This is a genomic window from Micromonospora sp. NPDC023966 (genome assembly GCF_040639095.1).
In the GTDB taxonomy this organism is placed as follows: Bacteria; Actinomycetota; Actinomycetes; order Mycobacteriales; family Micromonosporaceae; genus Micromonospora.
On sequence record NZ_JBEZZJ010000017.1, the window covers coordinates 1 to 57671 of the forward strand.

The window sequence follows — 57671 nt, forward strand, 5'->3', positions numbered from 1 at the left end:
GGTTCGGGGGGGGGGGGGGGGCCGGGGCCGGGGGGGCCCCGGGTGGGGGGGGGGGGGCCGGGCCCGGGCGGTCCGCCCGGGCCCGGCTCGTCGGGTCAGCTCGCGCCGAGGTCCTTCAGCGCCCGGTCCGCCCCGCGATGCAGCCCCACCGGGTCGGTCTTGCGGGCGTTGGCCAGGTCGATCCCCTTGGCGGCCGGGTTGGCCTGGGCGAGGGCGTCCTTCTTCTCGAAGACCGTCTTCGTGATGACGCAGGCCACGTCGGCGTCGAGGTTGTCGCGGACCAGCAGCACGTTCGGCACCACGATGGTGGGCACGTCGGCGGCCGTCCGGTAGACGTCCTTGCCGATGGTGCCGGCCTGGTACGCCGGGTTCAGCTCGGCCATCTTCGGCAGCAGCGGGCTGATGTCGAGGAACTTCACCTTGTCGCCGGCCGTGGTGAACAGGTCGGTCACCCCGCCGGTGGGCACGCCGCCGGACCAGAAGAAGCCGTCGATGCTGCCGTCCTTCATCCCGTCGACGGTCTTGGTCAGGTCGAGCCGCTGCGCCTGGATGTCCTTGGCCGGGTCCAGCCCGGCCGCGGTGAGCAGGCGGTTCGCGATGACCTCGGTGCCGGACTTGGGTGACCCGGTGGAGATCTTCTTCCCCTTCATGCCGGCGACCGAGGTGATCCCCGAGTCGGCCCGGACGACCACCTGGGTGTAGTTGTCGTAGATCCGGGCCAGCGCCTTGACCGGCTGCGGGGAGCTGAAGCTGCCCTTGCCCTGCACCGCGTTGACCGCGGTGTCGAAGAGGGAGAACGCCACGTCGTACTGGCCCGCCACGAGCTGCTCGACGTTCTGCACTGAGGCGCCGGTCTCGGCGGCCGTGCCGGTGAGCTTGCCCCCGGTGGTCGCGGAGAGCTGACCGGCCAGCGCGTTGCCGACCACGTAGTAGACGCCGGTGGCGTTGCCGGTGGCGATGCCGACCCGGGTGTCCTTGGTGACCTTGCAGGTGACCTCGCGGGCGGCGTCATCCGTCGCCGCGCCGTCCTGACGGCCCCCGCATCCGGCGGCGCCGGCGGCGACCAGGGCCAGCGCCCCGACGCCCGCGGCGATCCGCACGTCGATCCGTCTCACTCTTTCTCCTCCCGATGGTCCACCAATTCGGCGACCGACGGGCCGCCGGCGCGACCGGCGGAGCCACGTCGGACGAGCACGCCCGCGACGGCCACCGCGGCGAGCACCGCGCCGACCGCGACGGGCAGGGGTTCCAGCCAGAGCAGCACCAGACCGGCGACCGCGCCGAGGACCCGCTCCGGCGTGCCGGCCGGGCCGACGCCGGGCAGCCAGCCGCCCGCCGCCACGGCCAGCACGGTGACGCCGAGCGCGGAGACCACCGCGGCGACCGCGATCCGTCCGACCCCGCCGATGCCGAGCAGCCCGAGGCCGGTCGGCGTGATCACGAAGGCGATCGGGATGAGGTACGCGGGCAGCGCGTACCGCAGGGTCTGCCACATGGTCGGCACGAGCCGGCCGCCGGTGACCGCGGCGGCGGCCACCGCGGCGAGCGCGGTCGGCGGGGAGACCTCGGACAGCACCGCGAAGTAGAAGACGAACATGGCCGCGGCCGGGGCGGCGACGCCGAGGTGCAGCAGCGCCGGGCCGATGATCACCCAGCCGATCACGAAGGAGGCGGTGACCGGCACGGCCAGCCCGAGCAGGGTGAGCGCGACCGCGGCGAGCAGCGCGGTCAGGGCCAGCACCACGGCCGGCTCGGAGCTGACCGCCTGCGCCCCGCCGACCAGCAGCGCGGCGGCCTGCGGGCCGAGGCCGGTCTTGGTGGTGGTGGCGGTGATGATGCCGGCCGCGGCGCAGACCGCGCTCACCGCGAGCACCCCGCGTACGCCGCCGCTGAGCGCCTCGACCAGCCGGGCGGGGGTGAGCCGGTGGCGGCGGTCCAGGAAGGAGAGCGCGGCGGCCAGCACGGTGGCGATCACCACGGCCCGGGTCGCCGAGGCGCCGGTGGCGAGCACCACGATGATCACGATGAGCGAGAGGAAGTGGTAGCCGAAGCGGGCCAGCAGCCGCCCGGCCGAGCCGGCGTCGATGACCACCGGGCGCACCCCGGAGCGCCGGGCGTCGATCTCGACGGAGAGCAGGATGCCCAGGTAGTAGAGGATCGTCGGCACGGTGGCCCAGCCGAGCACCTGGAGGTACGACACACCCAGGTACTCGGCGATGATGAAGGCCGCGGCGCCCAGCGTGGGCGGGGAGAGGATCGCGCCGACGCCCGCGGCGGCCAGCATGCCGCCGGCCCGCTCGGGCGGGTAGCCGGCGCGGCGCAGGATCGGCCAGGTCACCGCCCCGATGCTGACCGTGGTGGCGGCGCCCGAGCCGGACACCGTGCCGAGCAGGAAGCCGGAGGCGACGGCGGTGCGCCCGGCGGCGGTGCGGGAGCGGCGGAACGCGGCGGCCGAGAGTTCGACGAAGAACCGGCCGGCCCCGGAGAGGTCCAGCACCGCGCCGTAGATGGTGAACAGCACGATGTACGAGGCGGCCACGTCCAGCGGTGTGCCGTAGAAGCCGCTGTCGGAGTTGTAGAACGCGTCGACCAGTTGCGCGAAGTCGAGCCCCGCGTGGGCCACCGGCCAGGACTGCGGCAGCAGCCCACCGTAGTAGCCGTAGGCGAGGAAGAGCAGGCAGACGACGGGGAGGATCCAGCCGGTGGTGCGCCGGCACGCCTCCAGCAGCAGCAGAAGCAGCACGGTGCCCAGCACCACGTCCAGCGGCACGAGCAGGCCCTGCCGGTCGAGGAACGCGTCGTAGCCGCCACCGCCCGCGCCGAGGGCCACCGGCAACACCGGGTAGAGGCAGGCCAGCAGCGCGGCGGCGGCGAGCAGCCAGTCGGCCGGGCTGGGACCGCGCCGCTCCGCCGGCCGGTCCGCCGCCCGCCGACGAAGCCGCACCCCGGAGGGGTACGCCAGGAACACCATCGGCAGCACACCGGAGAGGAAAATGATGAGGTAGTACTTGCTGCCCTGCGGAAGCGGGAAGAACACCTGCCAGAGGGCGAGCAGAGCGACCGCGACGGCGCCGCCGGTGAACAGCAGGCCGACCGGTCCGGACAGCACCCGCCCCGGTTTCTCATCCTCGAACCGCGCCGCCAGTTCCCGGCTGTCGTGGTGCGTTTCCACCGGCCCGTCGTCGGCCCACACCGGATCGGCGGCGGCCCTCTGATCGGGCGGTAGCGGCACCGACTCGGTGTCCACGTCGGACGCCGTGGATTCCACCGCGGCGGGCCGCGGCGGCGGGGGAGGCGGGTCGGAAGGGCGAACGGGCGGCACGGGGGGACGATACGCGAATCGTCTACATCATGGGAACATTGCCGGACGTGATTGCATGGAGTGACCGGAATGAGGGATCACTCACTCACCGCACATCGATGCCGAGCTGATTTCACAATTTCCCCGCGAAAAGTCGCAACAATTTTCCGCGCCCCCGCGAATCGGCAGCCGTTCCGTCCACTATGGCGAGTTAGGTCCGGTTCCCCGGCCCCGACGGGCGGGCCCTCGGATGATCACCTTGCGTAGCGGGGATCACGCCCCGTGTCCGTCCGACCGTGCCACCGCGTTAACCGGTCGAGCCTGTCGGACCGGGCGGTTAGGGTCGGCCGGTGACCAGCGGGCAACCACTCATCCAGGCGCGGGGGCTGGTGAAGCGGTTCGGCGACTTCACCGCCGTCGACGGCATCGACGTCGAGGTGCGTCCCGGCGAGGCGTTCGGCTTCCTCGGCCCCAACGGCGCCGGCAAGTCCTCCACCATGCGCATGATCGGCTGCATCTCGCCGCCCTCCGACGGGGAGCTGCGCATCCTCGGCCTGGACCCGGTCCGGGACGGCCCGGCGATCCGGGCCCGGCTGGGGGTCTGCCCGCAGCTCGACAGCCTCGACCCGGAGCTGACCGTCCGGGAGAACCTCACCACCTACGCGCGCTACTTCGGCATCCCGCGCCGGGTGGCCCGCGAGCGGGCCGCCGAGCTGCTCGACTTCGTCCAGCTCACCGAGCGGGCCGAGAGCAAGGTGGAACCGCTCTCCGGCGGCATGAAGCGGCGGCTGACCATCGCCCGCGCGCTGGTCAACAACCCCGAGATCGTGCTGCTCGACGAGCCCACCACCGGGCTCGACCCGCAGGCCCGGCACCTGGTCTGGGAACGGCTGTTCCGGCTCAAGCAGCAGGGCGTCACGCTGGTCCTCACCACCCACTACATGGACGAGGCGGAGCAGCTCTGCGACCGGCTGGTGGTGATGGACGGTGGCCGGATCGTCGCCGAGGGCTCGCCCCGGTCGCTGATCGAGCAGCACTCCACCCGCGAGGTGGTCGAGCTGCGCTTCGCCGCCGAGTCGCAGGAGGCGTTCGCCGGCAAGCTCGGCGGCCTGGGCGAGCGGGTCGAGGTGCTGCCGGACCGCATCCTGCTCTACGTGGCCGACGGCGACGCCGCGGTGGCCGAGGTGACCGAGCGGGGCCTCGTCCCGGCCGGCGTCCTGGTCCGGCGCAGCAGCCTGGAGGACGTCTTCCTTCACCTCACCGGCCGCACCTTGATCGACTAGCGCTCCACCTCGGCGTCGGCACGTCGACCTCTCCGACTAGTCGTCACCGCGCCCGCGCCCAGGTGACGAAGCGATCAACCAGCCGCTGCGGCGCGTCCGGCCCGTGCGGGTCGGCGAGGTCCGCCGTCGCCTCGCACAGGAGCGTGCCGAGGTAGACCAACAGGGCGATGCGGTCCTGGCGATACTCCCCGAGCAGCGCCAGCCGGGCCGGCGAGCACGGCCACGGGGCCCCGCACGCCCGGCACCGCCAGGACGGCCGCGCCGCGACGTGCGGGCGGTAGCGGGGCATCAGGGCACGCCCTCCTCGCCACCGCGCGGCGTCGGGCGCCAGAACCTGAGTCGCATGAGATGGGCCTCCGTCGTGGGATGGGGGTGCCCGCGCACCTCGTCGTACGCGGGCACCCCCGGCCTGGTTCCGCCCGCCGTCCGGTGCCCGTGAGCGGTTCCGCTGCGTGACAGTCTGGTGAGCGGGCGACTACGGTGGGAGATCCCGCGCGCCGACGACCAGGGCGTACGGCGGCCGGCCCGGAGCGGTACGAGGATGTACGGAGGCTGTCCGTGGACCGTTCGTCCATGCTGGACCACTTCGCCGAGGAGTTGCGGCTCGCCCGGGCCGCCGGTGGCATGTCCCAGAGCGCACTGGCCGAAGCGCTGAGCTACTCGGGCGCGCTGGTGGCCAAGGTGGAGACCTGCGAGCGCCGGCCGGGCCTCGACTTCGCGCGCCGGTGCGACACCGTGTTCGGCACGGACGGGCGGTTCGAGCGGATCCAGCGGCGGATCAGCCGGGAGACGGTGGTGCCGTGGTTCCGCGACTGGGCCGGCATCGAGTTGGAGGCCACCGCGCTGCGGTGGTTCGAGCCGCTCTACGTGCCGGGCCTGCTGCAGACGGAGGGCTACGCCCGCGCCGTGCTGGCCGGGGCCGGGCTGTTCGCGCCCAACGAGATCGACCAGCAGGTGGCCGCGCGGCTCGACCGGCAGAGCGTCCTGACCCGCGACCGGCCACCGCTGCTCACCGCCGTCATCGACGAGTACGTGCTGCGCCGACTGGTCGGCGGCCCGGAGGTGATGCGCGAGCAACTGGCGCACCTGGCCAAGCTCGGTCGCACGTTGACGCGGGTCCGAATCCAGGTCGTGCCCCTCTCCGCCGGGGCCTACGCTGGGCTCGACGGCCCCTTCGTGATCGCCACCTCAACCGGCCGGGAGGATGTCGTCTACCTGGAGGGACAGCGCCACGGCCAGGTGGTGGACCGCGCCGAGTTCGTGCAGCAGATGGTCGAGGTGTGGGAATCGATCCGGGGTGAGGCACTATCGCACCAGCAGTCCCTGGAGTTGATCTCGGAAGTGGCGGAGACATGGATTTGACCGGCGCCCGGTGGCGCAAGAGCACCCGCAGCAACGGCAGCGGCGGCGCCTGCGTGGAGGTGGCCGGGAACCTTCCCGGCGTGGTCGCCGTACGCGATTCGAAGGACCCGGCCAGTCCCGTGCTGACGTTCGGCCCGGACGCGTGGCGCGCGTTCGTAGCGCGGGTCGCCGGCCGGCCGTAGGGCCCCGACCTGCGGATCTTGGACAGTTGCCGTTCGAGACGGACGGCAACTGTCCAAGATCTCGTTCGCCCACGGGAAACCCCGGCGACACCATCCGCCGCCCGTCGTAGGGTGACCGGCGGCCTGTCGTACCCGAGCGGTAGGAAGGTCGACGTGGGCGGAGAACGGGGGTGGTCGACGTGACCGTGGCGGAACGCTCCGGGCGGGCGCTGCCCCGGGTGCCGGCCCTGGCGGTGCTCTCCCATCACCTGGTCGGCTACCGCCGGACCTGGCGGGCCGGGGTCTTCTCGTCCTTCCTGCTGCCGGTGCTCACCGTGCTCGGCTTCGGCGTCGGGGTCGGCGCGTACGTGGACCGGGGCGTGGGCGGGGTGTCCTACCTCGACTGGCTGGTGCCCGGCCTGATCGCCTCCACCGCCTTCCAGGTCGCCGTCGCCGAGTCCACCTGGCCCGTGCTCAGCAACTTCCGCTGGATCCGGACCTACCACGCGCAGGTCGCGGCGCCGCTGCGGGTCGGCGACATCCTGGCCGGCCACCTCGCCTTCGTGCTGTTCCGGGCGCTCACCAGCACGGCCGCGTTCCTGCTGGTGACGGCGCTGTTCGGGGCGCTGCACTCGCCCTGGGCTGTGACCGTCCTGCCGGTGAGCCTGCTCCTGAGCCTGGCGGTGGCCGCGCCGACCTTCGCGTTCGCCGCCGCGGTACCGGGCGACAGCTACCTGGCCCTGCTGTTCCGGTTCGCGGTGATCCCGATGACCCTCTTCGCCGGCGTGTTCTTCCCGGTCGAGTCGTTGCCGGCCGGGCTGCGGCAGTTCGCCTACGCGACCCCGCTCTGGCACGGCGTGGACCTCTGCCGGGCCGCCACGCTCGGTGTCGCTCCGCAGTGGTCGGTCACCGGCCACCTGCTCTACCTCGCCGCCTGGGCGGGCGCCGGCTGGTGGCTGGCCCGGCGCGTGTTCCGCCGTCAGCTCGTCGTCTAGGGGAGGGATGTCGTGGTCGGTCTCGTCCTGCCCCGGCTGGTCAGCGTCGAGGGCGCGCCGCGTCGCTCCGCCTCGGTGGCCGAGCGCAACCTCACCGCGCTGCGCAGCGCGTACTGGCTGGTGCTGCTCTCCGGCTTCCTGGAGCCGGTGCTCTACCTCTTCTCGATCGGCGTCGGGGTGGGCGCGCTGGTCGGCGACCTGACCCTGCCCGGCGGTCAGGTGGTCACCTACGCGGCGTTCGTGGCGCCGGCCATGCTCGCCTCGTCGGCGATGAGCGGGGCGCTGTCGGAGACCACCTTCAACTTCTTCGGGAAGATGAAGTACATGAAGCTGTACGACGGGGTCATCGCGACCCCGGTGCAGCCGTTCGAGATCGCCCTCGGTGAGCTGGGCTGGGCGATGATCCGGGGCGGCCTCTACTCGGCCGCGTTCCTGGTCATCATGGTCGCGATGGACCTGACCGGCGCCGACCGGGCCCTGGCCGCGTTCCCGGCCGCGCTGCTGGTCGGCTTCGCCTTCGGCGCGCTCGGCATGACGGTCTCGACGCTGATGCGCAGTTGGCAGGATTTCGACCTGATGGGCTCGGCCCAGTTCACCCTCTTCCTCTTCTCCGGCACGTTCGTCCCGGCCGAGGCGTATCCGGCGGTGCTGCGCTGGGTGGTCGAGGTGACCCCGCTCTACCGGTCGGTGCACCTGATCCGGGGCATCTGCGTGGGCGCGTCCGGCTGGTCCTGGCTGCTCGACGTGGCCTACCTGGCGGTGCTGACGGTCGGGATGCTCGCGCTCGCCTCCCGACGGATGAGCAGGTTGCTGTACAAGTAGTGGTTAACCGGCCCTCCCGCCGGGGCATGTCGTGGGGACGAAACCGACGACGAGGGAGGGGCCATGGCCGCCGACGAGTCTTCCGCCCGGCACGGGCGCGACCGGTCCGGGCCGGTCGGCCCGGACGAGGGGCCGGAAAGCCCCACCGATCTGCCCGGCACCGGATGGGTGGCGACGCTCAAGCGCACGGTCCGGGAGTTCCAGGACGACAGCCTGACCGACTGGGCGGCCGCCCTCACCTATTACGGCGTGCTGTCGATCTTCCCCGGCACGCTGGTGCTCATCTCCGTGCTCGGCCTGCTCGGCGACCGGGCCACGCAGGGGGTCAAGGACACCGTGGACCAGGCGGTGCCGGAGGAGAGCATCCAGAAGATCATCCAGAGTGCCATCGACCAGGCCGGCGCTTCCGGCGGACTGGCCAGCCTCGCGGCGATCATCGGTCTGCTGGCCGCCTTCTGGTCCGCCTCGGGCTACGTCGCCGCCTTCATGCGCGCGTCGAACAACATCTACGACGTGCCGGAGGGGCGGCCGATCTGGAAGACCCTGCCGATCCGGCTCGGCGTGACCGCGGTGATCGGCGTGATGCTCCTGATCAGCGCGGTGATCGTGGTCTTCACCGGCGGCCTCGCCGAGCAGGCGGGCAACGCCATCGGGCTGGGCTCGACCGCCGTCACGGTGTGGAACATCGCCAAGTGGCCGGTGCTGCTGGTGCTGGTCAGCCTGATGTTCGCGATCCTCTACTGGGCCTCGCCGAACGCCCGGCACGGCGGCTTCCGCTGGGTCAGCCCCGGCGGGATCCTGGCCGTGGTGATCTGGCTGGTCATCTCGGGCCTGTTCGCCCTCTACGTCGGCAACTTCGCCTCGTACAACAAGACCTACGGCGCGCTCGCCGGCGTGATCATCTTCCTGGTCTGGCTCTGGCTGAGCAACATCGCCATCCTGCTCGGCGCGGAGTTCGACGCCGAGTTGGAGCGCGGCCGCGCCATCGCGGCCGGGCACCCGGCCGACGAGGAGCCGTACGTCGAGCTTCGCGACGACCGCAAGCTCAAGAAGAAGCGCAACGCTGCCAACCGGCGCTGACCCACCCGACCCGCCCGCCGCCCCCGCCGCAATCAGGCGCCGGGGGCGGCGTCGTGTCACGGCACCGCTCAACTGGGCGAGTTTCCATGATCCAACACATGCTTTTGCTCAGATGGACAAAAGTTTGGACCGGATGTGCCGAAGCTATGGACATGTGACCTGGAAGGCTCCTACTGTGTCGGACACGACACATCGCCGTTGCGTCGATGTGAACGACTCCGATGCGGAGGTGAGTCCCGGTGCGGACGGCGGACCCCCTGCACGTACAGCTCCTGCGAACCCTCCGGGACGAGGGGGCGGTCTCCCGGGCCGAGCTCGGCGACCGGCTCCAGATGCCGCGCCCGCGCCTCCTCGCCGAGCTGGACCGCCTGGTCAATCTCGGCTACGTGGCCGAGGCCGGGCTGGCCGCGTCGCGGGGCGGGCGCCGGTCCACCCTGGTCGAGCTGAGCCCGCACCTGCGCTTCGCCGCGGTCGACCTGGGCGCCAGCTCGATCGACGTCGAGGTGGTGAACGGCCGGCTGGAGCCGGTGGTCGCCTACACCGAGCCCGCCGACATCCGCTCCGGCCCGAAGGTGACCCTCCAGCGGGTCAACGAGCTGCTGCACAAGGCCAAGGTGGACGGCGCGTACGAGCGGCTCGACGCGATCGGCATCGGCGTACCCGGCCCGGTGAGCTTCCGGGACGGGGTGCCCGTCTCCCCGCCGATCATGCCGGGCTGGGACCGCTTCCCGGTGCGTGAGCTGCTCACCCGCGAACACGGCTGCCCGGCGGTGGTCGACAACGACGTCAACATCATGGCGATCGGCGAGCGGCACGGCGGCGTCGCCCACTCGGTGAACGACTTCCTGTTCATCAAGATCGGCACCGGCATCGGCTGCGGCATCTACCTCAACGGCGAGGTCTACCGGGGCACCGACGGGTGCGCCGGCGACATCGGCCACATCCAGGTCGACCCGAACGGTCCGATGTGCTCCTGCGGCAACCTCGGCTGCCTGGAGGCGGTGTTCAGCGGGGCCGCGCTGGCCCGGGCGGCCACCGCCGCGGCCCGCGCCGAGGTGTCGCCCGCGCTCGCCGAGCGGCTCGCCGCCCGGGGCGCGGTGACCGCGCTCGACGTGGCACAGGGGGCGGTCGAGGGGGACGTCACCTGCATCCAGCTCATCCGCGACGGCGGCCGCCGGGTCGGCAGCGTGCTGGCCGGCCTGGTCAGCTTCACCAACCCGTCGATGATCGTGATCGGTGGCGGGCTCGCCCAGCTCGGCCACATCCTGCTCGCCGAGATCCGCAGCGTGGTCTACCGCCGCTCGCTGCCGCTGGCCACCGGCAACCTGCCGGTCGTCCTCTCCGAGCTGGGCCCACGCGCCGGCGTCGCCGGCGCCGCCGTGCTCGCCAGCGACCTCGCCTTCGGGGAGGCCGGGTGAGCGAGCCGGGCACGAACGACAGCCAGGAGGCCGAGGTGACGAACGAACCGCTGGTCGAGGCGCCCGCCGACACCGTCGCGGGCGAGGTGGTGCTGCGCCTCACCGACGTGGTCAAGACCTTCCCCGGCGTACGCGCGCTGGACGGAGTGCAGCTGGAGGTGCGGGCCGGCGAGGTGCACTGCCTGCTCGGGCAGAACGGCGCCGGCAAGTCCACCCTGATCAAGGTGCTCGCCGGGGTGCACCGGCCGGACGCGGGTGAGGTGGTATGGCGCGGCGAGCCGGCGGCCTTCGCCAACCCGCAGGCCGCCATGCGGGCCGGGATCGCCACCATCTACCAGGAGCTCGACCTGGTCGAGGACCTGTCGGTGGGGGAGAACGCCTTCCTCGGCCACGAGCCGCGCCGGCTCGGCTTCGTCCGGCGCGGGCACATGGCCCGGCGGACCCGGCAGATCCTGGCCCGGCTCGGCCACCCGGAGATCCCGCCCGGGCGGCTGGTCCGCCACCTGCCGGCCGCCGGCAAGCAGATCGTCAGCATGGCCCGGGCACTCTCCCACGAGGCCCGACTGATCATCATGGACGAACCGAGCGCGGTGCTCGCCCACGACGAGGTGGGCAACCTGTTCCGGATCATCCGGGAACTCACCGCGCAGGGCATCGCGGTCATCTACATCTCGCACCGGCTGGAGGAGATCCGCGAGATCGGCGACCGGGTGACCGTACTCAAGGACGGCCGGACCACCGCGGCGAACCTGCCGGCCCGCGAGACCCCGACCCGCGACCTGGTCTCCCGGATGACCGGCCGGACCATCGAGTACGTCTTCCCGGACCGCCCCGCCGCCGACTCGACCGGCACGGAGCTGCTGCGGGTGGAGGGGCTGACCCGGCAGGGCGAGTTCGCCGACGTCTCGCTCGACGTGCGGGCCGGAGAGATCGTCGGCATCGCCGGACTGGTCGGCTCCGGCCGCTCGGAGCTGCTGGAGACGATCTACGGGGCCCGCCGGGCCCAGGCCGGCACGGTCCGGATGGGCGGCCGGACCCTGCGCCCGGGCAGCGTCGGCGCGGCGGTGCGGGCCGGCCTGGGAATGGCCCCCGAGGAGCGCAAGAGCCAGGCGCTGCTGCTCGGCGAACCGATCTACCGCAACGTCACGCTGGCCACCTTCGGCCGGTACGCCCGCCTCGGCTTCACCGACGCCGGGCGGGAGCGGGCCGCGGCGGACCGGATCGCCGCCTCGCTGGAGCTGCGCCCCCGGGACGTCCGCCGGCCGGTGCGCACCCTCTCCGGCGGCAACCAGCAGAAGGTGGTGGTCGGCCGGTGGCTGCTCGGGGACACCCGGCTGCTGCTGCTCGACGAGCCGACCCGGGGCGTGGACGTGGGCGCCCGGGCCGAGCTCTACCAGGTGATCCGGGAACTCGCCGCGCGGGGCGTCGGCGTGCTGCTGGTCTCCAGCGAGGTGCCCGAGGTGCTGGGCCTGGCCGACCGGGTGCTGGTGATGCGGGAAGGCCGGGTGGTCCGCGAGGCCCCGGCCGGCGAACTCGACGAGAACACCGTGCTCGACCTCGTCATGGCGGGGTCCCTCATGGAAGGCGCGCCAGCATGAGCGACATGACACCCACCGCGGCGCCGGAGCGGGCGGCGGAGCTGCCGGCCCAGTCGCCGCCGGTCGACCCGGCCGAGACCGCGAAGGCCGACCGGTCGGCCCGGCTCTCCTGGTGGCGCGGCGACGGCGGCGAGGGCGCCAAGCGCAACTTCGGCCTGCTGGCGACCCTGGTCGTGCTGGTGGTCATCGGCATCCTGACCCGGCCCGACCTCTACGGCGACGCGAGCTGGGTGTGGGGCAACACGCTCACCATCCTCAAGCTCGCCTCGGTGGTCGGCGTGGTCACCGTCGGGATGACCTTCGTGATCATCGGCGGCGGCATCGACCTGTCGGTCGGCGCGATCGTCGCGCTCGCCGGGGTCTGGTGCACCACGGTCGCCACCCAGAGCTACGGCGCCGGCGGCATGATCTTCAGCGCCCTCACCGTCGGGCTGGCCGTCGGCGTGGTCAACGGGCTGCTCATCTCGTACGGGCGGCTGGTGCCCTTCATCGCCACGCTGGCCATGATGGTCGCCGCCCGCGGCTTGGCGGCCGAGATCTCCGACAAGCAGACCCAGGTCTCCAACGACAGCTTCATCAACGGCATCGCCACCGTGAAGCTGCTCGGCATCCCGCTGCTGGTCTACATCCTCGGCGCGGTGGTGCTGGCCGGCTGGGTGCTGCTCAACCGGACCACCTTCGGCCGCCGTACGGTGGCCGTCGGCGGCAACCCCGAGGCGGCCCGGCTCGCCGGCATCAACGTCCGCCGGCACACCGTGCTCCTCTACGCGCTCTCCGGCCTCTGCTGCGGCATCGCCGCGATCATGCTGACCGCGCAGGCCACCTCCGCCCAGGCGGCGATGGCCAACCTCTACGAGCTGGACGCGATCGCCGCCGCGATCATCGGCGGCACGCTGCTCAGCGGCGGGCGGGGCACCATCATCGGCTCCCTGCTCGGCGTGATCATCTTCTCCACGATCACCAACCTCTTCGCCATCAACGGCCTCTCCAGCGAGGCCCAGAACATGGTCAAGGGCGGCATCATCGTCGCGGCCGTCCTGGTCCAGCAGGTGCAGTTCCGCAGCCTCTCCCAGTTCCTCGCCCGCAACCGGGCCACCACCACCTGATCCCATCGCGACCGCCAGGCCGCCGTCATCGCGACGGTGGTCCGGCCCACCGCACCCGAAAACACCCCACCCGAAAACACCCCACCACCTCATTTCAGGAGGCCGTCATGACAAGTGACCTGTCGCGCCGCCGGCTGCTCTTCGGCGGGGCCGCGCTCTCCGCCGGAGTGCTGCTCGCCGGCTGCACCAGCAACGAGCAGACCCCGACCGAAGCCCAGACCAGGGCCGCGGCGACCGGCGCCAACAGCGAGCCGGGCAAGAAGGTGACCATCGGCTTCTCCGCACCCGCCGCCGACCACGGCTGGATCGCCGCCATCACCAACAACGCCAAGGCGCAGGCCGGCGCGTACTCGGACGTGGAGCTGAAGAGCGTGGAGGCCGGCGCGGACGCGGCGGCCCAGCGCGCGGCGCTGTCCACCCTGATCTCCCAGAAGCCCGACGTGATCGTGCTGCTGCCGCACGACGGCAAGGAGCTCAACGCGTTCGGCCTGGAGGCCATGAAGGCCGGCATCCCGGTGGTCAACCTGGACCGGGCCTTCCCCGACGCGCGGGCCTACCGGCTCCAGATCAAGGGCGACAACTACGGCATGGGGGTGGCCGCCGCCACCTACATCGCCGCGCAGCTCAAGGCCAAGGGCGTCAGCAACCCGGTCATCGGCGAGATCCCCGGCATCGACTCGCTGGAGCTGACCCAGGAACGCTCCAAGGGCTTCGCCGACACCCTGGCCTCGCTCGGGCTCAAGGTGGCCAACCGCCGCCCGGCCGAGTTCACCGCCGACTCCGGCCAGCAGGCCGCCACCGGCCTCTTCCAGGCGCTGCCGAAGATCGACGCGCTCTGGAACCACGACGACGACCAGGGCATCGGCGTCCTGGCCGCGGTCAACCAGGCCAACCGCAAGGAGTTCTTCATGGTCGGCGGCGCCGGCTCGAAGAAGGCCATGGAGGACATCGCGGCCGACAACACCGTGCTGAAGGCCACGGTCACCTACAGCCCGTCGATGGCCTCCTCGGCCATCTCCCTGGCCCGCCTGATCGGCCAGGGCAAGGGCATGTCCGACCTGGTCGAACTTCAGGTTCCTAAGGAGATCGTGCTCGCCTCGGAGACGATCACCAAGGAGAACGCGGGCAACTACCTGAAGCTCGGGTTCTGACACACGGGGGGAGACCCACCTTGTCCACTCACGACAGCGTCCTGCGGGTCGGCATGGTCGGCTACGCGTTCATGGGCGCCGCGCACTCCCAGGCGTGGCGCACCGTGAACCGCGTGTACGACCTGCCCGCCCGGGTGCAGATGGCGCTCATCTGTGGCCGGGACGAGCCGAAGGTGGCCGAGGCCGCCGGTCGGCTCGGCTGGGACGCGCACACCACGGACTGGCGGCGGCTCGTCGAGTCCGACGAGATCGACGTGGTCGACATCTGCACACCGGGGGACAGCCACTGCGAGATCGCCATCGCCGCGCTGGCTGCCGGCAAGCACGTGCTGTGCGAGAAGCCGCTGGCCAACACCGTCGAGGAGGCTCGGCAGATGACGGCCGCCGCCGCCCTGGCCCGGGCCGCCGGGGTACGCGCCATGTGCGGCTTCAACTACCGGCGGGTGCCCGCGGTCGCCCTGATGCGGCAGCTCGTCGCCGACGGGCGGCTCGGCGAGATCCGGCACGTCCGGGCGGTCTACCTCCAGGACTGGATCGTGGACCCGCAGTTCCCGCTGGTCTGGCGGCTGCAGCAGGACAGGGCGGGCTCCGGCGCGCTCGGCGACATCGGCGCGCACATCATCGACCTGACCCAGTACGTGACCGGGCAGCGGATCGCCGGGGTCAGCGCGGTCACCGAGACGTTCGTCAAGGAGCGGCCGCTGCCGGCCGGGTCGAGCGGCCTGGCCGCGCAGGCCGACGGCAACGGCCGGGCCATGGGGCGGGTCACGGTGGACGACGCGGCGGTCTTCGTGGCCCGGCTCGACGGCGGCGCGCTCGCCACCTACGAGGCGTCCCGGTTCGCCACCGGCCGCAAGAACGCCCTTCGCGTCGAGATCAACGGCTCGCTGGGCAGCGTGGTGTTCGACCTGGAACGCCTCAACGAACTGGAGTTCCACGACGCCACCCGGCCGGCGGCCGAACAGGGCTTCAACCGGATCCTGGTGACCGAGCCGGAGCACCCGTACATGTCGGCGTGGTGGCCGCCGGGCCACATCATCGGCTACGAGCACTCCTTCACCCACCAGATGCGCGACTTCGTCGAGGCGGTCGCCACCGGCGTCGACCCGGCGCCGTCGTTCGCCGACGCGTTGCAGGTCCAGCTCGTGCTCGACGCGGTCACCCGCTCCGCCGAGCAGGCCGCCTGGACGGAGGTGGAGCCCGCCCTGGCCGAACTGGCCGCCTGACCACCCCGCGGCGCGCCCGCGCGCCGCCCGACACCGCTGTCCACGCGGCGCGCCCGCGCCGCCCGAAGGGCTTTCCGGCGCCGACCGGCGAGGGCCCGCCGCGGTTGCGCCCCGCGGCGGGGACGAGGTCGGCCCCGGAGAGCGTGCCGCCGCCCGAACCCGCGGCCGGCACGAATCAGCACGGCCGTCCGGTGCGGCCGGACCGGGATTCCCCGGCCGCACCGGCGGCCCGACGACGGGGAGGCAAGCATGATGCGTACGGGTGTCTGGCTGGTGGGAGCGCGCGGCTCGGTCGCGACCACCAGCGTGGTCGGGGCGCTCGCCCTGCGGGCGGGGCTCACTGACCCGACCGGCTGTGTCACCGAGCTGCCCGAGCTGCGCGGGCCCGCCCTGCCGTCCTTCGCCGACCTGGTGTTCGGCGGCCACGACGTGGTGGCCACCCCGCTCACCAAGCGCGCCGAGGCGCTCGCCGCCGCCGGTGTGCTGCCCGGCCGGCTGGTCGACGCACTCGCCGGGGAGTTGGCCGAGGTGGAGGCGGCCCTGCGTCCCGCACCGACCGGCGGCAGCCCGGCCGAACGGGCCGCCGCGGTGGCCCGCGACCTGGCCGAGTTCCGCCGCCGGCACGCGCTGGACCGGGTGGTGGTGGTCAACGTCTCCGCCACCGAGCCGGCGCCCGAGCCGCACCCGGCCCACCACGACCTCGCCACGCTGCGGGCGGCGCTGGCCGGCCCCGCCGACGTGCTGCCGCCCAGCTCGCACTACGCGTACGCGGCGTTCACCGCCGGCTGCCCCTACGTCGACTTCACCCCGTCCACCGGGGCCCGGCTGCCGGCCCTGGCGGCGCTGGCCGAGGAGCGCGGCCTGCCGTACGCCGGGCACGACGGCAAGACCGGGGAGACCCTGGTCAAGTCGGTGCTCGCGCCGATGTTCGCGATGCGGCACCTGGCCGTGCGCTCCTGGTCCGGGGTGAACCTGCTCGGCGGCGGCGACGGCGCCACGCTCGCCGAACCGGCCGCCAACGCGGCCAAGGTGGCCAGCAAGCAGCGGGTCCTCGGGGAGACCCTCGGCTACGTCCCGCAGGGCGACACCCGGATCGACCACGTGGCCGAGCTGGGCGACTTCAAGACCGCCTGGGACCTGGTCACCTTCGCCGGTTTCCTGGGCACCGGAATGCGGATGGAGTTCACCTGGCACGGCTGCGACTCCGCGCTGGCCGCGCCGCTGGTGCTCGACCTGGCCCGGCTCACCGCCGCGGCGCACGCCGCCGGCCGGACCGGGCCGCTGACCGAGCTGGCCTTCTTCTTCAAGGACGGCATCGACGCGCCCACGCACGCCCTCGCCGAACAGTGGACGCTACTGCGCGACTTCGTCGCCGGGCTGCACGCGGCGGCGTCCCGATGAGCCGCCTCGCCGACCTGGCCGAGCTGGTCCGGGCGCCGGCCGCGCTCACCGTGCCGGGGGACGTGCTGTCCGGCGCGGCGGCGGCCGGCGCGCTGGACCGGCGCACGCCCGCGCTTGCCGGGGCCTCGGTGCTGCTCTACTGGGCCGGGATGGCCGCCAACGACTGGGCGGACCGGCGGCTCGACGCCGTCGAGCGCCCCGAGCGGCCGATCCCCTCCGGCCGGATCCGCCCGGCCGCCGCGCTCGGGGTCGCGGCCGGGCTGACCGCCGCCGGGCTCGCCCTGGCCGGCGCCGCCGGTGGCCGCCGGGCCGCCGCCGTCGCGGTCCCGCTCGCCGCCACCATCTGGGGCTACGACCTGCTGGCCAAGAACACCGCCGCCGGCCCGGCGGTGATGGCCGCCTGCCGAGGGCTGGACGTGCTGCTCGGCGCGAGCGTCGGGCCGACCCGCGGGCGCGACGGGCGGAAGGCGCCACCGGCCGCGCACGGGCTGGTCCGGGCGCTGCCGGCCGCGCTGACCGTGGCCGCGCACACCTGGACCGTCACCGCGCTGTCCCGCCGCGAGGTCTCCGGCGCCGACCGGCGGCTGCCCCGGGCCACCCTGGCCGGGACCGCGCTGGTCGCGGCCACCGCGCTGGGCCGCCCCGACCCGGTGCCGGTGGCGCTCGCCGCCGGTTACGCCGGCCGGTACGGCGCCGCGCAGGCCCGGGTGCTCGCCGACCCGTCGCCGGCCCGGGTGCGCGCCGCCGTCGGGGCCGGCATCACCGGGCTGCCCGCGTTGCAGGGCGCGCTGACCGCCCGGGCCGGCGCCCGGGTGCTCGGCCTCGCCGTCGCCGCGGCCGCCCCGCTCGGCCGCCGCCTGGCCCGACTGATCTCGCCGACATGACCGCCCCGCCGCCCCCCGCGCCCGCCGGGCCGGACCACCTGGCCGGCCGGCCGCCGCTCGACCCGGCCGCGCTGCGCCTCGGGTACGGCACCAACGGGTTCGCCAACCACCGGCTCGGCGACGCGCTCGCCGTCATCGCCGACCTCGGCTACCGGGGGGTGGCGCTCACCCTGGACCACGACCACCTGGACCCGTTCACCCCGGGGCTGGCCCGGCGGGTGGCCGCCGTGCGCCGCCGGCTGGACGCCCTCGGCCTGGGCGTGGTGGTCGAGACCGGGGCCCGCTACCTGCTCGACCCGTGGCACAAGCACGCCCCGACGCTGCTGCACGACGACCCCGCCCGGCGGATCGAGTTCCTCCGCCGGGCCGTCCGGATCGGCGCGGACCTGGGCGCGGAGGCGGTCTCCTTCTGGGCCGGCGTACGCCCGCCGGAGGTGCCCGAGGCCGTCGCCTGGGACCGCCTGGTCGCCGGCTGCGCCACGGTCTGCGCCGAGGCCGAGGCGGCCGGCGTGCCCCTGGGCTTCGAGCCCGAGCCGGGGATGCTGGTCGAGGACATCGCCGGCTGGCGGCGGCTGCGGGACGCACTCGGCGCGCCACCCGGTTTCGGCATCACCCTCGACATCGGACACTGTCGCTGCCTGGAGCCCGCGCCGGTGCCCGACTGCGTCGCGGTGGTCGCCGACCACCTGGTCAACGTGCAGATCGACGACATGCGCCGGGGCGTGCACGAGCACCTGGAGTTCGGCACGGGCGAGATCGACTTCCCGCCGGTGCTGCGGGCCCTGGCCGACGCCGGCTACCGCGGCCTGGTGGCCGTCGAGCTGCCCCGGCACTCGCACGCCGCGCCCGCCGTCGCCGCCCGGTCGCTGGACTTCCTGCGCACCGCCGCCCGAACGGCCGGGAGCGACCGGCACCACACCATCGACTCGGCCCCTCTGCTCCGCAGCCACGGAGGCGACACCTCCGGATCGCCGCTGCTGCGTGGGGGGCTGCAGAGCAAAGGCGGTGGCTGACCACCTGCCACCCGGCTCAGAGGGGAGACGGCATGACACCCGACCGACTGCGCGCCGCGCTGCGGGGCGTACCCGATCCGCAGTGGCTGGACGCGGCCCTGCGCCGCGTCGCGACCGATCCCGCGGCGATCCCGCGGCTGTTCGCCATCGCGGCCCGGAAGTGCGGCCGGGCGCCGCTGCCCGACCCGCCCGGCTGGACCGTCGACGAGGCCGCCCGGACGCTGCTGCTCACCGCGCTCCCCGCCGACCACGCCGCGGCGGCCGAGGCGCTCTACCGGCAGGGCGACGCGGCCGAGAAGCGCGCCGTGCTGCGCGCCCTGCCGCTGCTGCCGATCGGGGCGGAGTGCGTGCCGCTGCTGCACGACGCGATCCGCACCAACGACACCCGGCTGGTGGCCGCCGCCCTCGGCCCGTACGCCCGGCACCTGGAGCAGCCGGCCTGGCGCCAGGCGGTGCTCAAGTGCGTCTTCACCGGCGTGCCGCTGGCCGTCGTCGACGACCTGACCGGCCGGGCGGACGGCGAACTGGCGGCGATGCTGGCCGGGCTCGCCGCGGAGCGGCACGCGGCCGGCCGGAGCATGCCCGCCGACGCCACCGACCTGCTCGACCGGCTCGGCGCCGGCTCGCACCCCACCACCGCCAGGGAGGCGTGATGCGCATCTTCGACCCGCACATCCACATGACGTCCCGGACCACCGACGACTACGAGCGGATGGCCGCGGCCGGGGTCCGCGCCGTGGTGGAGCCCGCGTTCTGGCTGGGCCAGCCGCGCACCAGCGTGGACACCTTCGTCGACTACTTCGACTCGCTGGTCGGCTGGGAGCCGTTCCGGGCCGGCCAGTTCGGCGTCCGGCACCACGCCACCGTGGCGCTCAACCCGAAGGAGGCCAACGACCCGCGCTGCCGCCCGGTGCTCGACCTGCTCCCGCGCTACCTGGACAAGGACGGCGTGGTGGCGGTCGGCGAGATCGGCTACGACTCGATGACCCCGGCCGAGGACGCCGCCTTCGCCGGTCAGCTCGCCCTGGCCGTGGCGCACGACCTGCCCGCCCTCGTGCACACCCCGCACCGGGACAAGGCGCGCGGCGTCGAGCGCACGCTTGCCGTGGTCGCCGAGTCCGGCATCGACCCCGGGCGGGTGCTGGTCGACCACCTCAACGAGATCACCGTGAAGCTGGTCCGGGACACCGGCTGCTGGCTCGGCTTCTCGATCTACCCGGAGACGAAGATGTCGCCGCCGCGGATGGTCGAGCTGCTACGGACGTACGGGACCGAGCGGATGCTGGTCAACTCGGCCGCCGACTGGGGGCGCTCCGACCCGCTGCTCACCCGGGCCACCGGGGACGCGATGCTGCTCGCCGGGTTCACCGAGGACGACGTGGACCGGGTGCTGTGGCGCAACCCGGTGGAGTTCTACGGCCAGTCCGGCCGGCTGGACCTCACCGACCTGGACGGCTCCGAAGCCACCTTCGCCGGCAACTCCATCCTGCGCGGGGGCGAGTGATGCGGCTCCGGCACGCCGACGGGACGACCGTCCACCTCGGCTACTGCACCAACGTCCACCCCGCCGAGGACCTGCCCGGGATCCTCGCCCAGCTCGACACGTACGCGGTCGAGGTCCGGCGGGCGCTCGACAGCGACCGGCTGGGGCTCGGGCTCTGGCTGGCCGCCCCGGTCGCCGCCGCGCTCGCCGCCGACCCGGCGGCCCGCCGCCGGCTCCGGCACGAGCTGACCGTACGCGGGCTGGAGGTGGTCACCCTCAACGGCTTCCCGTACGCGGCCTTCCAGGCGCCGGTGGTCAAGGGCGCGGTCTACCACCCGGACTGGACCACCCCGGACCGGCTTGCGTACACCCTGGACCTGGCCCGGGTGCTGGCCAACCTGCTCCCCGACGACGCGGTCCGCGGCTCGATCTCCACCCTGCCGCTGGCCTGGCGCACGCCGTGGGACACCGGCCGGGCCGAGGCCGCCCGACACCGCCTCGACGCACTCGCCGCCGGGCTGGCCACAGTGGAGCGGGAGACCGGGCGGAGCGTCCGGGTCGGCTTCGAGCCGGAACCGGGCTGTCTGGTGGAGTCCACGGGACAGGCGCGCGCGGTATTGTCAGCCATGGATACCGACCGGCTCGGGATCTGCCTGGATCTGGCGCACCTCGCCTGTGCCTGGGAGGAGCCGGTCGAGGCCCTGGCGCGGCTGCGGGACGGCGGGCTACCGGTGGTCAAGGTGCAGGTCTCCGCCGCGGTCGAGGCCCCCGATCCGGCGGGCTCGGCCGGGGCGCTGCGCCGCTGGGTCGAGCCGCGCTTCCTGCACCAGACCCGGGCCGCGGGCTGCGCCGGCGCCGCCGACCCGGCCGACCCGGCGTACGCCGCCGACGACCTGGACGCCGCCCTCGACGCGCGGCTGCCCGGGGCGTGGCGGGTGCACTACCACGTGCCGCTGCACGCTCCACCCGAGCCGCCGCTGCGCTCCACCGTGCCGGTGCTGCGGGCCGCCCTGGCCGCGCTCTACGCCGGCCCGGCCGCCGGCTGCGACCACCTCGACGTCGAGACGTACACCTGGGGGGTGCTGCCGGCGGCGCGGCGGCCGCGCACCGACGCGGAGCTGGCCGCGGGGATCGCCGCCGAGCTGGCCTTCGCCCGCGACGAGCTGGTCGGCCTCGGCCTGGCCACGACGGCGGGGGTGACCCGGTGAGCCGGCGGCTGGTGGTGCTCGACGTGGTCGGGCTGACCCCGCGGCTGCTGGCGCACATGCCCCGGCTGCGGGCGGTCGCCGAGGCCGGGTTCGCCGCCGAGCTGGGCACCGTGCTGCCGGCGGTGACCTGCTCGGTGCAGTCCACCTTCCTCACCGGCGAGCCGCCGGCGGGGCACGGGATCGTCGGCAACGGCTGGTATTTCCGGGACCTTGGCGAGGTGCTGCTCTGGCGGCAGCACAACGCGCTGGTCGGCGGGGAGAAGCTGTGGCAGGCGGCCCGCCGGGTCGAGCCCGGCTACCGGGTCGCCAACGTCTGCTGGTGGTACGCGATGGGCGCCGACGTGGACTGGACGGTCACCCCGCGCCCGATCTACCACGCCGACGGGCGCAAGGAGCCGGACTGCTGGACCGACCCGCCCGAGCTGCACGACACGCTCACCGAGGCGCTCGGCACGTTCCCGCTCTTCACCTACTGGGGGCCGGGCGCCGGTATGCCGTCGTCGCGGTGGATCTGCCGGGCCGCCGAGCGGATCCTCGCCGACCACTCGCCCGACCTGACCCTGGTCTACGTCCCGCACCTCGACTACGACCTGCAACGCTTCGGCCCGTCCTCGCCCCGGGCCGCCGCCGCGGCGGCCGAGCTGGACGCGGTGCTCGCCCCGCTGCTCGACGCCGCCCGCGAGCGGGACGCCACGGTGGTGGCGCTCTCCGAGTACGGCATCACCGACGTCTCCCGCCCGGTGGACGTCAACCGGATGCTGCGCGCCGAGGGGCTGCTTCGGGTCTACACCCAGGCCGGCATGGAGTACCTGGACCCGTGGACGTCGCGGGCCTTCGCGGTCGCCGACCACCAGGTGGCGCACGTCTACGTGAAGGACCCGGCCGACGTGCCCGCGGTGGCGAAGCTCTGCGCGGCGCTGCCCGGGGTGGCCGAGGTGCTGGACCCCGCCGGCCAGGCCGGCTACGGGCTGGACCATCCCCGCTCCGGCGAGCTGGTGCTGGTGGCCGAGCCGGACGCCTGGTTCACCTACTACTACTGGCTGGACGACGCCCGGGCGCCCGACTTCGCGCGGTTGGTCGAGATCCACCGCAAGCCCGGCTACGACCCGGCCGAACTCTTCTTCGACCCGGCCGCGCCGGGCGCGGCGAAGCGCCGGGCCGCGGTCGCGCTGGCCCGCAAGAAGCTCGGCATGCGCTACCTGATGAGCGTCGTGGGGCTGCACGCCGGGGCCCGGGCGGTGCGCGGCTCACACGGCCGGCTCCCCGCCGACCCGGCAGACGGGCCGGTGCTGCTCTGCTCCGACCCGGCCGCGGCCCGGGAGCGGGTCGCCGCCACCGACGTCAAGGGATTGCTGCTCCAGCTCGCCGGACTGGCCCGGGAGGCACCATGACCGTTACCGTCGCACCGACCGACCCGGCCCTGCTACGGGACCGTTTCGACGCCGCGCTCGGCGCGTTCCTGCGCGAGCGAGGGCCGGGTCGGCCGGACGACGGCACGGCAGACGTGCACGAGGTGCTCCGCCGGTTCGTCCTGGCCGGCGGCAAGCGCCTGCGGCCCCTGTTCTGCTACTGGGGCTGGCGGGGCTTCGGCGGCCCCGACGGCAACCCGATCGTGGTGGCCGCGGCGGCGCTGGAGCTGTTCCACGCCTTCGCGCTGATCCACGACGACATCCTGGACCGCAGCGACCGCCGGCGCGGCCGGCCCACCGTGCACCGGGAGTTCGCCGACCGGCATGCCCGGGCCGGCTGGCGCGGCGACCCCGAGGCGTACGGCCGGCAGGCGGCCCTGCTCTGCGGCGACCTGTGCGCCGCCTGGTCCGGCGAGATGTTCCACGGTTGCGGGCTGGACAGCGAGCGGCTGCGCCGGGGCCACGTCCTGCTGGCCAGGATGCGGGCCGAGGTGATCGCGGGGGAGTATCTCGACGTGGTGGCCGCGGCCGGCGACGGCTCGGTGGCCAGCGCCCTCGCGGTGGTCCGGCTGAAGACCGCCCGCTACACGGTCACCCGTCCGGTGCAGGTGGGCGCCGCCCTGGCCGGGGCCGACCCGGACGTGGTGGCGGCGCTGACCGGGTTCGGCGACCCGCTCGGAGACGCCTTCCAGCTCCGCGACGACCTGCTCGGCGTCTTCGGCGACCCGGCGGTGACCGGGAAGTCCAACCTGGACGACCTGCGGGAGGGGAAGCCGACCGTCCTGTTGGCGCTGGCCCGCGAGGCCGCCGGGCCGGCCGGGGTGGCGCGGCTGCGGGCGCTGGTCGGTGATCCGGCCCTGGATCCGGCGGGCGCCGCCGAGGTGCGCGCCATCGTGGCGGCGTCCGGCGCCCGGGCCGAGGTGGAGCGGATGATCCGATCCCGGGCCGACGCGGCCCTGGCCGCCCTCGACCGGCTGCCGCTGGCGGAGCCGGCCCGGGCGGCGCTGGCCGACCTGGCGGCCCGGGCCGTGGATCGCCGGCGCTGACGCTACTTTTGTCGCTCATCGACGAAAGTCATTCCGGAACCAGCGGAAGCTATGGACAGCCGAATCGAACGGTCTTAATGTCGTGCGCAAGCACAGAGCTGTTTCGTCGAGGTGAACCACCCCCAATCGGCAGCCTCGTCGAGGTGACCACCGGCCGGCCGCAACCACCGGTGGTCACGGCCCACCGAGCCTCATCCGGCGGGCCCGCCGCAGCACCCCCGCACGGCATCCGGCGCGACGCGCGCCCGATCCTGGCTGCGCGCGTCAGGAAAGGACAGCAGAGGCATGTCCAGCCCCCACCACACCCCCACCCGACGCTGGCTTCCCGCCGGATCGGCGCTGCTGCTCGCGGCGGCCGCCGGCGCGGTCGGCCTGGCCGCGGCGCCCGTTCCGGCGTCCGCGCACCCCATCGTGGCGAGCGACTTCCAGCAGGTCGAACTCGCCCGCGGCGTCGCCGAGACCGGCGAACCGATGTCGCTCGCGGTGCTGCCCGACCGCTCGGTCCTGCACACCGCCCGCAACGGCACGCTGCGGCGCACCGACGCCGCCGGCGTCACCACCGTGATCGGCACCCTGGCCGTCTACACCCACGACGAGGAAGGGCTCCAGGGCGTCGGCGTCGACCCCGGCTTCGCGAGCAACCGGCAGATCTACCTCTACTACGCGCCCCCGCTGTCCACCCCGGCCGGCGACGCGCCCGCCACCGGCAGCGACTTCTCCGCGTGGCGGGGGGTCAACCGGCTCTCCCGGTTCAACCTCAACGCCGACTTCACGCTCAACCAGGCGAGCAAGGTCGACGTGCTGGACGTGCCGGCCGACCGGGGCCTGTGCTGCCACGTCGGCGGCGACATCGACTTCGACGCGGCCGGCAACCTCTACCTCTCCACCGGCGACGACACCAACCCCTTCGACTCCGGCGGCTACGCGCCGCTGGACGAGCGGACCGAGCGCAACCCCGCGTACGACGCGCAGCGCAGCGCCGGCAACACCAACGACCTGCGCGGCAAGATCCTGCGGATCAAGGTGAACGCCGACGGGTCGTACGCCATCCCCGCCGGCAACCTCTTCCCGCCCGGCACGGCGCGGACCCGGCCGGAGATCTACGCGATGGGCTTCCGCAACCCGTTCCGGATGAGCGTCGACAAGGCCACCGGCACCGTCTACGTCGGCGACTACGGCCCGGACGCCGGCACCAGCTCGGCCCGAGGCCCGTCCGGGCAGGTCGAGTTCGACCGGATCACCGGGCCGGGCAACTACGGCTGGCCGTACTGCACCGGCACCAACACGGCGGCCGAGACGTACGCCGAGTGGGACTTCGCCACCGGCACCGCGGGCGCGAAGTACAACTGCGCGGGCGGCCCGACGAACAACTCGTTCCGCAACACCGGCCAGAGCACCCTGCCGGCGGCGAAGCCGGCCTGGATCCGCTACGCCGGCGACGCCGGCAGCCCGCCCGAGTTCGGCGGCGGCTCGGAGTCGCCGATGGCCGGCCCGGTCTACCGGTACAACGCCGCCAACCCGTCCACCACCAAGTTCCCGCAGTCCTTCGACGGGCAGTTCTTCGCCACCGAGTTCGGCCGCGGCTGGATCAAGCCGATCCACCTCAACGCCGACGGCTCGCCCGGCACCATCGACACCTTCCCCTGGACCGGCAAGCAGGTGATGGACTCCGCCTTCGGGCCGGACGGGTCGTACTACGTGCTCGACTACGGCACCGGCTACTTCAACGGCGACGCCAACTCGGCGCTGTACCGCTTCGACTACCTGGGCGGCGGCAACCGCGCCCCGGTGGCCCGGGCCGCCGCCGACCGGACCTCCGGTACGGCCCCGCTGGCCGTCGCCTTCTCTTCGGCCGGCTCGTCCGACCCCGAGGGCGGGCCGCTCACCTACGCCTGGGCGTTCGGTGACGGCGGCACCTCGACGGCGGCGAACCCGTCGCACACCTACACCGCCAACGGCCGGTACACCGCCACGCTGACCGTCCGCGACGCGCAGGGCGCCACCGGCACCGCCAGCGTGGTGATCACCGTCGGCAACACCGCGCCGACGGTCACCGTGAACAGCCCGGGCAACGGCCAGCTCTTCTCCTTCGGCGACACCGTGCCGTTCCGGATCACCGTCACCGATCCGGAGGACGGCACGATCGACTGCACCCGGGTCAAGATGACCTACGTGCTCGGCCACGACCAGCACGGCCATCAGATCACCTCGTCGACCGGCTGCACCGGGTCGATCACCATCCCGGTCGACGGCGAGCACGACGACGCGGCGAACATCTTCGCGATCTTCGACGCCGAGTACACCGACGCCGGCGGCCTGACCACGCACACCCAGCACACCCTCCAGCCCCGGCACCGGCAGGCCGAGCACTTCAAGACCTCCGCCGGGATCAACACCTTCGACAAGGCGACCGCCGAGGGCGGCAAGACGGTCGGTGACATCCACAACGGGGACTGGATCGCGTTCGAGCCCTACCAGATCGGCAACGTCACCGGGTTCAGCGCCCGGGTCTCCTCGGCCGGGGTGGGCGGCACCCTCCAGGTCCGGGCCGGCTCCGCCACCGGCACCGTGCTCGGCTCGGCCACCGTGCCGGTGACCGGCGGATGGGACACCTTCACCACGGTGACCGGGGCGATCGCCAACCCGCCCGCCGGAACCACCACCCTCTACCTCACCTTCGCGGGCGGCGCCGGCGCGCTCTACGACGTGGACTCATTCACCTTCACCACGTCGGGCGTGCGCACCGGGCCGATCCGGGGGCTGGCCGGCAAGTGCCTCGACGTGCGCAACGCCGCCACCGCCGACGGCACCCAGATCCAGCTCTACACCTGCAACGGCACCACGGCGCAGAGTTGGACGGTGACCCCGAACTCGACGATCAGGGCGCTGGGCAAGTGCCTGGACATCTCCGGCGGCGCGACCGCCGACGGCACGAAGATCCAGCTCTGGACCTGCAACGGCACCGGCGCGCAGAACTGGTCCGCCCAGGCCGACGGCACCGTGCGCAACCCGCAGTCCGGCAAGTGCCTGGACGTCTCCGGCAACAACTCCGCCGACAGCACCCCCGTGCACCTCTGGACCTGCACCGGCGCGGCGAACCAGAAGTGGATCCTGCCCTGACCCGACGGTGCGGGGCCGGCCGTCCGGCCCCGCACCCCGTCCGGACCTGGAGAGCGACATGAGACTCCTCCGACCCGTCCTCGGCGCGGCCACCGCCGTCCTCGCCACGCTCGCCTGCACCACCCCGGCCACCCCGGCGGCCGCCGCCGACGCCCCCTACGACGTGCTGGTCTTCTCCAAGACCGCCGGCTTCCGGCACGACGCCATCCCGGCCGGGATCCAGGCCGTCCGCGACCTCGGCGCGGCGAACAACTTCACCGTCACCGCCACCGAGGACGCCGCCCAGTTCACCACCGCCAACCTGGCCCGCTACGAGGCCGTGATCTTCCTCAACACCACCGGCGACGTGCTGAACGCCACGCAGCAGACCGCCTTCGAGGCGTACATCGGCGCGGGCGGCGGCTACGTGGGCGTGCACGCCGCCGCCGACACCGAGTACGACTGGCCGTTCTACGGCAACCTGGTGGGTGCCTGGTTCGCCTCCCACCCGGCCATCCAGCCGGCCAACGTGAAGGTGGAGGACCGCGGGCACGCCGCCACCGCCCACCTGCCGCAGACCTGGAACCGCACCGACGAGTGGTACAACTACCGCACCAACGCCCGGTCCACCGCGCACGTGCTGGCCACCCTCGACGAGTCGTCGTACTCCGGCGGCTCGATGGGCGGTGACCACCCGCACGCCTGGTGCAAGGCGTACGCGGGCGGCCGGTCCTTCTACACCGGCGGCGGGCACACCCAGGCCTCCTACACCGAGGCCGCGTTCCGCGCCCACCTGCTCGGCGGCATCCGGTACGCGGCCGGCCGGAGCAAGGCCGACTGCCGCCCGGAGACCGGCTACACGGCGCTCTACAACGGCGCCACGACCGGCTGGTCCCAGGCCGGGCCGGGCAGCTTCACCAACGCCGGCGCGACGCTGACCTCGGTCGGCGGGATGGGCCTGTACTGGTACAGCGCCAAGCAGTTCACCAACTACTCGCTGAAGCTGGACTGGCGGCTGGCCGGCGACGACAACTCCGGCGTCTTCATCGGCTTCCCACCGTCGAGCGACCCCTGGTCGGCGGTGAACAACGGCTACGAGGTCCAGATCGACCCCACCGACAGCGCCGACCGCACCACCGGCGCCGTCTACACGTTCAAGTCCGCCGACCTGGCCGCCCGGGACGCGGCGCTCAACCCGGCGGGGGAGTGGAACACCTACGAGCTGCTGGTCGAGGGGGAGCGGCTCCAGGTCTTCCTCAACGGCGTGAAGATCAACGACTTCACCAACACCGACCCGGCCCGGTCGCTCGCCGGCCACATCGGCCTCCAGAACCACGGCACCGGCGACGACGTGTCGTTCCGCAACGTGCGGATCAAGGAGCTGGGCACCACCCCGCCGCCGACCGGGAGCACCACCGTGCAGGCCGAGGCGTTCAGCTCGGCCAGCGGGGTCACCCCGTTCACCAAGGCCGGCGCCAACGGCGGACAGACCCTGGGGTACGTCGACCCGGGCGACTGGGCCGCCTACCAGGGGCTCGACCTGACCGGGGTGACCGCGCTGCGGGCCCGGGTGGTCTCCGGCGGCCCGGGCGGCACCCTCCAGCTCCGCACCGGCTCCCCGACCGGCACGGTGCTCGGCCAGGTGGCGGTGCCGAACACCGGCAGCTGGACCACCTTCGCCGACGTCACCACCGCGCTGGCCGGCGTGCCCTCGGGCAGCCAGACGGTGTATCTCACCTTCGCCGGCACCGGCACCGGGCTGTTCGACGTCGACGACTTCACGCTGGTCCGGGGCGGTGGGAGCGGCGGCGGGACCGGCCCGGTCCGAGGGCTGGCCGGCAAGTGCCTGGACGTGCGGGGCGGCGCCACCGCCGACGGCACCCAGATCCAGCTCTACACCTGCAACGGCAGCACCGCGCAGACCTGGACGGTGACCCCGAACTCGACCGTCAAGGCGCTGGGCAAGTGCCTGGACGTGTCCGGCGGCGGCTCGGCCGACGGCACGAAGATCCAGCTCTGGACGTGCAACGGCACCGGGGCGCAGAACTGGTCGGCGCAGGCCGACGGCACGCTGCGCAACCCGCAGTCCGGCAAGTGCCTCGACGTGGCGGGCAACAACTCCGCCGACAGCACCCCGGTGCAGCTCTGGTCCTGCACCGGCGCCGCGAACCAGCGGTGGACCCTGCCCTGACGGGCGGGGGCGGCGGCGGACCGGGCGACCTGCGGGATCCGCCCGGTCCGCGGCCGGAGTGCTGCCGTACCTTGACCGTGTGGGACGCCTGGAGCGGTGGCGTCGGGTCGCCCAGGCGCGCCCGAGGATGGGTGGCGGCCTGCGGGCCGCCCTGGTCCGCGCACTGCTTGGCGACGGGCGGCCGGCCGTGCCCACCGGGCCGGCGCCCAGCCTCACCCGGCTGGACGCGCTCATGGACGACTTCGCCGGCCGGCCGGTGCGCTGGACGCTGGGCGGCCAGCCCCGCCCACTGCCCGCCGCCGTCGACGCGGCCGCGTACCGGATCATCGAGGAGGCGCTGGCCGAGGCGCACCGGCACGCCCCGTGCGAGGCCGTCGCGGTCCGGCTGCGTTACACCCCGGCCGGCCTCACCGTCGAGATCCGTGGCGACGGGTCCACCACCCCCGGCGCCGGCTCCGGGCTGCGGGCGCGGGCCGAGTCGGTCGGCGGCGCCTTCCACGCCGGCCCGCGCGCCGAGGAGGGCTGGCTGATCCGCGCCGAACTGCCCGCCCCGGAGGACGAGGCGGAGCTGTCCTGACGGTCCCCGGCCCTTCCGCGCCGGCTGCGGCCGACCTAGAGTGAGGGCGGCGACCGCGAGGTGGCCGGCGACCCGACGGGAGGCGCAACCCGTCGGGGCTTGGACGTGAACGCGTCCGCCGGTGCCGTCCGCGGCCGCCCGCACCCGGTCGCCTCGCCCCGGTCCGCTACGGAATCCCCCATCACGACAGGGGAGAAGGACAAATGGCGCGACCCATCACGCTCTTCACCGGCCAGTGGGCCGATCTTCCGTTCGACGAGGTCTGCCGGCTCGCCGCCGAGTGGGGATACGACGGCCTGGAGATCGCCTGCTGGGGCGACCACTTCGAGGTCGACAAGGCGCTCGCCGACGAGTCGTACGTGGACCGCAAGCGGGCCACCCTCGCCAAGCACAACCTCCAGGTCTTCGCCATCTCCAACCACCTCGTCGGCCAGGCGGTCTGCGACCACCCGATCGACGAGCGGCACCAGGACATCCTCCCCGCCCGGATCTGGGGCGACGGCGAGCCGGAGGGCGTACGCCGGCGCGCCGCCGAGGAGATGAAGGACACCGCCCGGGCGGCGGCGAAGCTCGGGGTGAAGACGGTGGTCGGCTTCACCGGCTCGTCGATCTGGCACACCCTGGCGATGTTCCCGCCGGTCCCGCCGGCCATGATCGAACGCGGCTACCAGGACTTCGCCGACCGGTGGAACCCGATCCTGGACGTCTTCGACGAGGTGGGCGTGCGCTTCGCCCACGAGGTGCACCCCAGCGAGATCGCCTACGACTACTGGACCACCAAGCGGGCCCTCGACGCGATCGGCCACCGGCCCGCGTTCGGGCTGAACTGGGACCCGTCGCACTTCGTCTGGCAGGAGCTGGACCCGGTCAACTTCATCTTCGACTTCGCCGACCGGATCTACCACGTCGACTGCAAGGACGCCAAGGTGCGTACGGGCGACGGCCGGCGGGGCCGGCTCTCCTCCCACCTGCCCTGGGCGGACCTGCGACGCGGCTGGGACTTCGTCTCCACCGGCCACGGGGACGTGCCGTGGGAGGACTGCTTCCGCGCGTTGAACGCGATCGGCTACACCGGCCCGATCTCGATCGAGTGGGAGGACGCCGGCATGGACCGCCTGGTCGGCGCCCCCGAGGCGCTCCAGTTCGTCCGCCGGCTCGCCTTCGACGCCCCGGCCGCCGCCTTCGACGCGGCGTTCAGCAGCAGCCGGGACTGACCTCTCGGGCCTCGGGGCCGGCGTGGCCGGCCCCGAGGCGGCCCTCAGCAAGCGGCGAAGACCTGGTCGCTGACCAGCCGGGCCGCGCCGACCAGGCCGGCCCGGTCGTCGAGGTCGGAGAGGACGATCGGCATGCTGCCGGTGGCCAGCGGGGTGGAGCGCCGGTAGACCACGCCCCGGATCTCGGCGAGCAGGACCGGCCCGACGCCCGGTGCCGCGCCGCCGATGATCACGATGGCCGGGTTGACGAAGCTGACCAGGCCGACCAGCACCTGCCCGAGCCGGCGAGCGGCGTCGCGGACCAGCGTCTGCGCGGCCGGATCCCCGGCGGTCGCCGCCGCGGCCACGTCGGCCACGGTGAGCGCTCCGGCGGCGGCCAGCCGGTCGGCGAGCGCCGTCGAGCGCCCGGCCCGCGCGGCCGTCACCGCCTCCCGCACCAGGGCGGCATTCCCGCAGTACGCCTCGACGCAGCCGGTGTTGCCGCAGCCGCAGAGCGGCCCGTCCTCGGTGAGCTGGAGGTGCCCGATGTGCCCGGCGCCGCTGGCCGCGCCCCGGTACAGCGCCCCGCCGAGCACCAGCCCGCAGCCCACCGCGTCGCCCAGCTTCACGTAGAGGAAGTCGTCGAACGGCCGGCCGGTGCCGGCGTGCCGCTCGCCCAGGGCCATCACGTTGGCGTCGTTGTCGACCTGCACCGGGCAGCCCAGCTCGGCGGCGATGGTGTCGCGTACCGGGAACTGGTGCCAGCCGGGCAGGGCGGGCGCGGACACCGGGGCGCCTTCCCGCACGGCGACCGGCGCGGGGAGCGCCACCCCGACGCCGGCCAGCCGGGTCAGCCCGGCCTCGGCCCGCAGCTTGCCGAGCAGCTCGACCGCCCGGCCGACCACCACCTCCGGGCCGAGCCGGACGTCGACCGGCTCGTCGTGCCGGGCGAGCAGCGTCAGCTCGCCGTCGGTGAGCGCGACCTCCAGCCGCCCGTCGCCGACCCGCACCGAGCCGAAGCGCACCTGCCGGCCGACCCGCAGCAGGGAGGAGCGGCGCCCACCCCGGGACGCGGCCGGCCCGGCGGTCTCCACCAGGCCCTGCGCGGTCAGCCGGTCCGCCTCGGCGATGAACCGGGCCCGGGGCAGGCCCAGGGCGTCGGCCAGTTCGACCCGCGAGCGCGGGCCGTCGTCGCGCAGCAGACGCAGCAGCCGCGCCTGGTCCGCGCTCTCCGGTCCGACCATCGTCATCACGATCACCTCCCCCCGAATGTGCCACACCGCCGTCACAGGCGCGTGACGCGAGGGGGCCGCTCCCAGTTTCCCGGGTGCGGCCCCCTGCGATCCTCCGGTCGGGTCGGTCAGCCCCGCAGACCCGACATGTGCTGGTAGCTGATCTCGGCGAAGCGCAGCGACCGGCCCGGGTCGGCGGCGCCGCCCGGGGCGTTGTCCTGCTCCCACATCGGGTTGTGGTAACCCTTCGCGCCCATGTTGGCGAAGAAGTTGCCGTAGTCGATGTCGCCCTCGCCGAGCGGCACCATCGCGTAGCCGGCCGCGGTGGCCGGGTCGTAGGTGCCGTCCTTGGCGTGGAACAGCGGGAACCGGATGGGCTGGGCGGCGACCACGGCCAGCGGGTCGAAGACGCTGGTCTGGGTCACCCCGTCCGGGTCGGTGTAGCTGCGGAACCGGTGCTGGGCCACGTGCGCCCAGTAGATGTCCATCTCGAACCAGACCCACTCGGGGTTGGTCCGGCCGATGAAGTACTCCAGCTTCCGGACACCGGAGGACCGGGTCGGCCGGCCCAGCGCGTCCAGCGGCCCGCTGTCCAGCAGGAAGTTGTACGCGGCGTCGTGGTTGTGCGTGTACAGCTTCAGGCCCCGGGCCGCGGCCATCTCGCCGAAGGTGTTCCACCGGTCCACGGCGGCGTCCCAGTCGGCCTTGACGTTGCTGCCGGTCGGGTCGTTGCCGGTGCCGATGTGGGTCATGCCGAGGATCTCGGCGGTGTCCAGCGTCTGCTCGAACGCGGCGATGGTGTCCGGGGTGACCGTGCTCGGGACCGAGGCGTGCGAGCCGTTGGCGCGCAGCCCGTTGTCGTCGAGGATCTTGCGGATCTCCGCCGGGGTGATCTGCCGGCCGAGGATCGAGGTGTGCTGGGTGTACCCGGCGAACTCGACCTCCTTGTAGCCGATCTCGGCGAGCCGGGCGAGCACCCGCTCGAACCCGTACGGCACGCCGGTGGCGTCCGGGGCGGCGCTGATCCGGTCGCGGACGCTGTAGAGGATGATGCCCCGCTTGCCGGTCGGGACGAGCAGCCCGTTGCCGGCGAAGGCGGCCGACGGGAGCCCGGCGGCGCCGACGGCGACGACGCCCGCCGCCCCGGCGATGGTGCCGAGCACCCGGCGGCGGCTCATCCCGTGCGATGTCTCGTTCATGTCCTGACTGCCTCTCTGACGGTGCCGGTGGTGTGGAAGGGAGGAGGCGGGTGGGGCCGCCGGGTGGCGACCCCACCCGGGCGTCACGGGGTGACGCCGATGCCCTGGCCGGTGAACTCGACCCAGTTGAGGTTGCCGAAGCCGCTGGCCGGACCACCGGGGACGGTGGTCAGGACCAGGTAGAGCTTGTGCGTCCCGCCGGGGTCGGTGACCGGCACGGTGGTGCTGGTGAAGGCGTTGTTGCCGGAGGTGGCGTTGACCGTGGCCGTGGCCAGCAGCGGGCCGGTGGGGGAGTCCAGCCGGAACTGGACGCCGAACCGGGGCTGCCCGGCGGTGGCCGCGCTGCCCCCGGAGGTGCGCAGCGTCACCGACTGCATGTTCTTCAGGTTCACGGTGTTGTTGACCGCGATCCAGTCGCCGGGGTCGAGGCTGCCGCGCTGCTGCCCGCCCCCGGTGTCGGCGGTGGTGCCGACCGTGGTGCCGGACTCGTCGGTGGCGAACTCGACCTCCTGGCGCTTGGCCTGGATGATCTGCTGGTCCACCGTGGTCAGCGCCGGCTGGCCGTTGGCCCCCTGGTCGGTGTACGACGCGCTGACCACGCCGTAGATGTAGCCGCCGTGCGAGGCGTCGTCGGCGTCCGTGGGCAGCACCCCGGAGCAGCCGAACTGGTTGGCCTCACCGTGCCCGTGGCCGTCGTGGCCGAGCGCGAAGGTCACCTCGACCTTGGCGCAGTCGACCGGCCCGTCCTCCGGGTCGGTGACGGTGACGGTCCACGGGATGTCGTCGCCCCAGCTGAAGAAGCCGCCTTCGAGCGGGGTGGTGACGGTGACGGTCGGCGCGGTGTTGCCGACGGTGATGGTGGTGTTCGCCGCCGCGGTCTTGCCGCTGGAGTCGGTCACCGTCAGCCGGGCCGTGTAGACGCCGTTGGTGGTGTAGGTGAACGACGGGTTCGGGTCGATCGAGTCGGTGGTGCCGTTGCCGTCGAAGTCCCAGGCGAACGAGATGGAGTCCGCCGGGTCCGGGTCCTTCGAGCCGTCGCTGGAGAAGGCGACGGTCAACGGGGCCCGCCCGTTGGTCGGGGTGGCGTTCAGCACCGCGGTCGGCGCCCGCAGGCCCTTGACGTAGCTGAACTTCAGCATCGCCGCGTCGGGGTTGACGTTGAAGAACCCGTCTCCGTACGTCAGCAGGTAGAGGTTGCCGTCCGCGCCCCAGCGCATGTCCATCGGGTTGTCGCAGAGGAACGGCTTGGCCGGCGTGGTGGGCGCCTGCCCGCAGTTCAACACGTTGTTGATCTTCAGGATCTCGCCCTGGTCGTCCAGCCGGATCTCCTTGAGGGTGTCCCGGGTGAACTCACCGAAGATGATCGCGTCGTCGTAGTACTCGGGGAACTTCGTCTCCGACCTCAGCTCCGGGTCGTAGTCGTACTTCGCCGCGCCGTGCGGGCCGACACCGCCCGTGCCGAGCTCCGGGAAGAGCACCGGGCAGGTCTGCGTCGGAGTCGACAGGTAGGACTCCGGGCAGGGCGTCGGGGCCTGGAACGAGTACCACAGCTCCGACTTCTCCACCCGCGGCAGGTCGGTCAGGCCGGTGTTGTGCCGCGAGGTGTTCTTCGGGGCCACGCAGTCGAACGGGGCCACCGGGGAGATCGGGCTGGTGGTCCAGTTCATCTCGATGTACGGCAGGTTCGGCTGCACGCACATCGGCCAACCGTAGTTCGCCGGCTTCTCGACCACCATCATCCGGCCGGTGCCGGCGGGACCGCGCCCCACCTGGGCGACCGAGGAGTCCGGCGAGTAGTCGGTGACGTAGGCGACGTCGTCCTTGTCGAGGGTGATCCGGAACGGGTTCCGGAAGCCCATCGCGTAGATCTCCGGGCGGGTCTTCGCCGTCCCGGCCGGGAACAGGTTCCCCGCCGGGACGGTGTACGACCCGTCCGCGCCGACGGTGATCCGCAGGACCTTGCCGCGCAGGTCATTGGTGTTGGCCGAGCTGCGCCGGGCGTCGACGAACGGGGCCTGGTAGACGCCGGTGGCGCTGACCGAGTCGTTGTGCGGCGAGAAGCCGCCCGACCCGCCGCCGCCGGCCGGGGTGTCGTCCCCGGTGACCAGCCAGAGGTTGTTCTTCGAGTCGAACGCGATGTCACCGGCGACGTGGCAGCAGGCGCCCCGGTCCACCGGCACCTGGAGGATCTTCTGCTCCGTGGCCACGTCCAACGACGGGATCTCACCGTCGACGAACTTGAACCGGGAGAGCTGGAAGTAGCCCTTCCACTGGTCCCACGCGGCCGGGTCGGTGCTGGTGGTCGGCGCGCTGCCCGTCGGGGTGTCCAGCGGGGGCGCGTAGTAGAGGTAGACCCACTTGTTGGTGGCGAAGTCGTGGTCCACCGCCGGGCCGTACATCCCGTCCTCGCTGTTGGTGTAGACCGGGATCTGCGCCAGCACCGTGGTCTCGTTGGTGACGGGGTCGTGCAGCCGGACGCCGCCGCGCCGGTCGGTCTGGATCACCCGGCCGTCGGGAAGGACGTCGAAACCGATCGGCTCGTTGACGTTGGGCTGCGCCCCGACCACCGTCATCTGGTAGTTGGCCAGCACGGTCGCGCCGCAGTCGCCGTCGGTGACGCCGGCCGCCCACTGGATCGCCCCGCCCAGGTGGGCCCGCAGGTCCGCGCTGTCGTAGCTCTCCGGGGTGGCTCCGAGTCCGGTGTAGAACGAGCGGCCGCCCTGGTAGTCCTTGCACCAGGTGACCGGGTGGTCGAAGCCCATGCTGCCGCCGGCGTAGGTCTTCTCGTCCACGGTGGCCAGCACGTGCGAGACGCCCCGGACGTTCGCCGCGAAGTTGTACCACCGGTCGGTGGTGGACCAGCGCTGCGGCAGCGTCTCGGACGCCGGGTGGACCCGGTCGGCCACGGTGACCGTCGCCCGGCTCGCGGCCGTCGGCGCGCCGGTGGCCCGGGTGCCGAGCACGTCGGTGAGGAACGACCAGTCCGGCTCGGCCTCGATGGCGGAGTGGACGCCGACGAAGCCGCCGCCGTCGCGGTAGTACGCCTCGAAGGCGGCCTGCTGGGCGTCGTTGAGCACGTCGCCGGCCGTGTTCAGGAACACCACGGCGCGGAACTGCTTCAGGTGGGCCTGGTCGAACTTGCGGGGGTCGTTGGTGACCTCGACGGTGAAGCGCCGGTCCCGTCCGAGTTGCTGTACGGCCTGCACGCCGGCGGCGGTGGCGGCGTTGCTGCCGGCGGCCGACCGGGTGAAGACGAGCACCTTGTACTCGATGCCGTTGCTGACGGGTACGGGGGCGGTGAGCACCGGCGCGGCCTGCGCCGGGGTCGGGGCCCGCTCCGCCGTCGCGACGAGCGTCGCGGCGGCGAGAGTGAGCAGGCCGAGATATGTGGCGGCCCTGCGGCCGAACGGTCTTCTGCGCATCGAACCTCGCTCTGGTCGGGCGGGTCCGCCTCAGCGCCGGGACGAGGCTGAGGAGGTCGCTGGGAGGTGACGAGAGCCTGGCCAGGTTCTACGCGAGACGATATTTGCGCTCGGGACCAAAGAGAAGAGGTTGAAGCCAAAAGTTTTCGATGAACAACTCCCACTTTTGTTCAGGATGAGCAAAAGTGGGAGTCGGGTCTCCTTCGGACAGACGAGAGCGGGCCGGTCGCCCGATGGCGACCGGCCCGCTGCCCGGTTGGCGTCAGAGGTTGGTGCTCGTGCCGGACGACCTGGTGCTCGTGCTGCTGGTCGACGACCCGGTCCCGCTGGTCGAGCCCGTGCCGGACGGTCCGGACTTGGCGCCGACGACGGCCGGCGTGCCGGCGAACGGCTTGTCGGCCTCGGTCAGCCCCTGCTTGCTGCCGTTGCCGGTGCCCAGCTTCTCGCCGAGCTTGGTCTGCCCGAGCTTGTCCTTGCCCTCCGAGTAGAGCCGGGTCGCCTGAGCCTGCGCGACCCCCGCCGCCTCCTGGACGGTCGGGTGGTCGAGCACCTTGCGGCCCCGGACCACCAACTCCTCGTACTTCTCCCGGCCGGCACGGGCGCCCAGGACGAATCCCGCAGCCAGCCCGCCAAGAAACATGATCTTTCCGCGCATGGCGGCTCCTTCCGTACCTGACGCGCCGCCGATCCCGACCGGGTGGTCCCGGGCGGGAGCGACCTTCTCGCGCCTGCATCCTCTGTCGGCGGCTAACTACCCATCCTGCTCTCCGGTCATGCCTCCCTGTGCTGAGATGGCGATTTGTCCGGTATTCTGATCGGGTTGCCCGGCCCCCGACCGGGCGGGGGAAGTGGGGTAACCCCCTGGCGCACCACCCCCCGCTGTCCTGTACTCTTGTCCCCGTCGCACGGCGCGGAGAGATCCGCAGCCGGGTGACCTACGGTCCCCCGTAGCTCAATTGGCAGAGCAGCCGGCTGTTAACCGGCAGGTTTTTGGTTCGAGTCCAAACGGGGGAGCTCCGCTCCACACGACGCCCGTCGGCCTTGGCCGACGGGCGTTTCTCGTTGCCGGCATCCACGCCCGTCGCGGTGTCGGTTTCCGCCCGCGGGCGCCGCTTCGCCCGGCAGGATGGTCGATGTCGACTCAGCCTCCCGCTGCGTCGATTGCTGCGTCGATTCAAGGGTGGATGGAGATGGCCGGAGGGCGGAGCCGCTGGACCGCGACGCTGATCGCGGTCGTCGTGGTGCTGGGCTGGCTGGTCCTCGGCGGCATCGCCGGGCCCTACTCCGGAAAGCTCGGCGACGTCGCCACCAACGACAACGCCGCCTTCCTCCCCGCCGACGCCGAGGCCACCCGGGCGCAGAACCTCGCCGCCGGCTTCGTGGACCGCGAGACCACCCCGGCGCTCGTCGTCTACGAACGTACCTCCGGCATCACCCCGGCCGACCAGCAGCGGATCCAGGCCGACGCGGCCCGCTTCGCCCAGTTGCCGGGCGTCGTCGGCCCGCTGCCGCCGCCGATCGTCAGCCAGGACCGGCAGGCCGTGCAGGTGGTCGTCCCGATCGACGCCGCCGAGGGTGAACAGGTCGGCGCGGTCGTCGACCGGCTGCGGAAGATCGCCGGCACCGACCGGGGCGGGCTCACCGTGGACGTGGCCGGGCCGGCGGGCCTGCTCGCCGACCTGATCGAGGTGTTCACCGCCATCGACGGGCCGCTGCTGCTGGTCACCCTGGTCGTGGTGCTGGTCATTCTGCTGATCGTCTACCGCAGCCCGGTGCTCTGGGTCTTCCCGCTGCTCGCCGCCGGGATGTCGTACTCGCTGGCCGCGCTCTTCGTCTACGTCCTGGCGAAGAACGACGTCATCAAGCTCAACGGGCAGGCCCAGGGCATCCTCACCGTCCTCGTCTTCGGCGCCGGCACCGACTACGCGCTGCTGCTCATCGCTCGCTACCGGGAGGAACTGCACCGGCACGAGCGGCCCTGGGACGCCATGCGGGCCGCCTGGAAGGGCGCCGCCCCGGCGATCATCGCCTCCGGCGCCACGGTCATCGTCAGCCTGCTCTGCCTGCTGCTGTCGAGCCTCAACTCCAACCGGGCGCTCGGCCCGGTGAGCGCCGTCGGCATCGCGGCCACCCTGCTGGTGATGCTCACCTTCCTGCCCGCCCTGCTGCTGCTCGGCGGTCGGTGGGCGTTCTGGCCCCGGCGACCCCGGCTCGACCAGGCCGACCCGCGAACCGAACATGGCATCTGGGGGCGGATCGCGGGCTTCGTGGCCCGGCGGGCCCGGACGGTCTGGATCGTCACCGCGGTGGTCCTGGCCGTGCTCGCCGTCGGGGTGACCCAGCTCGGCGCCACCACCCTCGGCCAGTCCGACCTGTTCACCCAGCGCACCGACTCAGTGGCCGGGCAGGAGGTGATCGCCCGCCACTACCCGGCCGGCACCGGCAGCCCGGCCACCATCTTCACCAACCAGGCCACGGCGCAGCAGGTCGCCCAGGTAGCGCAGGGCGTACCGGGGGTGTCCTCGGTCCGGCCGCTCACCCAGCAGGGACCGGCCGGGCCGCCCTCGGGGAACGCGCCGCCCAAGGTGGTCGACGGGCGGGTGCAACTGCAGGCCACCCTCGCCGACCCGCCGGACAGCAACGGCGCCGAACGCGCCATCCGCGAACTGCGCGCCGCGGTGCACCGGGTGCCCGGCGGGGACGCGGTGGTGGGCGGCTTCACCGCGATCAACGTGGACACCGCCGACGCGTCCACCCGGGACCGCAACGTCATCATCCCGGTGGTGCTGCTGGTCATCGCGGTCATCCTGGCCGTGCTGCTGCGGGCCCTGCTGGCCCCGGTGCTGCTGATCGCCACCGTGGTGCTGTCGTTCCTGGCCACGCTCGGCCTCTGCGCGCTGATCTTCCGGTACGTCTTCGACTTTCCCGGAGTCGACCAGTCGTTCCCGCTGTTCGCGTTCGTCTTCCTGGTCGCCCTCGGCATCGACTACAACATCTTCCTGATGAGCCGGGTCCGCGAGGAGTCGGTCCGGCGCGGCACCCGGGCCGGGGTGCTCACCGGCCTGGCGGTCACCGGTGGCGTGATCACCTCCGCCGGCATCGTGCTCGCCGCCACCTTCTCGGCGCTCGCCGTGCTGCCGCTGGTGGTGCTGGTCGAGCTGGGCGTGGCGGTCGCCGCCGGCGTGCTGCTCGACACCATCGTGGTCCGCTCGCTGCTGGTGCCCGCGCTCGCGTACGACATCGGGCCGAAGATCTGGTGGCCGGGCCGGCTGTCCCGGACGAACCGGAACGGCGACCGGGCCGGGGCGGAGGCGGGCCGTGCCGGCTGACACCGACGTCGTCATCGTCGGCGGCGGCCTGGCCGGCCTCGCCGCCGCCCGCCGGCTGCACCGGGCGGGCGTGCCCTGGCGGCTGCTGGAGGCCGCCGACCAGCTCGGCGGCCGGGTCGCCACCGACGAGGTCGACGGCTACCTGCTGGACCGCGGCTTCCAGGTGCTCAACACCGGATACCCGCGGCTCGGCGGCCTCGTCGACCTCGGCGCGCTCGACCTGGGCTGGTTCACCTCCGGGGTGCTGATCCGCCGCGGCGACCGGCTGGAGCGCCTGGTCAACCCGCTGCGCGACCCCGCCGGTGCGCCCGGCACGGTGACGGCGGGCGTCGGGTCGCTGGTCGACCGGCTCCGCTTCGCCGCGCTCGCCACCGGCTGCGCCACCCTGCCGGTGGGCCGGCTGCTCAACGCGCCCGAGACCACCAGCGAGGCGGCGCTGCGCCGGGCCGGCCTCTCCGACTCGTTCATCGAGGAGCTGCTCCGGCCGTTCCTCTCCGGCGTGCTGCTCGACCGCGAGCTGGCCACCTCCAGCCACGTGCTGGCCGTCCTCCTGCGCGCGTTCGCCCGGGGTCGGATCGGGCTGCCCGCCCGAGGGATGGCCGCGCTGCCCCGGGCCGTCGCGGGCCCGCTGCCCGCCGAGCTGATCGACCTCGACACCCGGGTCGCCGAGGTCGCGCCCGGCCGGGTCCGCACCCCGGCCGGCGACCTCGCCTGCCGCGCCGTCGTGGTCGCCGTCGACCCGCCCGCGGCGGCCGCTCTGCTGCCGCGGCTGCAACGGGTACGCATGCACAGCTACACGACCTACTACCACAGCACCGACACCCCGCCGCTGAGCGAGCCGATCCTGCTCCTCGACGGGGATCGGCGGGAGCTGGTCGCCAACACGGTGGTGCCCAGCAACGCGGCGCCCACGTACGCGCCGGCCGGGAAGCACCTGGTGGCCACCTCGGTGGTCGGCCCGCAGGCCCCGCCCGAGGCGGTGGTCCGCCGCGAGCTGGACCGCCTCTACGGGTGCTCCACCGCTGACTGGACGCACCTCACCACGGTGTCCGTGCCGGAGGCGCTGCCCGCCGCGCCGCCGCCGCAGGGCCGGCTGCGCAAGCCGGTCGCGCTCGGCGACGGGCTCTTCGTCGCCGGCGACCACCGGGACAGCCCGTCCATCCAGGGCGCCCTCGCGAGCGGATGGCGGACCGCCGGGGCGGTGCTCGCCGAACTGCGCGCCGTGGGCTGAGCGGGGTCAACCGACGGCAGGAAGATCATCTATCATCCCGCCGTGCCTCGCACTACATCCGACACGCTCGACGCCGATGCCGCGTACCCCGAGGTGGTGGCGCTGCGCCCGGCGCTCCGCGACCATGACTGGGCGGCGCTGCGCGCGGTCTTCGCCGACGCCGACGCGGCCACCACCACCCAGCTGGTCGACGCCGTCGCGGCCTGGGGCGGCGCGGAGAACCTCCTGCAACCGCGGCTCCAGCGCGAGCCGGCGGACCGACTCGCCCAGGTCCTGCTCGCGGCGGCCCTCGTGCACAAGGGCTGGCGCATCCGGACCAGGGCGACGGCCGACTGGGTCACCGAAGACCAGTTCGCCCGGTTCCACGATCACCTGCGCCGCGCCGAACGGATCCTGATCGACGTGACGGCGCGGTGGCCCGACGACGTCGCGGCCTGGACCCAGCGGATCACCCTGTCCCGTGGCCTGGGCCTGGGGTTGGCCGAGACCCGCCGGCGCTACGACCGCCTGGCCCGGCACGAGCCGCACCACCTGGCCGCCCAGGCCGAGATGCTGCAACAGCTCTGCCCGAAGTGGGGCGGCGACTGGGCGGCGGTCGACGCGTTCGCCCGTGACTGCGCCGAGGCGGTGCCAGCCGGGGCCCCACACGGCGTCCTGATCGCCCAGGCACACCGCGAGCGCGGCATGGAGTACGACGACCTTCGTGGCCTCCGGGACTACCTGAGGACGGACGAGGTGGCCGAGGAGATCAACGCCGCGGCGGACCGGTCCGTCCGGCACCCCGACTTCCGGCGCACCATCGGCTGGGTGCGCGTGCAGAGCACGTTCGCGCTGGTGTTCCACCTGATGGGGGAGCACACGGCGGCCCGGGAACAGTTCGAGGCGCTCGGCCCGTACGGCGATCCCGCCGTCTTCGGCGGCTCCGCCGCCTGGTTCGCCGAGGCCCGCGCCGAGGCGTACGCGAAGGGCGGAGCCCGATGATCCGGCAGTTCGACGTCGACGGAGTGCCGACGCTGCTGGCACCAGCCCCCGGCCCCGTCCGCGCCGGGCTGGTGTTCCGGGTCGGCGTCGCCGACGAGACCCTGGCCCGGCGGGGAGTCACCCACCTCCTGGAACACCTGGCGCTCGCCCCGCTCGGCCCGCTGGACCACGACGCCAACGGCATGACCGACGCCCTCTTCACCAGCTTCGTGATCCGCGGCGGACCGGCCGAGGTCACCACGTTCCTGGCGACGGTCTGCCGCCACCTGCACCAGCCGCCGCCCGGCGCACTCGCCATCGAGCGGGAGATCCTGCGGGTCGAGCAGCGTGGCCGGGGCCACGACGAACTCCCCCTCTGGCGGCACGGCGCGCGGGACCACGGCCTGGTCAGCTACCCGGAGTACGGCGTCCCCGGCCTCACCGAGGACGACCTGCGGGAATGGGCCGCGCGCTGGTTCACCCGGCAGAACGCCGCCCTCTTCGTCACCGGCGACGACCTGCCGGCCGGGCTGCGGCTGGACCTGCCGGACGGAGCGCGGCAACCGTTGCCCGCTCCCTCGTCGGCGTTGCCGGAGACACCGGCGTACTTCGCGGCCGGGGCGGGGCTGGTCGCCCTCGACGCGGTGGTCCGGCGCCGGGCGGCCGGTGCCGTCTACGCCGGCGTGCTCGAACGGGAGCTGTTCCGGTCGCTGCGGCAGGAGGACGGGCTGTCCTACCTGGTCACCGCCGGCTACCAGCCCCGATACGACGGCACCGCCACCGTGCGCGCGATGGCTGACGCCCTGCCGGACAAGCAGGACGCGGTGCTCGGCGGCGTGATCGACGTGCTGGCCACCCTCCGGGTCGGCCGGATCACGCCGGCCGACCGGGACGTGGTGGTGACCCGGCATCGCGAGGCGCTGTCCGCCCCGCACACGGACGCGGACCGCCTGCCCGGGTGCGCGCGGGACCTGCTCACCGGGCAGCCGGTCCGCGACCTGGACGAAGTGCGCGCGGAACTCGACGCCGTCACCGTCGACGACCTGCGGGACGTGGCCGGCGAGGTGGCCGCCTCCGCCCTGCTCATCGTGCCGCAGGGCCACACCGCCGACTGGGCCGGTTTCAGCGCGGCGCCCACCACCTCGGAGGAGGCGGTCGAGGGCAAGGCCCACCAGGGGACCGACGGCGAGACGGAGCTGACCATCGGGGCGGACGGGATCACCGCGACCTACGGCGAGGCGGTGTCCACCGTCCGGTACGCCGAATGCGCCGCCCTGCTCGTCTGGCCCGACGGCGCCCGTCGCCTGATCGGCGAGGACGGCATCGCGGTGCACGTCGAGCCGAACCTGTTCGTGCCGACGCCGGACCTTGCCGTCGCCGACGCGGCGCTACCCCCGGAGCGACATGTCCTCATGCCGGCCCGGCGCGCCGAGCAGATTCCACCGCCGCCACCCGTGGTCGGTCGACTCACGCGGATCAGGCGCTCCGTCCGGGAGGCCACGAACACGGCCGGCGCCTGGTTGTCGGCCACCCTGCTGGATCCCGGGCGGTGACTGCGGGCACGAGGTGGCCGCTGCGCGTTGTTATCCTCGCGTTGCCCACCGTGGCGGCCGGGATCTTGACGTTGGCCCGTCGGGTGATGGCCGGTGATCCGTTGGACGGGTTACGATCCGGCGCGGTAGCGGGGCGGTAGCTCAGCGGGTTAGAGCAGGGGACTCATAATCCCTCGGTCGCGGGTTCGAGTCCCGCCCGCCCCACCACGGAAACGCCCTGCTCAGGCATGGTGCCGACGATCCGGACGAACGGCGTCAAGATCGGGACCAACGCCTCAGTCCGCACTGAGTCCGCAGCAGCCCGAGCCGCCGCCCGTCGAGACGGTCCTGGTCCAGGTCGTCCTCGAACAGGTCCGCGTACACGTCCAAGGTCATCGCCGCCGAGGCATGCCCGAGCATCCGCCGCACCGCCTTCACGTTGGCGCCCTTGGCCACCGTGCTACGTCTCGTCAGGATCTTCGAGGTGCGACCTGTCATTGAGGTCGACCACCATGTCCCCGAGGAAGCGAGCCCCGCAGCTATCGCAGAAGGCCCTTTCCGCCGCGCCGTCAACTACCAGCTGGCCGTCGGTACCTGGGTAGCCGAGGTACCACTGGCCGCGCAGCTTGACCATCAGCTTCGGCCACCGCGGCTCGCAGGAGCACACGGTGTTCTCAGGCTCGTGCGCCCATTCGAACGGAGGCGGCGTGCCTGGTTCGATGATGAAGTTGCCCGGGTAGGTCGCGGCACACTCGGCGCACCGGGCTGACAGCTCGAATAGCTTGGTAATCGGACTGCCGTGCTCGGAGGGTTGGCACGGCATGACATAGCCGTTCATCTCCGTCACCAGAGCTGACCACTGGGGCCGACAGCGGCACGTGGGTTTCTTGGTCCTGAACAGCTTGATCACGTACGCTCCCGCACTCTGACGCTGAGGCGAGGAGCGTAGCGGGCGGTTAGACCTTCGGGGCTCCGCCCCGAACCCCGGCCTTCCCTCGGAGATCGGCGTCGGACGGGGGATCTCCTCGGTCAGGCACCACGAGGGCTACGCGAGAACCCTCGGCCGGGCCAAGGCCAAGCCGCTTCGCGGTCACCTACGGCGAGCCTTGACACGACCGGGGAACCTCGCGCTGGAATCGATGCTGGGCGACTGCCGCCGCTCCGCTCGGCGATGTGCAGGTAGCGGCCTCCGCCCCAAACCTCGGCCTCAGAGACCCCGCCCTCATCGACCAAGAAACCGCACGATGGCATCGCGTAGCTGTCTGTCCGGGTCGCGAGGCCGAAGGTCAGGCTCGGAGAACCGCGGGTTGGCAACGAGTTGGGTTAGAACTGATGCCAGATGCTTCCGTTCCGCTTGCAGGTTCGACCACGCCGAGTCGGGTAGCCGCAGCACGTTGGAGAGCAGGTCGCCCGGGTAGTGGTCGCCCTCGGCCAACGGATCGTGGAGCAGGACTTGTACCGCGAGCGGCAGCAGGGCGGACACGCCGATCTCCTGCCCGAGCATGAGGCGCAAGTCCTCGACGGTGAACTCGGCCAACGGCTTACGTCGCAGCTCAGTGCAACGCGCCATGAGAGCTGAGGCGTCCGGACCGGGATCCGGCCACACTTCACGCTCAAGCCGCTCGATGGTCGTCACGGCGGCCACGGTAGCCCGCACCAACTGGCCGGTAGCCAGGCGGCCGGTGGCGACAGCTGTCAGCCGCGAGCAGACCGGAGGCGGTACAGCGTCAGCGCGGCCAAGGAGGGCGCGTCGCGCCGAGAACCGGACCTGCCTCAGTCGGCGCCGCGTTCGCAGCAGCAGAGCGCGGTGGGCGACCGGGTGGCGCTCCGGGCAGTGGCCGTCGGGCTCCTCTGTGTCCCGCCCTAGAGTCGGGGGATGCTGATCCGGATCGAGGGCAGCGACCTGCCGGGGCGGCGCGTCGGTGCCGAGGCGGACCTGCTGCGGCTCCGCAACGTGCACGTGGGGGTGCAGCGAAAGGCCGAGGTGGTCGATCGGGTACCAGCCGATGCCCCGGGCGCGGTCTGGCGGTTCGAGGTCACCAGTCGCGAGGTGGACGGGCTGCTGGACGTCGGCGGACCGTGGGTGCACGGGCGCTTGGGGGCGCGGTTCCTCTATCTCAGCTGGGGATCGGTGACGGACGACCGCTTCGAGATGTTCCGCCGGGCGAAGCTCATGTTCGGTGACATCCCGGCTGAGCTGCTGCGCGCCGGACACGAGGATGCCGGTGTGTTGGTCGGCCGGCTCCGGTTGACCGACGCCGAGGGCGGGCCGCTCTGCGCCCGGGTCCGGCCGCCCGACATCAGCTGGACTCTGGAGTGACCGAGCCTCGTCTGAGACCCTGAGGCGATGGGCTTGTTGCAGACCGCCTCCGCCTGGAACGAGGAGTACCGCCGGGGCCGGTACGTCGACGAGCCGCCCGTGGCCTTCGTCGACGACATCCTCGCGGCCGCCGCCAGGGAAGGCATCAGTTCCGGCCTGTACGTCGGCTGCGGCAACGGCCGGAATCTCCTGCCACTGGTCGACGGCGGAATCGACGTCCTCGGCCTGGACGTCTCCGACGAGGCGGTCCGTCAGCTCGCGCATCGCCGGCCCGACCGGGCGGATCGACTGTGGCACGGCGACCTGGAGTCCCTGCCGGCCGGCCGGACCTGGCCACTCGTGATCGGAATCCAGGTGTTCCAGCACGGCAACCGCGAGCAGGCACACCGACATGTGCGGGCCGCACAGCGGCGAGTCGAGCCCGGCGGCCTGTTGTGCGTCCGGGTCAATGCCACCGGCACCGACGTGTGGCCGGCGCACGAGGTGACCGAGCGCGGCCCCGATGGCGGGTTCACGGTGCGCTACACCGCGGGCCCGAAGAACGGGCTGGACATCCACTTCTTCGGCGGGGAGGAACTCGAGCAGTTGTTCGAGGGCTGGCCCGCGCTGCTCGCCATGAGGGCCGACAGCACCGCACGCACACCGCCCGCACCCGGGCAGTGGACGCAGTGGGAGGCGATCTGGCGGCGGCCGGTCGACCGGCGACCGTATGCCTGATCTCACACGGAAACTCACCACCGAGCCGAGCGACCCTCGGGCAGCCGAGCTGGCCGAGCTGATCGCGGCGTGTCCGTGGATCCTCAACGTGCTGGTGGTCGTGCGGGACACCGGCCTGCCGGACGCCTGGGTGGGGGCGGGTGTCCTCCGGGATCTGGTGTGGGGCCGGCGGTACGGCGACGGCTTCGACCCGCGGAACGTTCGGGACGTCGACGTTGCGTTCTTCGACCCCGACGACCTCGCCCCGAGCGGTGACGCCGCCGCGACCGAACTGCTACGACGCCGCGATCCGACGATCCCGTGGGAGGCGACGAACCAGGCCGCCGTGCACACCTGGTACGAGAGCGTGTTCGGCCCCGGTCCGGTCGACGCGTTGCGCTCGGTAGCCGAGGCGGTGGCCACCTGGCCCGAGACCGCGACCTGTGTGGCCGTGCGTCTCGACCCTGCCGGGACGCTGCACGTCTGCGCCCCGCTCGGGCTGGACGACCTGCTCGACGGGGTATGGCGGCGCAACCCGCGGCGCGTGACGGTCGAGGTGTCCCGCGCCCGCCTCGCTCGCCACGATCCCACCCGACGATGGCCGACGGTGCGGATCCTGCCGCCGTAGCGACCAGCGCCGGGGGTGGCGATCCGAGTACGCGTGCTCATCCGCGCGGCGCCGCGACCCGGCAGGATCGGGCCGTGACGAAGACGACCGGTACCCTGCTCGGCGGCCTCATCCTTGCGGCGGCGACAGTCGGTGCCTGGTGGGCCTGGCTGGGCTGGGAGTCCGGCTACACGGTCGACCCGGAGACCGGCGCGACGAGCGGCCCGTACGCGGTGTGGCAGGTGGCCGCCGCCGTGCTCACCCTGATCCTGATCGCCGCCGTGGGTGGCTGGTTCTGGAGCCCGTGGCTGGTGGCGCCGGTGATGACGGTGGCCTTCACGGCCGTCTGGGCGGCGCGGGCCGCGTCGACGGACGACACCGGGCTCTGGGCGGTGGGGGCGGCGCTGGTCGCCATCGGCACCGCGCTCGGAGCGACGGTGGTCAGCGGCGGCGCCGGCTGGCTGCGCCGGCACCGGGCGGCAGCGCGGCGGCGCGCGGGATGACAGCGGGCCCCGCCGGATGCCGGGGAGGCCCCTGTTCACCGGGTCGCTCAGGCGAGCGCCTTCAGGTAGTCGGGGTTGGCCTTGAGCCACTCCTCGACGGCCTTCTCCTCGTCGCCCTTGTGGGTGTTGAACATCAGGTCCTCCAGGGACCCGAGCTGCTGGCCGTCCATCTTGAACGTCTTCAGCATCTCGGTGACCTCGGGGAAGTCCTTGCCGAAGCCCTTCCGGGCGAAGGTGTTGATCTGCTCGGCCTGACCGAGGGTGCCCTTCGGGTCCGCGAGGTCCTTCAGCTCGTACTTCGCGTAGGCCCAGTGCGGATGCCAGAGGGTGACCACGATCGGCTTCTTGTCGGCGATCGCGCCGTCGAGTGCGGCGAGCATGGCCGGGGTCGATGACGTCTTCAGCTTCATCACCCCGTCCAGGCCGTAGCTGGGGAGCACCTTCTCCTGGGTCGCCTTGGTGAGACCGGCGCCCGGCTCGATGCCGATCATCTGCCCGCCGAAGGTGCCGGCCTTCCCGGCCAGGTCGTCGAGCGAGTCGACGCCCTCGACGTACTTCGGCACCGCGATGCTCAGGCTGGCGTCGTCGTACCAGACACCGAGCTTCTCCAGCTTGTCGCCGTACTTCTCCAGGTAGGAGGCGTGGGTCTGGGGCAGCCAGCCGTCCAGGAACAGGTCGATGTCGCCGCTGGCGAGACCGCCGTAGACGAGACCGGCCTCCAGGTTCTTGAGCTGGACCTGGTAGCCCTTCTCCTCCAGGATGTGCTGCCACAGGTGGGACGCGGCGACGGCCTCGTCCCAGGCCATGTAGCCGATGGTGATCTTCTTCTTGCCGTTGCCGGACGCGCCGTCCGACTGGTCGCCGCAAGCGGCGGCGCCGCCCAGGGCCAGGGTGGCCGTCACCGCGAGTGCGACGACGCGCTTCAAAGTGCTGAACACAGAGTTTCCTTCCTGATTCGGGATGCCGGCGGCCCGCGTGTGCGGGACCAGGGGTGCCGGCGTCGGTCAGGCGGCCTGCCGCGCGAGGCGTTGCGCCCGCGCGGACGGGAACCGGTCGCCCGCGGAGTCGGTGAGCCGGTCGAGCACCACGGCGAGGACCACGACGGCGATCCCGCCCTCGAATCCGCTGCCCACCTCGACCTGGGACAGCGCGAACATGATCACGTCGCCGAGGCCGCCGGCGCCGACCATGCCGGCGATCACGACCATGGACAGGGCCAGCATGATCACCTGGTTGACCCCGGTCATGATGGTCGGCAGGGCCAGCGGCAGTTTGGTGCGCAGCAGCACCATCCACGGCGGCGCGCCGAACGACTCGGCGGCCTGCACGATCTCCTTGTCGACCTGGCGCAGGCCCAGCTCGGTCAGGCGAACGCCGGGCGGCATGCTGAACACCAGGGTGGCCAATACGCCCGGAACCGTGCCGATGCCGAAGAAGAAGATCGCCGGGATGAGGTAGACGAACGCCGGCATGGTCTGCATCAGGTCCAGCACCGGCCGGGCGATCGCGGAGGCGCGCCTGTTCTCGGCGACGAAGACGCCCAGCGGGATCGCCAGCAGCAGGGCGATCGCGCTGGCCACGAGCACCTGCGCGAGGGTGCTCATGGTCTCCTCCCAGTACGGCATTCCGGCCACCAGGCCGAGGCCCACGGCGGTGCCGAGACCGAACTTCCAGCCGCGCAGCCACCAGCCGAGCGCGGCGAGGACCGCCACGACCGCGACCGCCGGTACGGCGGTGAGCAGGTCGTTGAGCGGACGCACGAGGGCTTCGACCACGGTGGCGATCGCGTCGAAGAGCGGGCCGAGGGTGGCGGTGGCCCAGTCGACGGCGGACTCGGTCCACATGCCGAGCGGCACCCGGGGCAGCCAGGCGTCGAGCGGAGACTGCATCAGGCTCATACCGGCTCCTCCTTCTTGACGATCGGTCCGAGATCGCTCGGCGCTGCCGCGTCGACCGGCAAACCGTCGGCCGGCCCGCTGTCGCCCGGGCCGTCCACCCCGGGCCCGACGCCGTCCCTCGGTGAGCCGTCGGGAGCCGTGCTGGCCAGGGCTGCGAGCAGCGTGATCCGCGGGATGACGCCGGACAGCCGGCCCGTCGCGTCCAGTACGGCCACCGGATGGACGCTCTCCGCGCACTCGGCGAAGAGATCGGCCACGGCCGTGTCCGCGGTGACCGTCCGGACCTGCTCGGTCGAGACGTACCCCTCCAGGCTCTGCCGACCCTCACGGAACGCCCGCAGGACCTCGTCCTCGCTGACCGTGCCGAGGAACTGCTTCCTCGGGCCGGTCACGTAGGCCACCGAGGTCTGGTTCTCCCGCAGCGCGCGGGCGGCCACCCGGGGGCCGACGTTGACGTCGAGCACGGTTTGCGCCTTCTCCATCACGGACGAGGCGGTGAGGATCCGGGTGCGGTCGACGTCCGCGACGAACTGGGCGACGTAGTCGTTGGCCGGGTCGGTGAGGATCTCCTCGGCGGTGCCGATCTGGACGATGCGGCCGTCCCGCATCACCGCGATCCGGTCGCCGAGCCGCATGGCCTCGTTGAGGTCGTGCGTGATGAAGATGATGGTCTTGCCCAGCTCGGCCTGGAGTTCCAGGAGCTGGTCCTGGATCTCCCGGCGGATGAGCGGGTCGAGCGCCGAGAACGCCTCGTCCATCAGCAGGATGTCGGTGCCGGCCGCGAGCGCGCGGGCCAGCCCGACCCGTTGCCGCATGCCGCCGGACAGGTCGTGGGGGAGTTTGTCCGCCCACTCCGTCAGGCCCACCATCCGCAGTGCGTCCATGGCGCGCTCGCGCCGCTCTGCCTTGGGCAGGCCGGCGACCTCCAGCGCGTATCCGGCGTTCTCCACCGCCGTCCGATGTGGCATCAGCGCGAAGTGCTGGAAGACCATGCTGATCTTTTCCCGGCGCAGCTTGCGCAGCGCGGCGGGCTTGAGCGTGGTCAGCTCGACCCCGTCGACCTGCACGCTGCCCCTGGTGGGCCGCAGCAGGCCGTTGAGCATCCGGATGAGGGTGGACTTGCCGGAGCCCGAAAGGCCCATCACGACGAAGATCTCGCCGGGACGTACTTCGAAGTTCGCGTCGATCACGGCGGCCGTGGCCGGCAGCCCGGCAAGAGCCTCCACGCGGGGCGCTCCGTCCGCGAGGCGCCTCATCGCCTCGTCAGCTCGGTTACCGAATATTTTGTAGAGCGACTTCACTGCGAGCGCAGGCACGATCCCCTCTCCGATGAAACCCGCTGGCGGATCGCGCCATCGGTGACCATCTTCGCGTCTCGTCCGTCGATATCAACATCGGTCACATCAGTCGGACCCTGGGGGCCGGCCCGGAAACCTACCGACTTCATCGGGGTTAATCCAGCCGGGGCTGCGGGGAATGTGGATCTGCCCACAAAAACTCGCGGCCCCGGATGCGCGAATTCGGTCGTCCGCGCCCAGCGAGGACGTGCGGATCGGCCTACCGAGCTTGAGCATTTGCCCCTCCATGCGCCTTTCGCCCCCTCCGGTCGCCGTCTCGGTCCGGAGGGGGGCGAGTTCTGTGGCTCGTCCTCGAATTTGTCAGGAGTGATAGAGAACTGTCATGCGTTCGTCATATTCTGGAGCGGCTTCGCCGTATCCCCGAGCGGGCTCCGGTTTGCGATTCCCGATCTGGTGCGGCGCAGGAGGAATCGCCGATGACGGATTCGCCGGCCCGATTTCCGAGCGGAGCCGGCGGCGCGGTCCGCCCTGATCGGCGGCGTCAATCCGGTCGCCCCCCGGCCGACCGGACGAGGCAGCGGCCGGGGTTACCGCGATGCTGCGCGAGCCGGTCGCCACGGTCGAGCGCCGGCACCGGCACCAGTGACGGCGAGGTGGCCGCCCTGCGGGGGCGGGACCGGGTGGAGGTGGCGGCGGGCAGCGCGGTCGGCACCCCCACCCTGGGGGACCAGGCCCCACCGGCCCCACGACCGGGTCAGTACGCCAGCGCCGCCGGCCGGCCCAGCAGCCGCGCGCCGTTGTTGCCCAGCCAGCCCTCCGCGGCCGCCGCGTGCTGGGCGAACGTGTGGATGTCGCGGAACCGGCGCTGCAGCGGGGAGGAGTCCCGGGCCGCGCCGCCGCCGGCCGCCCGGTAGCAGGTGGCCACCGCGGCGATCGCCCGCTCGGTGACCCAGGGCAGCGCCGCGGAGATGGTCGGTTGCAGCGCCAGGATCCGCTCCGGATCCTGGGCGCAGGCCGCCCAGAGTTCGTCGCGAGGTCGGCGAGGAGCGTCCGGGCGGCGCGCACGTTCAGGTCGGCCCGGCCCAGGTGGATCCGGAAGGCGGGGGAGTCGGCGAGCGGCTGCCGGGCGTAGAGCCGCTGCCGGTCGCCGCCGAGCAGCGCGGTCATGTCGTCGAGCGCGCCCTGTGCGATGCCGACCGCCACCGCGCCCAGGTGCAGGACGAACTGCGCCAGCGGCGCCACGAACCCCGGGCCGGGCAGGCACGGCGTGCCGGTGAACAGGTCGAAGCTGGCCTCGGCCGGGCAGAAGGCCGAGTCGGCCACCACGTCGTGGCTGCCGGTGCCGCGCAGGCCCAGCACGTGCCAGGTGTCCACAACGGTCACCCGGTCGGCCGGGAAGAGCATCGAGCGGGTCTCCGGCGGCGCGCCGTCCGCGCCCGGCAGCGGCTGACCGTCGGCCGTGACCAGGCAGTTGCCGAAGATCCAGTCGGCGTGCCGGCAGCCGCTGGCGAACGCCCAGCGGCCGCTGACCTGGAAGCCGCCGTCGGCCAGCTCGGCCCGGCCCTGCGGCGCGAAGGCGCCGGCCACCACGACGTCCGGGCCGGCGGCGTAGATCTTGTCGAACCGGTCCCGGGACAGCAGGGCCAGCAGGTGCGGGGTCTCCGCGCCGATCATCACCGTCCAGCCGGCCGAGCCGTCCGCCCGGGCCAGCGTCTCCAGCACCGTCATGCCGGTGCGCAGGTCCATCTCGTACCCGCCGTGGCTGCGCGGCACGAACATCCGGAAGCAGCCGGCGGCGCGGAGCCGGTCGAGCAGATCGGCGGGCAGTTCCCGGGCCCGCTCGATCTCCGCGGCCCGCGCGGTCAGTTCGGGCGTCAGCTCGCGTACGGCGGTCAGCAGGTCGTGCGCCATTGGTGGCCTCCCTCGGCGTCGGTGTGGCGGCTCCACGGTGGGCGGCCCGCCGTCCCGGCCGCCAGGGACACCGGCACCGACCGGCCGGGACACCGCCGGAGCCCGGGTACGCCGACGGAACCGCCCGGACGGTCGGGACGTTCCGCCCCATGCGCCCGGGACGCCGGGACGGCGACGCTCGCCTCGCGGCGGTCCGCCGCTTCCGTGACCCGAGGAGGAACCCATGACCAGCGCCACGCTCGACACCACCGCCGTGCCGGCCGCCACCGACCGCCCCCGCCGGGGCTGGGCGATCGCCGGGGCCGTCGCCGGCGTCACCGGCGTCGCACTGTTCCAGTTCAGCCCGGCGCTGACCGACGTGGACCGGTCGCTCTTCGCCGACAACGAGCGCTTCGTGGCGGCCATGGCGGGCCGCGAGGCGTACGCCTGGGTGTTCCAGGTCCTGGCCGTGCTGGCCGCCGGGTGCCTGGCGGTCTTCGCGGCCGGGCTGCGGCGGCGGCTGGCCGCCCGTGAGCCGGCCGGCGGGCTGCTGCCCGACGTGGCCGCGGCCGGCCTGCTGCTCACCGCCGCGCTGCTGCTCGTCGGCGGCGGGGTGGCCACCGAGCTGTACTGGGACCTGCTGCACCTGTCCGAGACCGACGCCGACACCGTCGCGGCGCTGGCCGTCGTCTACAGCACCCTGCCGTGGGTGTGGGCCGGGGCCGGGCTGAGCGCCGGCGCGGTGGCCGTGGCCGGGCTGCGCCGGCGGTCGGTGAGCCGCTGGCTCGCGGTGTTCAGCCTGCTCATGACGCTGCTGGTGGTGGTCACCCAGGCGGTGCCGCTGCAGTACCTGGCGCTCGCCCCGGCGGCGCTCTGGGCCACTGTCGCCGGTCTGACATTCGCGCTGGAACGGCGGGGTCTCGGCAACTGACCCGGCGACTGCCAGGATCAGGGCCATGCCCGCCGACCCGACGCCCGTGCCGTCCCGCGCCGGCGGCGACCACCGCCGTCCGGTCGCCGCCCGGCTGGTCGCCGCCGGCTGCGCGCTGCTGCTCGTCGGTACGGCGGTCTGCTGGGTGGCGGCCCGCCGGCCGTGGGGCCTGTCGCAGCTCTACTTCCTGGTCGACTTCACCGACTGCGCGGTCTACGGCACGGTCGCCTGGCTGGTCCTGCTGCGCCGCGGTCATCCGGTCGCCTGGCTGCTCGCCGCGACCGGGCTGGGCGGCGGGCTCTCCGCGCTGAGCGCCCAGTACGTGGACCTGCTCGCGGTCCGGCCCGGCCTGCCCGCGCCGGTGCTGCTCACCTCGGCCCGGGACTGGGCCTGGGTGCCCGGGATGCTCTCGCTCATCACGGTGGTGCCCTGGCTGGTCCGGGAGGGGCGGCTGCGCGTGCCGGCCCGGGTCGCCGTGGCGGCCGGCGCCCTGGTCACCGCCATGATCGCGCTGTTCCACCTGACCTGGCCCGGGCGGCCGGGGCACCCCTCGGGCGCGCCGTTCCCGGTCACCGCGCCGGGCTGGGCCGAGTTCGTGATCGCCGGAGAGCCGTGGCTGTTCCGGGTGGTGCCGCTGCTCGGGCTGGTGGCCGCCGCCGGGGTGCTGCGGCGGTGGCGTACCGGGCCGCCGGCCGAGCGGGTCGGGCTGGGCTGGCTGGCGGTCGGCACCCTGCTGCTCGCGGTGAGCTTCGCCCCGCTCGGCTTTCCCGCGGACTGGGCTCGGCAGGTCCCGGACTGGCTGGCCCCGACCGCGATGCTCGCCTCGCAGGCGTTCTTCCCGGCCGCGGTGCTGGCCGTGGTGCTCCGGCAGCGGCTGTGGGGGATCGAGATCGCGGTCCGCCGCACCCTGGTCTGGTTCCTGCTCACCTTCCTGCTGGTCGCCGCGTACGTGGTCGGGGTGAGCCTGCTCGACGGGCTGCTGCCGTCGTCGCCGGCCGTGCCGGGGGTGCTGGTCACCGCGCTGGTGGCGGCCGGCACCCAACCGGCCCGGTCCCGGGTGCAGCGCGGTGTGGACCGGCTGATCCACGGCGAGGCGGTGGAGCCGCTCGGCGTGGTCCGCGGCGTCGGCCACCGGATCAGCGCCTCCGCCGACCCGGCGGACGTGCTGGACGGGGTGGCGCGGAGCGTGACGGACCTGCTCCGGCTGGGTGCCTGCGCCATCGAGGTGGACGGTCCCGAGCCCTACGCCGCGCACGGCTCCTCCGCCGGCCCGGTCGGCGCGCCGCTGGTGCTGCCGTTGCGCCGGGGCGGCATCGAGATCGGCCGGCTGGTGGCCTGGGCCCGGGCGGGGGAGCGGCTGGACGGGCGGACCCGGGCGGCGCTGCTCGACCTGGTGCCGCTGGTCGCCTCGGCCGCCAGCCTGGCCGCCACCGGCCGGGCGCTGGCCGCCTCCCGGACCCGGCTGGCCGAGGCGCGCGAGGAGGAGCGCCGCAAGCTGCGCCGGGACCTGCACGACGGGCTCGGTCCGGCGCTGGCCGGGGTGGCGCTGGGCCTGGCGGCGGCCCGTAACCTGCTGACCGTGGATCCCGAGGCGGCCGGCCGGTTGCTGGACCGGTTGCGCGACGAGACCGACCAGCGGGTGGAGCACGTCCGGGACCTGGCCCGCGGGCTGCTGCCGCCGGTGCTGGGCGAGCGCGGCCTCGCCCCGGCGCTGCACGAGCTGGCCCAGCGCTACGCGGGCTCGGGGCTGGCCGTGCAGGTGACGGCCGAGCCGCTGCCGCTGCCCGAGCCGGTGGCCACCGCGATCTACGGGATCGTCTCCGAGGCGGTCCGCAACGTGCACCGGCACGCCGGCGCGACGGACTGCCGGGTCACGGTGCAGCGGGACGACGAGGGGCTCACCCTCCGCGTCGGGGACGGCGGTCGCGGCATCGTGCCGGGCACGCCGGCCGGGATCGGGATGCGCTCGATGCGCGAGCGGGCCGAGGGGATCGGCGGGGTGTGCGTGGTCGCGCCGGGACCGGACGGCGGCACCACGGTCACCGTCCGGGTGCCGGCCGCGCGGCTGTCCGGGGACGCCGCGGCGGACCAGGCCGGGCAGCCGCTGGCCGTGGTCCCGTGACCGGGGAGACGATCCGGGTGGCGGTGGTGGACGACCACCCGGTGTTCCGGCTCGGCATGAGCGCGCTGCTGGCCTCGACGGCCGGGCTCGAGGTGGTGGGCGAGGCCGCCGACGCGGACGCCGCGTTGCGGGTCGCCGACCAGCACCGGCCCGACGTGATCATCATGGACCTGCACCTGGGCGGCCGCTCCGGCGTGGCGGCGACCCGGGAGATCGTCGGCCGGCACCCGGGGATCGGCGTGCTGGTGGTGACCATGCTGGACGACGACGACTGGGTCTTCGCGGCGCTGCGCGCCGGGGCCCGGGGTTACCTGCTCAAGGGCGCCGCCCCGGCCGAGGTGGAGCGGGCGGTCCGCGCGGTGGCCAACGGCGAGGTGCTGCTCGGCCCGGTCATCGCCAGTCGGGCGGTGAGCTACCTGTCCGGGGCGCGTGTCGGCGGGGCGGCTCCGTTCCCCGAGCTGACCGACCGGGAACGCGAGGTGCTCGACCTCGTCGCCCAGGGGTTGAGCAACGTGGTCATCGCCCGGCGGCTGACGTTGAGCCCGAAGACCGTCCGCAACCACCTGTCCAACGTGCTGGCCAAGCTCCAGGTGGCCGATCGCGCGCAGGCCATCGTCCGGGCCCGGGAGGCGGGCCTCGGTCAGCCCTGACCGCCCCCGAACTCGGCGGCGAGGACCCGCAGCGCCCGGGTCAGCTCCCGCGCCGAGGGCGCCGCCGCCGGGTCGATCAGCCACTGGGCCGCGACGCCGCCGATCAGCGCCTGGTGGAAGGCGCCGACGGCGAGGGTGGTCGACTCGTCGAGGGCCGGGTCGAGCCGGTGGAAGACCTCGGCCAGCCCGAGCCGGGCCTCGCGGGTGACCCCGGCGAACGCCTCCCGCAGCTCGGGCGCGCGGTCCAGCTGCGCGATCAGCTCGAACTGGACCGCCCAGAGTGGCCGGAGCCGGGCGAACGACTCGATGATGCGCTCCCACGCCGCCTCGAAGCGCTGCTCGGGCGTGGCGTCCGGCCCGGCGTCCTCGGCGAGGGCGCGGCCCAGCTCCTCGCCCCACTCCGCCATGGCCTCCACGAGCGCCTCGTTGAGCAGCGCCCTGGTGGTGCGGAAGTGGTAGCCGATGGCGGCCAGGCTGGTGCCGGCGGCGCCGGCCACGTCCCGAGCGGTGGTGGCCGCATAGCCCTTCTCCATCAGGCAGCGTTTGGCCCCGGCGAGCAGGGCCTCCCGATTTCCCATGCCAGGAGCCTAGCCGATTTCCGAACAAGCGTCTTGCACAAATGTCTAAGACGGCTGTACCGTCAGGGCATGACTGATGTGCTGATCTCCGGCGCCGGTGTCGCCGGCCCCGCGCTCGCCTGGTGGCTGCACCGCCACGGCTTCCGGCCGACCGTCGTCGAGCGCGCCCCGGCGCTGCGCGACGGGGGCTACAAGGTGGACGTCCGGGGCGCGGCCCTGACCGTCCTGGACCGGATGGGCCTGCGCGAACAGGTGCGCCGGCGCGA

50 protein-coding genes, 2 tRNA genes and 1 pseudogene (1 of these 53 running past the window's edge) are annotated in these 57671 nt (G+C 73.3%); 37 read left to right on the top strand and 16 right to left on the bottom strand.

The genetic code is table 11. The features are described from left to right. Positions 1–95: 95 nt before the first annotated feature. Complete coding sequence (locus AB0F68_RS21560) at positions 96–1115, bottom strand: TAXI family TRAP transporter solute-binding subunit (RefSeq protein WP_357341196.1); 1020 nt, start codon at positions 1113–1115, stop codon at positions 96–98. Beyond that, on the bottom strand, positions 1112–3247 hold the full coding sequence (locus tag AB0F68_RS21565) for a TRAP transporter fused permease subunit (protein WP_357341198.1): 2136 nt from the start codon (positions 3245–3247) through the stop codon (positions 1112–1114). The genes AB0F68_RS21560 and AB0F68_RS21565 overlap by 4 nt, the downstream gene beginning before the upstream one ends. A 404-nt stretch (positions 3248–3651) precedes the next feature. On the opposite strand from AB0F68_RS21565, the gene AB0F68_RS21570 reads away from it, so the two are divergent. Next, positions 3652–4584 carry an ABC transporter ATP-binding protein gene (locus tag AB0F68_RS21570; protein WP_357341201.1) on the top strand — a complete coding sequence of 311 codons (933 nt, stop codon included), beginning with the start codon at positions 3652–3654 and terminating at the stop codon, positions 4582–4584. 43 nt (positions 4585–4627) lie between these two features. Here AB0F68_RS21570 and AB0F68_RS21575 read toward each other — a convergent pair whose 3' ends face one another. Next, positions 4628–4873, bottom strand: coding sequence for a flavin reductase (locus tag AB0F68_RS21575; RefSeq protein WP_357341203.1), 246 nt, complete (start codon positions 4871–4873; stop codon positions 4628–4630). 269 nt (positions 4874–5142) lie between these two features. On the opposite strand from AB0F68_RS21575, the gene AB0F68_RS21580 reads away from it, so the two are divergent. The 22 genes from AB0F68_RS21580 (at position 5143) to AB0F68_RS21685 (ending at position 31028) form a co-directional block, all read left to right on the top strand. Then, a complete protein-coding gene (locus AB0F68_RS21580; RefSeq protein WP_357341206.1) occupies positions 5143–5946 on the top strand; it encodes a helix-turn-helix transcriptional regulator in 804 nt (267 codons plus the stop codon). Continuing rightward, a complete protein-coding gene (locus AB0F68_RS21585; protein ID WP_357341208.1) occupies positions 5937–6128 on the top strand; it encodes a DUF397 domain-containing protein in 192 nt (63 codons plus the stop codon). The genes AB0F68_RS21580 and AB0F68_RS21585 overlap by 10 nt, the downstream gene beginning before the upstream one ends. Before the next feature lie 179 nt (positions 6129–6307). Continuing rightward, a complete protein-coding gene (locus AB0F68_RS21590) occupies positions 6308–7102 on the top strand; it encodes an ABC transporter permease (RefSeq protein ID WP_357341439.1) in 795 nt (264 codons plus the stop codon). A 12-nt stretch (positions 7103–7114) separates the two neighbouring features. Next, complete coding sequence (locus AB0F68_RS21595) at positions 7115–7924, top strand: ABC transporter permease (protein ID WP_357341211.1); 810 nt, start codon at positions 7115–7117, stop codon at positions 7922–7924. A 63-nt stretch (positions 7925–7987) separates the two neighbouring features. Next, positions 7988–9004 (top strand): YihY/virulence factor BrkB family protein, encoded by a 1017-nt coding sequence (locus AB0F68_RS21600; RefSeq protein WP_357341213.1) that lies wholly within the window; start codon positions 7988–7990, stop codon positions 9002–9004. Between the two features lie 239 nt (positions 9005–9243). After that, positions 9244–10422, top strand: a complete 1179-nt coding sequence (locus tag AB0F68_RS21605; RefSeq protein WP_357341215.1) for an ROK family transcriptional regulator — start codon at positions 9244–9246, stop codon at positions 10420–10422. An 86-nt stretch (positions 10423–10508) separates the two neighbouring features. Next, positions 10509–12020 carry a sugar ABC transporter ATP-binding protein gene (locus AB0F68_RS21610; RefSeq protein WP_357341440.1) on the top strand — a complete coding sequence of 504 codons (1512 nt, stop codon included), beginning with the start codon at positions 10509–10511 and terminating at the stop codon, positions 12018–12020. After that, entirely contained in the window at positions 12017–13126 is a 1110-nt protein-coding gene (locus tag AB0F68_RS21615; protein WP_357341218.1) for an ABC transporter permease, read from the top strand. Before AB0F68_RS21610 ends, AB0F68_RS21615 begins: the two co-directional genes overlap by 4 nt. Before the next feature lie 107 nt (positions 13127–13233). Next, complete coding sequence (locus AB0F68_RS21620) at positions 13234–14277, top strand: substrate-binding domain-containing protein (protein WP_357341220.1); 1044 nt, start codon at positions 13234–13236, stop codon at positions 14275–14277. Between the two features lie 20 nt (positions 14278–14297). Then, positions 14298–15503 (top strand): Gfo/Idh/MocA family oxidoreductase, encoded by a 1206-nt coding sequence (locus AB0F68_RS21625; RefSeq protein WP_357341222.1) that lies wholly within the window; start codon positions 14298–14300, stop codon positions 15501–15503. Positions 15504–15755: 252 nt separating this feature from the next. Next, on the top strand, positions 15756–16904 hold the full coding sequence (locus AB0F68_RS21630) for an inositol-3-phosphate synthase (protein WP_357341441.1): 1149 nt from the start codon (positions 15756–15758) through the stop codon (positions 16902–16904). Then, positions 16901–17788 (top strand): SCO3242 family prenyltransferase, encoded by an 888-nt coding sequence (locus AB0F68_RS21635; protein ID WP_357341227.1) that lies wholly within the window; start codon positions 16901–16903, stop codon positions 17786–17788. The genes AB0F68_RS21630 and AB0F68_RS21635 overlap by 4 nt, the downstream gene beginning before the upstream one ends. Further along, positions 17785–18801, top strand: coding sequence for a sugar phosphate isomerase/epimerase family protein (locus AB0F68_RS21640; protein ID WP_357341230.1), 1017 nt, complete (start codon positions 17785–17787; stop codon positions 18799–18801). The genes AB0F68_RS21635 and AB0F68_RS21640 overlap by 4 nt, the downstream gene beginning before the upstream one ends. A 32-nt stretch (positions 18802–18833) precedes the next feature. Continuing rightward, on the top strand, positions 18834–19454 hold the full coding sequence (locus tag AB0F68_RS21645; protein ID WP_357341233.1) for an EboA domain-containing protein: 621 nt from the start codon (positions 18834–18836) through the stop codon (positions 19452–19454). Then, entirely contained in the window at positions 19454–20305 is an 852-nt protein-coding gene (locus AB0F68_RS21650; RefSeq protein ID WP_357341235.1) for a TatD family hydrolase, read from the top strand. Before AB0F68_RS21645 ends, AB0F68_RS21650 begins: the two co-directional genes overlap by 1 nt. Then, on the top strand, positions 20305–21492 hold the full coding sequence (gene eboE / locus AB0F68_RS21655; RefSeq protein ID WP_357341238.1) for a metabolite traffic protein EboE: 1188 nt from the start codon (positions 20305–20307) through the stop codon (positions 21490–21492). The genes AB0F68_RS21650 and eboE overlap by 1 nt, the downstream gene beginning before the upstream one ends. Beyond that, positions 21489–22883 (top strand): nucleotide pyrophosphatase/phosphodiesterase family protein, encoded by a 1395-nt coding sequence (locus tag AB0F68_RS21660; protein ID WP_357341241.1) that lies wholly within the window; start codon positions 21489–21491, stop codon positions 22881–22883. Before eboE ends, AB0F68_RS21660 begins: the two co-directional genes overlap by 4 nt. After that, complete coding sequence (locus AB0F68_RS21665; RefSeq protein ID WP_357341243.1) at positions 22880–23947, top strand: polyprenyl synthetase family protein; 1068 nt, start codon at positions 22880–22882, stop codon at positions 23945–23947. The genes AB0F68_RS21660 and AB0F68_RS21665 overlap by 4 nt, the downstream gene beginning before the upstream one ends. 285 nt (positions 23948–24232) lie before the next feature. Next, positions 24233–27067, top strand: a complete 2835-nt coding sequence (locus AB0F68_RS21670; RefSeq protein ID WP_357341245.1) for a ricin-type beta-trefoil lectin domain protein — start codon at positions 24233–24235, stop codon at positions 27065–27067. Between the two features lie 58 nt (positions 27068–27125). After that, positions 27126–29237 carry a lectin gene (locus tag AB0F68_RS21675; RefSeq protein ID WP_357341247.1) on the top strand — a complete coding sequence of 704 codons (2112 nt, stop codon included), beginning with the start codon at positions 27126–27128 and terminating at the stop codon, positions 29235–29237. 79 nt (positions 29238–29316) lie between these two features. Then, positions 29317–29814 (top strand): hypothetical protein, encoded by a 498-nt coding sequence (locus AB0F68_RS21680; RefSeq protein WP_357341249.1) that lies wholly within the window; start codon positions 29317–29319, stop codon positions 29812–29814. A 203-nt stretch (positions 29815–30017) separates the two neighbouring features. Continuing rightward, positions 30018–31028, top strand: coding sequence for a sugar phosphate isomerase/epimerase family protein (locus AB0F68_RS21685; protein WP_357341252.1), 1011 nt, complete (start codon positions 30018–30020; stop codon positions 31026–31028). Between the two features lie 44 nt (positions 31029–31072). Here AB0F68_RS21685 and AB0F68_RS21690 read toward each other — a convergent pair whose 3' ends face one another. The 4 genes from AB0F68_RS21690 to AB0F68_RS21705 form a co-directional block, all read right to left on the bottom strand. Beyond that, positions 31073–32257 carry an ROK family protein gene (locus tag AB0F68_RS21690; protein ID WP_357341259.1) on the bottom strand — a complete coding sequence of 395 codons (1185 nt, stop codon included), beginning with the start codon at positions 32255–32257 and terminating at the stop codon, positions 31073–31075. Positions 32258–32367: 110 nt separating this feature from the next. Next, positions 32368–33438, bottom strand: a complete 1071-nt coding sequence (locus AB0F68_RS21695; RefSeq protein ID WP_357341262.1) for a sugar phosphate isomerase/epimerase family protein — start codon at positions 33436–33438, stop codon at positions 32368–32370. Between the two features lie 83 nt (positions 33439–33521). Further along, entirely contained in the window at positions 33522–36860 is a 3339-nt protein-coding gene (locus AB0F68_RS21700) for a ThuA domain-containing protein (protein WP_357341264.1), read from the bottom strand. A gap of 262 nt (positions 36861–37122) precedes the next feature. Continuing rightward, positions 37123–37515, bottom strand: coding sequence for a hypothetical protein (locus AB0F68_RS21705; RefSeq protein ID WP_357341267.1), 393 nt, complete (start codon positions 37513–37515; stop codon positions 37123–37125). A gap of 286 nt (positions 37516–37801) precedes the next feature. Here AB0F68_RS21705 and AB0F68_RS21710 point away from each other — a divergent pair. From AB0F68_RS21710 to AB0F68_RS21735, 6 genes are all read left to right on the top strand, one after another. Continuing rightward, positions 37802–37874: transfer RNA gene (locus tag AB0F68_RS21710), tRNA-Asn, on the top strand. Positions 37875–38050: 176 nt separating this feature from the next. Continuing rightward, on the top strand, positions 38051–40189 hold the full coding sequence (locus AB0F68_RS21715) for an MMPL family transporter (protein WP_357341269.1): 2139 nt from the start codon (positions 38051–38053) through the stop codon (positions 40187–40189). Beyond that, entirely contained in the window at positions 40179–41420 is a 1242-nt protein-coding gene (locus tag AB0F68_RS21720) for an FAD-dependent oxidoreductase (RefSeq protein WP_357341271.1), read from the top strand. Before AB0F68_RS21715 ends, AB0F68_RS21720 begins: the two co-directional genes overlap by 11 nt. A 42-nt stretch (positions 41421–41462) precedes the next feature. After that, the gene (locus tag AB0F68_RS21725; RefSeq protein WP_357341274.1) at positions 41463–42401 is read left to right on the top strand and encodes a hypothetical protein; all 939 of its coding nucleotides are present in this window, start codon (positions 41463–41465) and stop codon (positions 42399–42401) included. Beyond that, positions 42398–43933 carry an insulinase family protein gene (locus AB0F68_RS21730; RefSeq protein ID WP_357341276.1) on the top strand — a complete coding sequence of 512 codons (1536 nt, stop codon included), beginning with the start codon at positions 42398–42400 and terminating at the stop codon, positions 43931–43933. Before AB0F68_RS21725 ends, AB0F68_RS21730 begins: the two co-directional genes overlap by 4 nt. A gap of 130 nt (positions 43934–44063) precedes the next feature. Continuing rightward, a tRNA-Ile gene (locus AB0F68_RS21735) sits at positions 44064–44140 on the top strand. A 48-nt stretch (positions 44141–44188) separates the two neighbouring features. Here the strand turns inward: AB0F68_RS21735 and AB0F68_RS21740 are convergent. From AB0F68_RS21740 to AB0F68_RS21750, 3 genes are all read right to left on the bottom strand, one after another. Then, entirely contained in the window at positions 44189–44368 is a 180-nt protein-coding gene (locus AB0F68_RS21740; RefSeq protein ID WP_357341286.1) for a hypothetical protein, read from the bottom strand. 4 nt (positions 44369–44372) lie between these two features. Further along, entirely contained in the window at positions 44373–44822 is a 450-nt protein-coding gene (locus AB0F68_RS21745) for a hypothetical protein (RefSeq protein ID WP_357341291.1), read from the bottom strand. A 312-nt stretch (positions 44823–45134) separates the two neighbouring features. Continuing rightward, entirely contained in the window at positions 45135–45548 is a 414-nt protein-coding gene (locus tag AB0F68_RS21750) for a contact-dependent growth inhibition system immunity protein (RefSeq protein WP_357341304.1), read from the bottom strand. Positions 45549–45788: 240 nt separating this feature from the next. On the opposite strand from AB0F68_RS21750, the gene AB0F68_RS21755 reads away from it, so the two are divergent. The 4 genes from AB0F68_RS21755 (at position 45789) to AB0F68_RS21770 (ending at position 48038) form a co-directional block, all read left to right on the top strand. Beyond that, positions 45789–46232: a DUF5990 family protein gene (locus tag AB0F68_RS21755; protein WP_357341308.1), complete on the top strand. Its 444-nt coding sequence runs from the start codon at positions 45789–45791 to the stop codon at positions 46230–46232. A 27-nt stretch (positions 46233–46259) separates the two neighbouring features. Continuing rightward, positions 46260–46949 (top strand): class I SAM-dependent methyltransferase, encoded by a 690-nt coding sequence (locus tag AB0F68_RS21760; RefSeq protein ID WP_357341311.1) that lies wholly within the window; start codon positions 46260–46262, stop codon positions 46947–46949. Further along, positions 46942–47556, top strand: coding sequence for a nucleotidyltransferase family protein (locus AB0F68_RS21765; protein WP_357341313.1), 615 nt, complete (start codon positions 46942–46944; stop codon positions 47554–47556). The genes AB0F68_RS21760 and AB0F68_RS21765 overlap by 8 nt, the downstream gene beginning before the upstream one ends. Positions 47557–47630: 74 nt before the next feature. Beyond that, positions 47631–48038, top strand: a complete 408-nt coding sequence (locus AB0F68_RS21770; protein ID WP_357341316.1) for a hypothetical protein — start codon at positions 47631–47633, stop codon at positions 48036–48038. Positions 48039–48085: 47 nt separating this feature from the next. On the opposite strand, the gene AB0F68_RS21775 is transcribed toward AB0F68_RS21770, so the two are convergent. The 5 genes and pseudogenes from AB0F68_RS21775 to AB0F68_RS21795 all read right to left on the bottom strand — a co-directional run. Further along, positions 48086–48976: a glycine betaine ABC transporter substrate-binding protein gene (locus AB0F68_RS21775; RefSeq protein ID WP_357341318.1), complete on the bottom strand. Its 891-nt coding sequence runs from the start codon at positions 48974–48976 to the stop codon at positions 48086–48088. 66 nt (positions 48977–49042) lie between these two features. Then, positions 49043–49936 carry an ABC transporter permease subunit gene (locus AB0F68_RS21780; protein WP_357341320.1) on the bottom strand — a complete coding sequence of 298 codons (894 nt, stop codon included), beginning with the start codon at positions 49934–49936 and terminating at the stop codon, positions 49043–49045. After that, positions 49933–51255, bottom strand: coding sequence for a glycine betaine/L-proline ABC transporter ATP-binding protein (locus AB0F68_RS21785; RefSeq protein WP_357341442.1), 1323 nt, complete (start codon positions 51253–51255; stop codon positions 49933–49935). The genes AB0F68_RS21780 and AB0F68_RS21785 overlap by 4 nt, the downstream gene beginning before the upstream one ends. A gap of 733 nt (positions 51256–51988) precedes the next feature. After that, positions 51989–52225 carry a hypothetical protein gene (locus tag AB0F68_RS21790; RefSeq protein ID WP_357341443.1) on the bottom strand — a complete coding sequence of 79 codons (237 nt, stop codon included), beginning with the start codon at positions 52223–52225 and terminating at the stop codon, positions 51989–51991. A gap of 92 nt (positions 52226–52317) precedes the next feature. Next, positions 52318–53370: pseudogene (locus AB0F68_RS21795) on the bottom strand (acyl-CoA dehydrogenase family protein); the annotation flags it as partial. Here AB0F68_RS21795 and AB0F68_RS21800 point away from each other — a divergent pair. From AB0F68_RS21800 to AB0F68_RS21810, 3 genes are read left to right on the top strand one after another with little or no spacing between them, the layout of a single operon-like run. After that, positions 53369–54055, top strand: a complete 687-nt coding sequence (locus AB0F68_RS21800; RefSeq protein WP_357341323.1) for a hypothetical protein — start codon at positions 53369–53371, stop codon at positions 54053–54055. The pseudogene AB0F68_RS21795 and the gene AB0F68_RS21800 sit on opposite strands and share 2 nt — an antisense overlap. 25 nt (positions 54056–54080) lie before the next feature. Next, positions 54081–56177, top strand: coding sequence for a histidine kinase (locus AB0F68_RS21805; protein ID WP_357341325.1), 2097 nt, complete (start codon positions 54081–54083; stop codon positions 56175–56177). Beyond that, the gene (locus AB0F68_RS21810; RefSeq protein ID WP_357341327.1) at positions 56174–56827 is read left to right on the top strand and encodes a response regulator transcription factor; all 654 of its coding nucleotides are present in this window, start codon (positions 56174–56176) and stop codon (positions 56825–56827) included. The genes AB0F68_RS21805 and AB0F68_RS21810 overlap by 4 nt, the downstream gene beginning before the upstream one ends. Here the strand turns inward: AB0F68_RS21810 and AB0F68_RS21815 are convergent. Beyond that, positions 56818–57405 carry a helix-turn-helix domain-containing protein gene (locus AB0F68_RS21815; protein WP_357341329.1) on the bottom strand — a complete coding sequence of 196 codons (588 nt, stop codon included), beginning with the start codon at positions 57403–57405 and terminating at the stop codon, positions 56818–56820. The genes AB0F68_RS21810 and AB0F68_RS21815 overlap by 10 nt on opposite strands. A 69-nt stretch (positions 57406–57474) precedes the next feature. Here AB0F68_RS21815 and AB0F68_RS21820 point away from each other — a divergent pair, with 69 nt between their 5' ends. Beyond that, a protein-coding gene (locus AB0F68_RS21820) for an FAD-dependent monooxygenase (protein WP_357341332.1) crosses the window boundary here: on the top strand, positions 57475–57671 show its beginning. 1009 nt of this gene lie beyond the right edge of the window; only the first 197 of its 1206 coding nucleotides appear in the window; its start codon is at positions 57475–57477; its stop codon lies beyond the right edge, outside the window.

Excerpts from the sequence above, each read along its gene's own strand:
- AB0F68_RS21575 (WP_357341203.1), bottom strand. The coding sequence starts at position 4,873 with ATGCCCCGCTACCGCCCGCACGTCGCGGCGCGGCCGTCCTGGCGGTGC.
- AB0F68_RS21585 (WP_357341208.1), top strand. The coding sequence starts at position 5,937 with ATGGATTTGACCGGCGCCCGGTGGCGCAAGAGCACCCGCAGCAACGGC.
- AB0F68_RS21600 (WP_357341213.1), top strand. The coding sequence starts at position 7,988 with ATGGCCGCCGACGAGTCTTCCGCCCGGCACGGGCGCGACCGGTCCGGG.
- AB0F68_RS21615 (WP_357341218.1), top strand. The coding sequence starts at position 12,017 with ATGAGCGACATGACACCCACCGCGGCGCCGGAGCGGGCGGCGGAGCTG.
- AB0F68_RS21620 (WP_357341220.1), top strand. The coding sequence starts at position 13,234 with ATGACAAGTGACCTGTCGCGCCGCCGGCTGCTCTTCGGCGGGGCCGCG.
- AB0F68_RS21630 (WP_357341441.1), top strand. The coding sequence starts at position 15,756 with ATGCGTACGGGTGTCTGGCTGGTGGGAGCGCGCGGCTCGGTCGCGACC.
- AB0F68_RS21635 (WP_357341227.1), top strand. The coding sequence starts at position 16,901 with ATGAGCCGCCTCGCCGACCTGGCCGAGCTGGTCCGGGCGCCGGCCGCG.
- AB0F68_RS21640 (WP_357341230.1), top strand. The coding sequence starts at position 17,785 with ATGACCGCCCCGCCGCCCCCCGCGCCCGCCGGGCCGGACCACCTGGCC.
- AB0F68_RS21645 (WP_357341233.1), top strand. The coding sequence starts at position 18,834 with ATGACACCCGACCGACTGCGCGCCGCGCTGCGGGGCGTACCCGATCCG.
- AB0F68_RS21650 (WP_357341235.1), top strand. The coding sequence starts at position 19,454 with ATGCGCATCTTCGACCCGCACATCCACATGACGTCCCGGACCACCGAC.
- eboE (WP_357341238.1), top strand. The coding sequence starts at position 20,305 with ATGCGGCTCCGGCACGCCGACGGGACGACCGTCCACCTCGGCTACTGC.
- AB0F68_RS21665 (WP_357341243.1), top strand. The coding sequence starts at position 22,880 with ATGACCGTTACCGTCGCACCGACCGACCCGGCCCTGCTACGGGACCGT.
- AB0F68_RS21670 (WP_357341245.1), top strand. The coding sequence starts at position 24,233 with ATGTCCAGCCCCCACCACACCCCCACCCGACGCTGGCTTCCCGCCGGA.
- AB0F68_RS21675 (WP_357341247.1), top strand. The coding sequence starts at position 27,126 with ATGAGACTCCTCCGACCCGTCCTCGGCGCGGCCACCGCCGTCCTCGCC.
- AB0F68_RS21685 (WP_357341252.1), top strand. The coding sequence starts at position 30,018 with ATGGCGCGACCCATCACGCTCTTCACCGGCCAGTGGGCCGATCTTCCG.
- AB0F68_RS21690 (WP_357341259.1), bottom strand. The coding sequence starts at position 32,257 with ATGACGATGGTCGGACCGGAGAGCGCGGACCAGGCGCGGCTGCTGCGT.
- AB0F68_RS21695 (WP_357341262.1), bottom strand. The coding sequence starts at position 33,438 with ATGAACGAGACATCGCACGGGATGAGCCGCCGCCGGGTGCTCGGCACC.
- AB0F68_RS21700 (WP_357341264.1), bottom strand. The coding sequence starts at position 36,860 with ATGCGCAGAAGACCGTTCGGCCGCAGGGCCGCCACATATCTCGGCCTG.
- AB0F68_RS21705 (WP_357341267.1), bottom strand. The coding sequence starts at position 37,515 with ATGCGCGGAAAGATCATGTTTCTTGGCGGGCTGGCTGCGGGATTCGTC.
- AB0F68_RS21715 (WP_357341269.1), top strand. The coding sequence starts at position 38,051 with ATGGCCGGAGGGCGGAGCCGCTGGACCGCGACGCTGATCGCGGTCGTC.
- AB0F68_RS21730 (WP_357341276.1), top strand. The coding sequence starts at position 42,398 with ATGATCCGGCAGTTCGACGTCGACGGAGTGCCGACGCTGCTGGCACCA.
- AB0F68_RS21755 (WP_357341308.1), top strand. The coding sequence starts at position 45,789 with ATGCTGATCCGGATCGAGGGCAGCGACCTGCCGGGGCGGCGCGTCGGT.
- AB0F68_RS21760 (WP_357341311.1), top strand. The coding sequence starts at position 46,260 with ATGGGCTTGTTGCAGACCGCCTCCGCCTGGAACGAGGAGTACCGCCGG.
- AB0F68_RS21765 (WP_357341313.1), top strand. The coding sequence starts at position 46,942 with ATGCCTGATCTCACACGGAAACTCACCACCGAGCCGAGCGACCCTCGG.
- AB0F68_RS21780 (WP_357341320.1), bottom strand. The coding sequence starts at position 49,936 with ATGAGCCTGATGCAGTCTCCGCTCGACGCCTGGCTGCCCCGGGTGCCG.
- AB0F68_RS21800 (WP_357341323.1), top strand. The coding sequence starts at position 53,369 with ATGACCAGCGCCACGCTCGACACCACCGCCGTGCCGGCCGCCACCGAC.
- AB0F68_RS21805 (WP_357341325.1), top strand. The coding sequence starts at position 54,081 with ATGCCCGCCGACCCGACGCCCGTGCCGTCCCGCGCCGGCGGCGACCAC.
- AB0F68_RS21815 (WP_357341329.1), bottom strand. The coding sequence starts at position 57,405 with ATGGGAAATCGGGAGGCCCTGCTCGCCGGGGCCAAACGCTGCCTGATG.